Raw genomic sequence first — 57,671 nt, 5'->3', positions numbered from 1 at the left:
GCGGCCCTCACGCCTGCGGGGGCCATTGCCCTCGACGCGGACCTGCTGGTGGAGGAGCCGGACCAGCTCGGGACGTGGGCGCGCTACAACGGCTTCATGGCGCGCCAGTCGGCCCTCGCCGGGCTCCTGGCGAAGGGGACGCTGGAGGTGGAGCTGGCCGAGGGCGGGCGCAGGACGCTCACCCACCGCCCCCGGCACCTGACGGAGCTGCCCGTCCTGTTCTGGTGGCAGGTGGCGGTGGGCGCCATGGGCTTCCTGCTGGCCGCGGGAGTGCTGGCCTTCCGCGTCACGGACTGGCCCGCCCGCCACTTCACCCTCTCCGGCCTCGGCTTCCTGCTCTTCTCCAGCGCCGCCGCCGTCTACAGCACGCGCGAGCTCGTCCTCGACGGCGGGCTCTTCCTGCGCCTCTCCTCGCTGAACCAGTACGGCGCCCTGCTCTTCACCGGGGCACTCGCGGCGCTGCTCGGGTGCTACCCGCGCCGCCTGGGCCGGCGGCCCGTGCTGCCGCGGGTGCTCTACGCGCTCACGGCGGTGGGGTACCTGGCCTTCTTCTTCCAGTGGGCGCCGGACCTGAGCGGGCTGCCTGCCTTCGTGCTCGGCCTCTTCTCCACCACCTTCGCGCTGGCCTTCGTGCAGTGGTGGGGCACGCGGGGACGACCCGCGGAGCGCGCGGCGCTCAAGTGGTTCCTGCTCTCCATCTACCTGGGCACCTGCCTCTTCGCGGGCTTCGTCCTCATTCCCAGCGCGCTGGGGGTGCCGCTGCCCGCGAGCCAGGGGCTGATGTTCGCCGTCTTCCTCTTCATGTTCGCGGGCATCGCCCTGGGCATCACCCGCTACCGCCTCTTCGAGCTGGACCGGTGGTGGTTCCAGGCGTGGAGCTGGTTCCTCGGCGGGCTCGCGGTCATCCTGTTCGACTTCGCGCTGGCCGCCTGGCTGCGCCTCTCGCAGGTGGGCGCGCTCGGACTGTCCCTGGCGCTGGTGGGCTGGGTCTACTTCCCGCTGCGCCAGGGGGTGTGGTCCTGGTGGCAGCGCAAGGCCAGCAACGACCGGGAGAATCGCTTCGGGCAGTGGATGCTCGCGCTCTTCTCCACCACCCGCGAGGACACGCTGCGGGCGCAGTGGCACGCCGTGCTGCGGGGCGAGTTCGCGCCCCTGGAGTTGCTCGAGACTCAAGGCACGGCGCCCGGGGTCCGCGTGGCCCAGGACGGCCTGACGCTCACGGTTCCGGCGTTGCGGCCCGGGCACGTCGTCACGCTGCGCCACCCGGCGCGGGGCAGCAGGCTCTTCCGCCGCGAGGACGTCACCGCCGCCGAGGTCCTCGTCGGCATGGGCCGGCGCGCGCTGGAGGCCCAGCGGGAGCGCGAGCAGGGGGCGCTGGCCGAGCGCGGCCGCATCATGCGCGACCTCCACGATGACCTGGGCGCCAAGCTCCTCTCGCTCGTGTACATCACCAGCGGTGGCGAGGGCGAGCAGCTCGCCCGCTCGGCGGTGCGGGACATGCGCGACGTGCTGGACGCCCTGGAGGCCGCGCCCTGCTCGCTGGCCGAGGCCGTGGCGGACTGGCGCTCCGAGGCCCAGGCCCGCGCGGACACGGTGGGCTTCCGCCTGGAGTGGCTCACCGCCGAGGAGCTGCCGGAGGGGCTCGCCGTCAGCGCTCGCCAGCGCACCAATGTGGGCCGCATCCTGCGCGAGGCCATCACCAACGCCATCAAGCATGCCCGGGCGCGGCACATCACGGTGCGCGTCGCCCTGGGGGTGGACAGGCTGGAGCTGTCGGTGGAGGACGATGGCGCCGCCGGTGCCGGAGAGCCGGAGCGCTGGGGTCCGGGCGTGGGCACGCGCGTCGTCCAGCAGCGGGCCGCCGACCTCGGGGGCTCGGCGCGGTGGGAGCAGGGGGCGCGGGGCTGCCGGGTGGAGGTGGACGTTCCGCTGGAGGGGGCCACGCCCGTCGCGCTCGCGCGGGCTCAGTAGCCGTCGACATTCACGAGGCCCCGGCGGGCGGCCTCCAGCGTGGCCTCGGCCCGGGTGGAGACGTTGAGCTTGCGGTAGAGGTCCTTCACGTAGCCGCCCACCGTGTGCCGGCTCAGTGAGAGCGCGTCCGCCGCGCCGGCGATGGTGATGCCCTTGGAGAGCAGGGTGAGGACCTCCACCTCGCGCGGAGTGAGCACCTCGTCGGGTGACTCCGGGGCCGGCCCGGAGAAGAAGCCGAGCAGCCTGCGGGCGATGGACGGGGAGAGCGGCGGGTTGCCCGCGACAATCCCCTGGAGCAGCTGCACGAGGTGCTCGCGCGACTGGTCCTTGAGCACGTAGCCCTGGGCCCCGGCGCGCAGCGCGGAGAAGAGCTGCTGGTCACCGTCGAAGATGGTGGTGACGATGCGCAGCGTGCCCGGGTGACGCTCCTTGAGCTTGCGCAGCACGTCGAGCCCCGAGCCATCCGGCAGTCCCAGGTCCACCAGGGCAATGGACGGGGAAGGCGCCCCGTTCAGGCGGGTGAGGGCCTCCTGCACGCTCCCCACCACCTCGACGCGGATGTCTGGAAAGGACGCCATCAGCACGGCCTTCAACCAGCCCTGGGCATCCGGCATGTCCTCGACGACGAGTCCCGATTCCATCGCTTCCACGAACCCCTCCCGCGCTTGAGCGCGCACTGTAGCGGACGCCTGCCAGGGCAGCGACGGGCCCGGCAACCCCGCGTTCACGGGGTACTCACGCAAGAGTCATCTTGTCATCATCCCTGGCGTCTCTCGTTCCGAGAGCGTTTTTGTCTGTCTTGTGTGCCTTTGCACGCGGCTGGACTGTCAAAAGGGGTTCATCGTGAAGAACACTGTGCGTCTGGTGGGGGCGGGTCTGCTCGTGGTCGGTCAGCTGGCGTGTGGCGGTGAGGTGGAGGGCGTCGAGGAGGCCCAGCCGGAGAGCCAGCCGGCGATGTCGGAGCTCCACGTGAGCAAGAACGGGATGCGCGTGACGCCGGAGACGAAGGCGCCCGAGGCGCAGCCGGGCCGCGTCCACCAGCTCGGCCCCGCGCCGAACCTGACCTCGGTGCAGGTCATCGCGGTGTGCTCGGAGGCCTTCTACAACACCTACGCGCCCTATGACTGCGAGGACGTCACCGCCGTCTCCACCACCGGCTTCAACCACGGCGGCGCGTGGATGGTGACGATTACCAAGGAGATGGGCTACCGCGCCTGGCACACCTCCACCCTGGGCGGCTACGCGATGTCCGAGTACTACAATGACCCCATCCTCAACATCTACAACGAGATGATTGGCTGGTACCGCTACTGGGAGACGACGAACGGCCAGCAGAGCGGCCTGTTCAAGTACACCGCCGCCTCCATCAACACCTATACCCAGTACTCGGACCAGGTGACGGTGCAGTAGCAGTCTCAGGGGGGGACCTGGGCTGGGGCGCCCCGTGCGCCCCACTCCAGCGTTGGACGTCAGGAGGCGAGCGACCGCGTGGGGAATTTCCTATCCTGCGTCCCGTGCGAATCGCCCTTCTTCTCCTGTGTGTCGCGCTGAGCGGATGCAAGGCCCGTGACGCTGGTGGCTTCGTCTCCTCGCGTCGGGCCCCCGAGGCCGCACCATGAAGCGTGTGAAAATCGTGGTCGTCATCCTCGCGGTGGCTGCTGCCATCGGTGCCGGGCTCGCATGGCGGTCCACGTCATTCCGTTCCGAGCAGTTCCTCATCTCCGGCCGCCTGCCCAGGAACTGGACGAGCCGCGAGAGTCCGGGCTCGCTGGGGTTCTCGGTCTCGCGCGCGGACGCAAATGGTCGGTCGTCGCGGGGCGCGGGCGGAGTGAGCGTCGTAGCTGACGCGGACGGCACGCTCGATCGGCTCCGGAACAGACCGCCTCCGACGTACCAGGTGGCCGAGGTCACCATCGACACGCAACCTGCCTTGCAGGTGCAGACGCCGACGGAGCGCTCCTACTACGTGAAGAACCCCCGTGGGGACCTGCTCAACATCCGGTTCGTGACCGAGACTGTTTTCGACACCGAGATTTCCGTCGAAGAGATCGACGGGCTCATGTCGAGCCTGCGCTTTCTTCCAGCGCCCACGGTAGCTCCCGAGGCCCGGTTCGTGCTGCGCGGTGAGGTGCGCCTGCTCGTCGGCGACTGCATGCCTTCGCCCGGCCACGGCCCCGGGCCCAGCTGTAAGCAGCAAAAGGTGCGGCGCGAGGTCGTCGTCCGCGGGGCAGGGCCGGGCCTCTCGGCGGGTGACGTCGTCGCGCGCGTGCAGTCAGATGAAGACGGAGACTTCGAGCTCGAGCTCCCGCCCGGCCGCTATCACCTCTTCGCCATCGAGGATGGAAAGGAGTGGTGCAAGAGCACGGGTCCGTACGGACCATGCGGCGTGCGAATCATCGACCGGGACATCGAGAAGTCGGTGGAAATCGACCGCGCGGTGCACTGAACGCCGACTTCAATCACGAGCTGGACTCGTCCAAGCCGTGAATCAGTGCGGAACGGTCGAAGCAGGTCGTTTTCGTGCGACGCCGTCATGGAGGGGGCGTTCCTTCCGTGAACGCTCCAGCCCCACCGCCCATGCCCCCCAAGAACCTGCCGCCGCTGTGCCTGTTCCTCCTTATCGCCTGTAGCGGTGGCTCTGGACCGTCCCCCGCGCCGACACCTCCCCCCCCACCGCCTTCCGGCTGTGACGCCACGGGCCTCGCCGTGACACTCGCCGCGCCTTCGGAGCCGGTGACCACGCGGGGTGAGGTGTCCGTGGCGCTCACGGTCTCCGGGCAGGCGGAGAAGGTGCAGCTGCTGCGTGACGGCCTGGTGCTGGCGGAGCTCCCCCCGCCGTACACCTACGCGTGGGACACGACGTCCGTGGAGGATGGCACCTACTCCCTCCAGGGCCGGGCCACCTGTGGCGCCGCGCAGGTCCGCAGCGCCGCGCAAACCGTGGTGGTGGACCACACGCCGCCGTCCCTCATGGAGCGCTCACCCGCGCCCGGCGGGGAGGCCGCCACGGGCAGCCTCGTCCGGGTGGACTTCTCCGAGCCCCTCCTGCCCTCCAGCGTCACCCCGGACGCCCTGACGCTGCTCGTGGACGGACAGCCCGTGGCCGCGACGCTCGGCCTGTCGCAGGACGGCCGCACGCTGACGCTGACCCCGGCGCAACCGCTTCGGCCCCCGGCGCGTGTCGAGGTGACCCTGGCGGCGGGCCTGACGGATGCGGTGGGCAACGCGCTGGTGCCTCCCGCGCCGTGGGCCTTCTCCGTCCCGCGCTGGCTCGCCGCGCATGGAGTCGTGCCGGCGCCGGGCTTCTATGGGCCCTACGCGCAGCTTCCCCTTCTCCAGCTCGATGGCGCGGGCCGGCCCGCGGTGGCCTTCCGCGCCGCGAACAGCCCCACCGGTTCACACCAGCTCCGAAGCTGGCGCTGGACGGACCGGGAGTGGACGGAGTTGGAGGACGTGGGCGGCTCCCAGGTGCTGGCCGTGGCCTTCGCCATGGGGGCGGGAGACCGCGTCCTGCTCGTGGACCTTCTCGAGGTGGGCGGGGAGCGACTCGACATCCACTACTTCACGCCCTCCGGCACCTACCTGGACGACTACATCTTCTATTGCCTCCAGCCCGCGGCCGCGATGGGACCCCAGGGCCCCGGCCTGGTCGCCTGCGTGTATCCGAATGTCTCGGACACCCCGGACTACATCGCCATCCTGGGCTCGGACGACAGCGGCACCGTCGACATCCCCTCTCTGGAAAGCGACCTCCAGGACGTGAAGGGCTTGAGCCTTCCCGCCCTCGCCGTGGACGCGGAGGGCCGCCCGGTGGTGGCGGCCTTGAATGGACACGGCCACCTCGTCGTGAGCCGCTGGAATGGGAGGGCGTGGACGCAGCTCGGGGCCAGCCTTCCGACCCGCGGCTTCAGTGGAGAGCCCACGGTGCGCGTGGACGCGTCCGGACGGCCCGTCGTGGCCTGGCGTGAAGCGGATGACGGCGGAAGCCGGGTGTTCGTCCACCGGCTCGTCGATGGCGCGTGGGCGCGGGTCGGGCCCCTGACCGCGGTGGCCGCGCCGCCCGCCTCGGCTCCCTCGCTCGCGATGGAGTTGGACGGACAGGGCCACCCGGTGTTGGCGTGGACGGAGGCCGGCGACTCCGCGAAGGTCCAGGTGTGGCGTGCCTCCAGCTCGGGGTGGACGTCGCTGGGCGCGGTGTCGCGCGCGGGCGCGGACGTCCTGGTCGGGCGGGACGCCCTCGTGGTGGATGCGCGCGGTCAGCCCGTGCTGGCCACGGTGGTGCGCGCCGGGAGCCGCTCGGACGTGCAGCTCTGGCGCCCCAACCGCCTCGATCCGTAGCCAGGTTGGATGCCCCTCCCCTGCCCCAGCCAGCGAGCATAGAGGGCTGGGGCTGAGACGGCCCCGCCCCACCCGCCGCAAGGAGGGGGGGCGGCGCTCATGGTCAAAGCCTCTCATCCATTTCGCGGGGTGCGCGCTCCTACCTGCTCCCCGGGTATGACTCCTCCATCGACAGCAGGGTGATGTTGCCGCCCTCCAACGGCGCGTCGAGGCGGTAGCCGGTGTCGAGCACGAGCCGGATGGACCCGCCCTTCCCTCCACGGCCCTCCGTCAGCTCGAGCCGGAACCAGTGCCCGGGCTTGTGGTTCACGGTGCACGTGCCGAAGAGCGTGGCCGTGCCCTCCGACAGGCCGAAGGCCTGCAGCTGTGCGCTGTGCAGCGACAGCTGGAGGTCGTGGTCATGGAAGGTGAAGTGACCCACCGGCTGGAAGGTGCCCGGCGCCATCAGCGCCGCCACGCCGAAGGTGGCCTTCTTCCGCGCGAGCCTCGCCCAGCCACCACCCGTCACCAGCCCGGAGGTGTTCACCACCGTGAAGGTGCGCGTGACGGTGGTGGCGTTGCCCAGCCCATCCCTGGCGGAGACGACCAGGGTGTGCTCCCCCGGCATCAGCCCGACGACCTCCTCACCGGAGGTGACCGGCGCACCGTCGAGCGTGGCCGTCAGCTCCGCGACGCCGCTCCACGCGTCCTCGGCGCTGAACTCGATGCGCTGCGTGCCGTAGGGATGGGTCTCCAGCCGAGGCGAGGAGACAGAGATTGCCGGAGGGTCCGCATCCACTCGCACCAGCGCCGCGAATTCCTCTCCGAAGTCCCCACCGCGCGCGTCCGCCTTGGTCATCGTCAACCGGAGCGGGTACAGGCCGCTCACCGCGGGTGCCACGAGCGGAACGTCGAACGTCCGGGTGTCCCCCGGGTGCAGGATGTCCGTCTCGTCGATGGAGATGCGCTCGGGCGCGGAGAACTCCGGCTGTCCCTCCAGGACGCGCAGCTGCCACACGGTGTAGGCCGCGTACGCGCCGTTCATCCAGCGGCGGCCCCAGTTCCACGTCATGCCCTCGTTCTGGAACGTCACCGACGCGCTGAGCGCCTGGCCGGGGCCGACCAGGGCCGGCACCGTGCCTGCCACGAGCTTCGAGGCGAGGCGCGGCCTGGGGAGGATGTCGAAGTAGCGGCAGACGCCCTCGTACAGGCCCCAGGCCGACGTCGCCTGGAAGATGGGGTCCTGGAGGAAGAGGTTGTCCGGATACCACTTCCAGCTGTCGTGGAAGGCCAGCTCGATGAGCGCCGCCGGCATCTGCGCCTCGCGAATCTCACCGAAGTTGGAGGTCTTCACCCCACGGTCGTTCCACCGGGAATAGCCGCCGTAATCGAAGGGGGCCGGATAGGGCGCGTAGTAGGGCCACTCGGGGACGCCACCCGCCGGGTAGGGATTCACATAGGCCTGGCGGCCGTAGCCGTCGTCGAAGTACTCGCGAATGGACTTCACCGCGCCCTCGTTCAGCGCGGCGGCGAAGCGCTTCGCGCTCGCCTCCAGGTGCGGATACTTCGCCGTGTACCAGTAGGTCTCCGTGCCCCGGGCCTGGCCCTCCCCGAAGGCGTTGGTGTGGAGGCTGATGGAGAGGTCCGCCCCGACGTGGTTCGCGTAGTACGGCCGGGCCCGGATGTCCTTGTCGCGTTGGTCGAGCAGGCTCGGCTCATCCCAGACCCAGCGCGGGACCCCGTGCTCCTCGAGGTGGTACTTCGCGGCGACCTGCATCTTCGGCAGGGGGAAGGCCGCGTTCGGATAGCCGAAGCGGCTGTAGTCATAGAGGCCCGCGTCGTCGGAGAGCTCGCGCGTGACGAACACCTGCGCGCCGGAGGACTCCAGGTATTCCTTCATGAAGCGCATCACGTGGATGGTGATGTCGTCCTCGTAGATGGAGCCCCACTGGAGGCCACGGTTCCAGAAGTACTCGTCGCTGGGGGTGTAGCGGCTGCCCGTCCAGTCAGAGGGAAGCCGCGTCGCGGGGTTGGGGCCGGTGAACGTGCGCTGCGCACGGACCCAGCGCCGGTTGGTGGCGTCCCAGTAGCTCCCGTGGCTGGGGTGCAGGGCAATCTTCCTGCCCTGGAGCTCCAGCGAGAGTGCGTCCACGGGCGTCTGAGCGGGGGCGAGGCTGCGCGCGTCGGCGGCCGGGGGCGCCGAGGACGCCGGCAGGTACTTCCAGAGCGGCTGGCCGTCGACGAGGATTTCGAGCTCGCGAAGCTCGCTGAAGAAGTCCAGGCCCGCGAGCAGCTCACGCGTCATCTCGTCAGCCTGCTCGTCACCGAGCCCCCGCGCGACGGCGTCGGAGCTGAGCTCCACCACGACACGCGCGTCCCGCACCTGCACGCTCAGCACCCGCGTGCCGGAAGGGAACGCGGACCGCTCCGCGACGATGCGCTCGAGGTTTCGCTGCACGTCCAACTGCGCGAGCACCGGCGCTGCAACCAACAAGACCGCACATGCCAACGGGATTCTCATGCTGTACCCCAAACCCAGGAGAGTGGCGTTTAGATGGGAATCCAGCTTATGCCCGGATGGAGCCCGGGGCGGGGACAGAATCCTCCCGGTGTGACCGAGACTGAAACCATCGAGGCCTTGCTTCAGACGCTCAGCCGGCGCTGTCAGGGACCTCGGCGAGCACGAGATGCTCGTACGGCGCGAGCGGCTCCTCGTCGAGCCCGTGGGGCGTGAGAAAGCGCTCACGGAGCCTCCGCGGGGTTGGCTGGTCCAGGACGCGGTACCCGGCCGCGGTGAGAAACGCAGGGACCGCGGAGGGAGCGATTCCCCACCGAAGGGGTTCGCCTGCGAGCCGGAGCGCGGACCTGATGGCCCGCCCGAGCAGGCGCCCGGCAACGAGCAGCCGTGGCTGGCCTTCCTCATCCGAATCCATGGAGCTGAAGGCCAGCCGACTTCCAGGGCAGGTGCAGGCGCGCACCTGGGCGAAGAACGCGGAGACCTGCGCGGGCGCCAGGTACATGAGGAGCCCCTCGGCCACGACGACGCTCCGGACGTCTGCGCGCCAATCCGCCGCCCCCAGGACCGCCTCCAGCGACGTTGTCGCGAGGTCCGCCGCGAGGACGACATGGTTCGGACGCGCGAGCCCCCCACCCTGGATGCCGGCGCGCTTGGGCTCTGCCGTAGCCGGGGCATCCACCTCGACACACGTCACGTCCGGATGACGACGGGCCACGCTCACGGCCAGGGGGTCGAACCCGGCGCCGACCACGAGCACCTGTCGCGCTCCCTCGGCGATGGCCTGCTCGACGACCTCACTCATCCAGCGCTTGCGCACCCCGAACCATAGGAGTTGCCCCCGCCCGAGAAGGCTTTCGGTGACTTCATAGAACCGCACCGTCAGGCGCGTGCGCAGCAGCTCGACGTCCAATCGCCGGACCGCACCGGACGCGCGCAGGATGGCCTCCGCCGCTGCCGCCGCGCCCGAGGGCAGCACGGGCGCGAGCCGGGGCACGGAGTCCAGCAGCAGCATGAAGCCAGCAATCTTCGTCGCGGTGCGGCTGGGTCGTTCGCTCGGCATGGGTCACCTCAGCCGCGCCGGTTTGTCCGACCCTCGTCCGAGCTCGCCATCGGTGTCAGACACGGAGCTCCCCCTTGACGAAGGCGAGCTTCGGACTTCGGAACCCCATCGCAATCCACGCGCCGAGGAGCTTGACGAAGAATGAGACCGACTGCCGCTTGCCGTTCGGGACGTCATCGGGAAGCACCGAGCCGGCCGGAAGGTCACTTGTCATCGTCCGCAGTTCGAGCGGGGGCAGCGTTCCCACCGACCAAAGGCAGCCATAGAGACTGAGCCAGTGGCCGTTGCTGAACTCAAGGAAGACCGGCGTGTTGCAACAGGTGGCGACGACCCGGCGGGTCTTCGCCTCGGGCGTGAGGCGGAGCTCCTTGAGGTCGTCGGTGCCCTCGAGGAAGCGGACGCGGTCCTTGCGGTAGAGAACGAAGCGCGTCCCGCCGTTTGTGTCCAGAAACGGCGGGGCCGCGGGAAGAGTCTGTATCCTGGCGCCGGCCGCACGGCAGCTATTGCAATAGCACTCGGCGCTGACAATCGGCGCTCCCTCCACCTCGAGATTGACCTGCCCGCAAACGCAGCCGAGTTGAGTGGTCCGTGTCATGACATCGCATTCTCCTCCATTTCCCGCTTCGAGGGCGGAAAGCTGGCCGAGGACAACGCGTACGTCGACGCCTCGAACCCTCAATCCTCGTATCGGGCCCCGTACATCGAGGGGCCCTCGCGGACAGTAGGCCCCAGCGTGCCCGCTCAGTACCTACATGGGGATGAAACTCGCCCCTGTCAGGCACACGCGCGCCCGCCTTTTCGAGAACGACTTCCTCGAGTCCTGCTCGAAAGTGCACCCCCGCACGCCGCTTCTCTTCTGGGGGCCGGTGGTGCTCGGGCTCGGCGGCTGGTCAATCCATGCGAAGGTGACGACCTGGCTCGCGCTGCTCGGTGGCTTCATCCTCGGTGTCTTCGTGTGGATGGGCATGGAGTATGGGCTGCACCGGTTCATCTTCCACTGGGAAGGGCGGGGGCGGCGGAGCCGGCGGTTTCACGAGATTCTGCACGGCTACCACCACCGGCATCCGGACGACACGGAGCGGCTGGTGATGCCGCTGGGTGCGAGCATACCGATAGCGGTGGTTGTCAGCGCCGTGCTCTGGGCATTCCATGCGCCCTGGCTCACCGTGCCGTGCTTCTGCGGAATCGTTTCGGCGTACCTCGCCTACGACTACACGCACTACTTCTCGCACGCCCGCAGGCCGCGCACCGCGCTGGGCCGGCGCCTGCGTGCGTACCACCTGGCGCACCACTTCGTCTGTCCCGACAAGAACTTCGGCATCACCAACTCCTGGGTGGACCGATGCATGGGCACGTCGCGAATCCCGGGCGGCCACGACAGGGCCACGCGGGGACACCCGGCCCTCTCACCGTCGGAAGGACCTCCCCCGCGCGACGCGGACCGTACGTCGCGGTGAAGGGCTCGCGCCGTCATCGAACGTCGGCGCGTCGCCAGCGGAGCGTCAACCTGGGTCCCGACGCACAAGCTACCTGACGGGGCAGGAGCAATGTCGGGCGGTCATCACAGGTCTCACCCGCGTTCCGAATCTGACTATCGGGTTCTCAGAAATGAGTCGGCACGGAAGACATCCGGCCATCATTTCCGTCCATGCCCACCTCACATGCGCAGGTTGATCGTCGTTCGTATCCGCGCCTCCAGGCTCCGCTGTATTCGCGGCCGGCGCGGCTGCGGTTTGGTGCGAAGCAGCAGGTGCAGGACATCAGCCGGGGCGGTGCCCGCATCTACTCCGACGAATTCCATGCCCAGGACAGCCAGCTGGAGCTGGAGCTCTTCCTGTCGGATGGCAACTCGCTGGAGTGCACCGCGCACGTGGTGTGGGTGACGAAGCTTCCCCCCGGAGCCGTCGCCCGCTACGAAGTGGGGCTGGCCTTCCTGGACGGACCGCCCACCATGCTGACGCGGCTTCAGCCGCTGCTCGTTCCCGACGCGCTGGACTCCTGAGGCCCTGCGCGCGGAGTAGCCCCGACGAGGACACCGGAGGCTGGTACTCCACCAGCCAGGCAGGCGTCCTCCCACCCGGGCGCGGCGTCCCTCCCCGCCATCCGGCGTTTCCCGGGCTCCAGAAGGCACACCGCCCTCCCCGGACCGCATCGCTCCTGGCATGCTGCGGCGACGCCCATGCCCACGGCCGAAGCCACCTCCCCTCCTCCCGACAGCGGCCCGGTGCTCCGGGTGGCGCAGGTCGTCCCGCGCACTGAGGCGGAAGGGCCGGGAGTGCGCTTCTCGCTGTGGGTCCAGGGCTGTGCCCTGCGCTGCCCGGGCTGCTGCAACCCGGAGATGTTCGCCTTCGAGCGCGGCACCGTCATGTCCGTGGAGTCCCTCGCGGCCCACGTCCTGGCCACCCCCGGCATCGAAGGCGTCTCCATCCTCGGCGGCGAGCCCTTCTCCCAGGCCGCGTCCCTCGCCGACCTGTGCGAGCGCGTCCGCGCGGCGGGCCTGAGCGTCATGGTCTTCAGTGGCTACACGCTCGCGGAACTGAAGGCCCAGGCCCGACCCGAGGTGGAGCGGCTGCTCGCCACGCTGGACCTGCTGGTGGACGGCCGCTACGAGAGGGACCAGCCGGAGTCGCGCCGCCGGTGGATTGGCTCGCTCAACCAGGTCATGCACTTCCTCACCGGGCGCTACTCGCCGGACGAGCCGCGATTCACTTCGCCCAACACGGCGGAGATGCACCTCGTCGAGGGGAAGCTCATCATCAACGGCTGGCCCGAGCTCGCCAACCGGCTCCGCCCATGATTCGCGTCTCCACGACCGAGCACGAGCTGCTCACGCTCGCCCGCGCCATCATGGGCCTGGGGCAGTACGCCCCCGTCGAGGACCTCCTCCGAGACCGCCACCTCACCGTCCCCGAGCGCCTCAGCCCCGGCGCGATGCACGCCCTGCGCGACACCCTCTCCAAGGGCGCCGTCCTGGCCCTCGCCCGCTGCGGTGGCTGGCGGAAGCGGCGCCACCTCGACGGCGCGCAGGAGCGCTCCAGCCGGCTCTGGGAGCGGCACCCGCCGCCCGCGCTCCACTTCTCCCCGCTGAGCTTCCACGCCCTGCGGTGGCTCCTGGAGCAGCCGCTGGTGAAGCACGGGTGCAAGTCGCTCGACGTCGAGGGGACGCCCACCGTCGCCGACGAGCTGTTCCTCTACCTCTGCTGCCGCCTCGTCGCCGGCACGCCGTGCGCGAAGTCCGTGGGCGCCCAGGCCCTCTTCCGGCGCTCCGTCCTCTGCTGGCTCGGCTACCCGGAGCTGCTCGGGACAACGCCCCCGAAGCTCACCGCCGAGGCCTTCGCTCCGCTGCTCGCGAACGGGGCCTGGCTGCTGGAGGCCCTGCAAGCCGACCTCGCGCACCGCTGGCGTCGCGTGGAGGAGTCCAAGCGCTTCCTCTTCGACCCCTCGGACCTGGTGAACCTGGGCGCCACGCAGGAAGCCGTGCTGTCCTCCTTCCTCGACGCCGTGGACTCCGCTGGACGCAGGGACCTCGCCGGCTTCCTGCTGGAGGCCGGGCGTCCCCTGCTGGAGCAGCCCGCGTCGCGCTGGGTGGAGGGCCTGTCCCTGACCACCTCCCTGGGCGTGCGGGCCACGGCCGCCCGCGCGTCGGGGGCCTTCTTCCGAGTCCTCGGCAGACTCACGCGCTGGGACGCGGAGCACCGCGCCGTGCGCTTCTTCGACGACGGCTACGAGGCCGCCCAGCTCCTGCTGTCCGAGTGGAGTCCCTTCGGCGAGGCCGGCTTCCGCCGCGCCGCGGACCTGGAGCGGGAGCTGTCCTCGTCGCTCACGACCGCCAGCGGATTTCCAGCTACCCTTCCCCCTCCTTCCTCCGAGAGCGCCCCATGAGCCGCGCCTACCGTGTCTCCGTCTCAGAGTCCCTCAACCGCGTGGTGCAGGCCGAGGACGGCATCTGCTCCAAGCTGGAGCTGCTCCCCCTGCTGTCCCGCGAGGAGCTGGCCGGGCTGCTCGCGGAGGAGCTGGCGGGCCGGGGCTTCACGCGTGAAGGCGACGTGGCCCTCCGCACCGAGTCGGACGGCGTCCGCATCGCCGTGGACGTCACCACCGGCGACGTCAGCGTCACCCTCTCCGAGGAGGCCGAGGTGGAGCTGAAGGCGAAGGGGGAGGTCACCGTCGCCCGACCGGATGACATGAAGGAGGCGGAGGTCCAGGCGCGGCAGAAGGCGCGCTCCCGGTTGGAGGACGAGGCGAAGGACGCCTCGGAGCGCCTGCGCGAGCAGCTCACCCGCCGCCTCGAAGGACGGCTCCGCGACCTCAAGTCCGAGCTCGACACCGTGTCGAACAAGGTGACAGCCGAGGCGCTCAAGGTCCGCGCCAGGCAGCTCGGCACGGTGGAGGAGATTCACGAGGACGCGGCCACCGGCTCGCTCACCATCAAGGTGCGGGTATGAGCCAGCGCATCCCCGAGGAGACGCTCCCCACCGAGCTGTCACCGTTCGCCGCCGTCGAGGCCGCCTACCCGGCGGAGCTGGGGCGCGTCGGCGAGGCGCTGCTGCGCGGCCTGCCGGTGATGATTGAAGCCGACAAGGAGCTGACGCCCTTCTTCTACAAGTGCCTGCGGGACAGGCTGAAGAAGGACGGCAAGCAGTTCCTCTACCTGGACGGCCGCACCGCGCAGGAGCCGCCGCCGGGCATGCCCGCGCCGAGCATGATGGCCACGCTCATCGCCCAGCTCCGGGACGCGGTGCGCGGAGCGGTGCGCGAGCGCATCGTCGTGCTGCCCCACCTGGATCTGCTCACCACCAGCAGCGGCGGCCTCACGTCCGAGGCGCGGGAAGTCATCCCGCTGCTGTACGAGAACCCGGAGATGGTCTGGGTGGGCTTCAAGGACCCGTCCTTTCCGGTGCCGCGCGTCATCGAGAACCTCTTCCCGCACAAGGAGAGCATCCTCGGCGTGAGCCGCGACAGGCTCCGCTACCTCATCACCCAGCGCGAGAGCCGCAAGTTCGGCCGGGGCCTCCAGCCGTACGCGCTCTACAAGCACGTGTCCGGCGTCAACGCCGTGCGGCTGCGCCGGCTGCTCGGCGCGATTACCGGCGAGGACTACCCGGCGGACCCGAGGCCCGCGTACTCCCAGCTCCGCTCGGCCACGCTCACCGGCAACCTCAGCGTGCCGGACATGGACCTGAACGCGGACATCGGCGGGTACGCCAAGGTGAAGCAGCGCCTCCAGCAGGAAATCCTGGACCTGCTCGCGCACAAGGACACGCTGAACGACCCGGAGGCGGTGAAGCGCGTGGAGGGGCTGCTGCCGCGCGGGATGATTTTCTGGGGTCCTCCGGGCACGGGCAAGACGCTCTTCGCCAAGGCGATGGCGTCCTCGCTCGGTGCGGCGGTGCAGGTGGTGAGCGGCCCGGAACTCAAGAGCCGCTGGGTGGGCGAGAGCGAGGAGAACCTCCGGCAGATTTTCGTCCGCGCCCGGCAGGCCGCGCCCAGCATCATCGTCTTCGACGAGCTGGACTCCTTCGCGGCGGCGCGTGGCACCTTCACCGGCTCCGGGGTGGAGCACTCCATGGTGAACCAGCTCCTCACGGAGATGGACGGCTTCCGCAAGGAGGAGCTGGTCTTCGTGGTGGGCACCACCAACTTCGTGGAGTCGCTGGACCCGGCGCTGCTGCGCCCCGGCCGCTTCGAGTTCCAGCTGTGCATCCCCTACCCCAACAGCACGGACCGGCGCGCCATCCTGTCCATCTACGACAAGAAGCTGGGCCTGGGGATGACGGAGCGCGCGCTGGACTACGCGGTGAAGCGCACGGGTGACCTCGTGGAGGGCACCGGCACGCGCTTCTCCGGCGACCACATCCAGGCGCTATGCCGGGCGCTGGCGCGGCGGCGGTTGCGCGACGGCACGCAGGCGCCCACCGAGGCGGTGGACGTGGAAAAGGCCCTCTCGGACTTCCTGGACCGGCCGGAGCTCACGCCCGCGGAGGAGAAGGTGGTGGCCACGCACGAGGCCGGCCACGCGGTGTGCGCCCTGTTCTGCCCGCATGCGCCCGCCATCGACCGCATCAGCATTCGCGGGGACCTGGCGGGCTCGCTCGGCTTCGTGCAGTACGCGGACCCGGCGCACCGCTACGTCGTCACGCGCGGGCAGATGCTCGACAGCATCTGCATGCTCTTCGGCGGGCGCGAGGCGGAGTCGCTGCTGCTGGACGACCTCTCCATGGGTAGCGCTCATGACTTGCAGCGCGCCACGGAGATGGCCCGCGAGCTGGTGGAGGAGCTGGGCATGGGCGGCGACGGGGTGCCGGTGCGCCGCTTCGAGGCGCCGGGACGGAACGCCGAGCGGCACGCCCTCTCGGACGCCACGCGTAGCACGCTGGAGGCCGCGGTGCAGGAGGTGCTGGAAGTCCAGCGCGCCCGGGCCCGTGACATCCTCCGCCGCGAGAAGGAGCGCCTCGTGGCGCTGCGGGATTTGCTCATCGAACGCAAGGTGTTGGACCGCGAGGCCTTCACCCACCTGGCGCCCGCCCTGGCGGCGCCGAAGAAGGAGCCCGCCCTTGGCTAGCCTCATCCTCCGTCTCCAGGTGGACCCGGCGACGGGCCGCAAGGACGTCGTCATCCAGTACGAGAGCGACTCGGACGCGCTGCCCATGGAGCACGAGGAGGAGCACCGCCGCCTCGTGGACAAGCTCATCGCTGGCGGCACGCTGAAGGCGTCCGAATTGGGCCGCGTCATCGTCCGGCGCGACACTCCGGCCGGGCAAGCCGCGGAGCCCACGTCCTCCGCCGAGGAAGTCTCCGGAAAGGTGGGCCAGAAGGCCTGATGTCCACGCTCGTCTTTCCCAGTGAGGAGGCGCTCCAGCTCGCGCTCACCTCCGGCCTCGTCCCCGCCGAAGTCCAGGCTTCACCGGCGCGCTACCGCCGGACGGCCGAGGGTGCGCTCTTCGTCACCCCGGACGTCTCCCTGTCGAAGGCCGCGCTCAAGGAACTGGCCTCACTCGGTGTCCGCACAGAGACGAAGGAGGCCGGTGCCACGTCCCCGGTGCTGTGCTGGGCGGAGCTCATCCGCTCGCGCAGTGTCCCCGTCGATGCCGCGCCCGGAGGCCCGGTGCTGTTCCTGCCGGCGGAAGCCAGCGCGCTGCTGCCCCTGGCGGGCGAGATGCTGCGGCTGGGCTGCGACCGGCAGGAGGTCTGCTTCGCGAGTGGCGGCAAGGCGGCCCCGCAACGAGCCCTGCTACGCGCGGTGGCGCCTCCGTACTTCACCCTCACGGGCGCGCTGGACCACACGGGCGGGCTGCGAGCCTTCGTGCCCGCGGTGCCGGGACAGCACTCCATCTGGGTGGAGCTGGGAACGACGCATCCGCTCGCGCGCACGCTCCAGGCCGCGCCGGGGACGCTGCTGCTCCTCCCGGCAGACGGCCGTTGGCTGACGGCGCCGGACGGGCCGTGGACGGACCTCTACCAGCTCACGGACCTGCGGCTCCCCGAGCCGGCGGAGCACTGGGAAGCCCAACCCGCGCCGGGCCGCCTCGCCGTGCCGCTGCGCCTCACCCGCGCGGCGCGCACGGAGCCGGCGAGCCTCTGGGTGCTGCGCGACAACGCGCTGGCCCAGGTGGAATCACTCGTCCACACGCTGCCGGAGGCGCTGCTGGCGCAGCTTCGCTTCGCCGTCTCCGGTCCACCGGAGGCGCCGTGCATCGTCCTGCGGGCCAGGGCGGGACGGGAGCGGCCTCCGGAGCTGGGGCTGTCCGGCATGGCCTACGCGCCGCTGCCGCAGCTCGCGGACCTGTACCTGCCGTGTGACGGGCTGCTGGAGCCGCCCGTGCGGCGAGACAGGCTGCGCGCGCTGCTCGCGCCCGAGCGGGACACCGTGACGTGGCTGCACCCCACGGGCGGCGGAGCCTTCCGCGCCGAGCGCCTGCCCGAGTCCGCCTTCCAGCCGCTCGACGCCTGGGTGGACTACGTGGTGGACACGGCCAGCGCCGCGCTGGTGCCGTGGGTGCGAGGGACGACGTTCGACTTCGACGCCTTCGAGGCAGCCGCGGGTGAGTGGCAGTCCGCCGGTGCGACGAAGCCCGAGAAGGCCGAGGAGGAGGACGACAAGGACGCGAAGACGTCGCGCCGCAACCGCCGCTCCACTCCACAGCCTGCCGAGCCTTCGCCCTCGACGGCTGGCGCGTCCACACGCGCCGTCAGGACCGCGACACCGGCCGCGCGGCTGGCTCCGCTCACGCCCTCGCAGCTCGGCGCCGCCGAGGAGGAGCTGGCGAAGCTGGAGAAGTCCTTCCTCTCCCTGGACGCCCCTGCGGACGCGGCGGAGCGGCAGCAGCTCTGGGTCCGCATGGCGGAGCTGAATGGACAGCTCGGACGCAGGCGCGACGCGGGCCTGTGCTGGACCCGCGCCGTCTGGGAGAGCGCCGGGCCCGAGGCCACCGAGCTGGCCTCGCGCTGGGCCGACGCCGAGACGGAGGGCGCCCCCTCCGCCGCCGAGCTGCTCGCGCGCGCCACGCCTTCGGACGACGACGTGCGGGCGCTCACCAGCAGCCTCGTGCGCGCGGTGCTCACGCCCGGGGGCGCGGCGCCCGGTGACGTGCCCTCGCTCCAGCGCTGGCTGGACCGGCACGACGTGGCGCTCGACGTGCGCTCGCTGTGGCTGGCGCGGGCGTCGCTGGACCGGCTCGCCGGGGGAGACCCGCTCGGACTGGCGCGCGCGGGAGACCGGCTGCTGGGGATGCTCCAGCGCGGCCTGTCGCTGGCTAGGGACGTGCCCCGCTTCCTCCGTGTCGGCACCGACGTGACGCACGCCCCACGGCTGGTGGCACAGCTGGAGGCGATGCTGGAGCGCTTCACCCGGACCACGCGCCGCCGCTCCTCCATCGAGGCCGCGCCCGCGCTCACCCAGGCGTACGTCCACTTCGTCTTCGCCTGCGGGCTGGCGCGGCTGGGGCAGGCCGACCGGGCCCGCGCGCTCGCGACCACCGCCACCGACGCGCTCGACGTGACGGAGCCCATCCACGGCTTCCTCTCGCGGGCCTACGGCGCGCGCGTGGCGCAGGCGCTGGAGGGGCTGCCTCCGGAGACGCCGCTGCCTCCGGACATCGCCGCGGAGCTGAACGCGCTGAGCACCTTCCAGCGGTACAAGGTGGACCGGCTGCGGCAGTCCTCCGCGCTGCTGGAGCCCAGCGAGCGGCTGGACCCGGCACGGGCCTTCGGGCGCGGCGCGCGGGACCTACGCGGGGAGGAGTTCGCAGCCCTGCGGGATATAAAGGATGCGGGCAAGGTCGCGGCCGAGGTGGAGGCGCTCACCGCGCGCGCCACGGCCCCGAAGCTGGCCGCTCCGGAGCGCCAGCGGCTCCTGGGAGGGCTGCTGGACACGCTGCCGCGTCTGCCCCCCGCGCGCGCCCTGCCGCTGCTGGACCGGCTGGTGGGGGCTCTGGAAGGGCTTCCTGGCGAGGCGCAGGGGCTGTTGCTGGGCGACGCGCTCACGCTGGCGGCGCTCTTCGGCCGTGCGGACCGGGCGATGGCGCTGGCGGGCCGCCTGCGCAAGGTGCTGGCGGCGCTGCCTCCCGAGTCCCCGGCGTGGGGCCAGGGCCTCCTCGGGCTGAGCCTGCGCGGCCTGCGCCGGGTGGGCCTGTCGCGCGAGGCTGGCGAGTTGGTGGACGCGGCGCGGGGGCTCCTCACCCGGCCGAAGACGCCGCTGCCGGCGCAGCTCGGCGTGGCCGCGGGACTGGCGATGCTGGGCCGCGCGGGCGAGGCGGCGCCCGTGTTCGACCGGGCCTTCGACTCGCTGACCGCCGCGAAGGGCGCCCTGCCGGAGCGGCTGGCGCTGACGCGGAGCCTGGCGGGAGCGCTGGCGCACGCGCCGGTGGAGGTGGCCATGCCCGGGCTGGCGCGGCTGTCGGAGCAACTGCCTTCGGTGACGGACAGCTACAACACGAACAGCCACTTCTGCCTCTCCGTCGTGGAGCTGGCGGACGCGCTGGTGCTGGGCCATGTGGAAGTGGGCCAGGGCACGGGTGAGCGCGCGCGGAGCTGGCTGGACGAGGACGAATTCCTGGTGCGACGGCGCATCCATCGGGAGCTGGAGGAGCGCACAACATGAGCAGTCTTCCCCGGCGCGACGAGTCGGCCGCCGTCGACCCCATCAGCGAGCTGTCCTTCGACGCGCTCTCCCGCGAGGCCCACACCCTGCGCGAGCGGCTCAACCGCTTTCGCGTGGCGCTCGGCCGGCACTTCGTGGGCAAGCAGACCCTGGTGGACCTGATGACGGTGGCGGCGGTGGCGCAGGAGCCGCTGCTGCTGGTGGGGCCTCCGGGCACGGCGAAGTCGGACCTGGTGCTGAAGTTCCGGGAGGCGCTGCGCATCCCCAACGAGGACTACTTCGAATATCTCCTGACGCGCTTCACGGAGCCGTCGGAGGTGCTGGGCCCCATCGACATCAACCTGCTGCGCCAGGGCCGCTACATCCGCCGCGAGGGCGGCAAGCTGCCCACCGCGAAGCTCGTGTTCCTGGACGAGGTGTTCAAGGCCAGCTCGGCCATCCTCAACGCGCTGCTGACGGTCATCAACGAGCGCAAGTTCTACCAGGACGGCGCGCCGCAGCCGGTGAAACTCAAGGTCCTCTTCGCTGCCACCAACGAGCTGCCCGAGCACGCGGAGCTGGGCGCGCTGAAGGACCGCTTCTGCCTGAAGGCCGCGTGCCGCCCGGTGCAGGACCGCTACTTCCTGGAGCTGCTCGACTCCGGCCTGGACTCGCAGACCTACCGCGAGATGAACCAGAAGCCGTGGGCGGAGGGGCATGCCTCGCTGGACGACGTGCTCAAGGCGCACCGCTACCTGACGCTGATGATGGGGCGGCGCGAGACGGGCCCGGACGGGAAGGAGCTGCGCGACAGGGACCTCTTCTTCCGGGACGAGCTGCTGCGCGAGTTCCGCCGGGTGGTGCAGACGCTGACGCGCGAGGACGGCGTCTTCATCAGCGACCGCAAGCTGGTGAAGCTGTACCGGCTGCTGCGCACGCGCGCGTGGATCTTCCACGGCGGCGCGGTGGAGCGGCAGGACCTCCAGCTCCTCTCCTACCTGGGCGAGAGCCGCGAGGAGATAGACCTGCTGGAGGAGAAGGTGCCCCGGCTGCTGGGCCTCACCTGAGCAAGGCATGAGCGCGGAGCTGCGAGGACCCCAGGACGCGGAGCGCTGGCTGTGCGCCGGGCTGTGCCTTGCCCGGCAGGAGGGCCCCACGCCCGAGGCCCTGACGCACGCGGTGCCCTGGCTCCTGGCCACGCTCGCGGAGTCACCCGATTTGCCCCCGCCGGCCCTGGTCTCCGACCTCGGCCGGCTCGTCTCCGGCGTCCCGCTCTCCCCCACCCTGCCCGTCCCGGACACGCTGCCCCGGCTGCGCGCCGCCGTGCGCGCCTACGACGACCACGTGCTCGCGCGGCTGGCTGCGGAGCCGCACCTGGACGCCGTGTCGTCCGCCCTGGCCCGCCTGCCCGAGCCACTCCGCCCCCGGGGCGTCGCCTTCCTCGTCGCCCGTGTGCTGACGCGCCTCGGCTACGACGCCGGCACCGCGCTGAGCCCGGCCCTGGCGCGACGGGTGCTGGACCGTCCTCCCGAGGAGCTGCTGCACGCCGGCTACGCGGCCCTTCGCGAGCCCGGAGCCGGCGCCGCGCTGGAGCGGCTGGCCGAAGGCTACGAGGCCCTGGCCAGCGCCGCCCGTCGAGCCCAGGCACTCCTCGGTGACACGGAGGCCTTCACACTGGAGAACCTGGAGCACCTCCAGGGCAAGGCGCAGCGCATGGCGCTGGAGCAGGCGGTGGAGGCAGCGGAGGCCCTCTCCCGCACCCTGCCCCCGAAGCTTCGCGCGCGTCCGGTCTCCTCCGGCCCAACACCCACCACCCTGGAGGACGAGGCCTCCTTCCCGCAGGGAGGCTTCGCGTCCGTCTCCAACGTGGGCAGCCTGGAGAACCTCGTCACCTCCGAGCTCGTCTACATGGAGGACGAGCCGAGCCTGGACCTCTTCGACGTGCGCTACGTGGAGGGCGAGCTCCTCTACTACACGCGCGACGAGAGCGTCGCGGTGCGGCGGCGGCGAGTGGTGACGTTCGCCCTGCTGCCGGAGCTCGCGGACGCGCGGGTGAAGGACGCGGGCGTGCGCTGGCAGCGCGTGGTGGTGGCGCTCGGGCTGGTGCTGTGCCTCGTGCGCCGGCTGTCCGCGTGGCTGACCGCCGAGGACCTCCGCTTCCGGGTGGTCTTCCTCCAGGACGGCAAGGGACAGCTCCCCCTGGAGCCGGAGCGCGGCCTGTGCGAATTGCTGCTGCGCGAGTGGCGCGAGCGGGGCACGGCGGAGGTCCTCACCGCCACCGACCTGGACACCGTCCTCTCCGAGGCCACCGCGAGCACGAAGCGTGCCCGGGTGGACGTGCTCCTCGTGGACGCGGCCAGTCAGGGCCCCCACGACGCGCTGGACGCCGATGCCCGGCTGGGCCTGCACCTGCTGGACCTGAGCGGGCCCTCCCCCCGCGTGCGCGTCCTGGGAAGCAAGGCCGGAATGCCTGGGCGTTCCGGGCCCACGGCCGGGCCCGCCGAGCCCCCTGAGTCCCCATGGGAGGCCTGGACTGGCACGGCGCTTGAGCTTGCGCGGGCGCTTCTCTAGCGTCCGGTCCGGGACGCGCCAGGAAGGCGCGCGGAGGACGTCCATGCCGCGGTACGAGTTCAAGGAAGGCAGCTCCAGCAAGTTCTGGCAGATCACCCTCGCCGACAACACCTTCACCACGCGCTGGGGTCGCATCGGCACGGACGGCCAGGAGAAGACGCAGACCTTCGACTCTCCCGCCGCGGCGAAGAAGGAGTACGAGAAGCTCGTCCGTGAGAAGGAGAAGAAGGGCTACGAGCTGGCCGGCGAGGGCGACGAAGGCGAGTCCGACGGTGACGAGGGCGGCGAGAGCGCGTCCAACCCGGAGCTCGAGGCCACCATCATCGCCAACCCGGACAACGCGGACGCATACCTCGTCTACGGCGACTGGCTGCAGCGCCAGGGCGACCCGCGCGGCGAGCTCATCGCCCTCCAGCACGCGGCGATGCAGGCGAGCGGCGAGGAGGCCACGAAGCTCAAGAAGCAGGTCTCCTCCCTCCTCGAGAGCCGCAAGGCCGCGCTGCTCGGCGACCTGGCGGACGCGCTGGACGAAGAGGAGCTGACGGTGGAGTGGCACCTGGGCTTCATCCGCACCGCGCGCGTGGGCCAGAAGGACTACGACTCCGACCGGGACATCGGCGAGCTGTTGAAGGAGCTGCTCGCGCACCCCTCGGCGCGGTTCCTCCAGGGACTCACCATCGGCATGGCGCACTTCGATGATGAGAATGACTACGAAGGCACCATCAGCTCCCTCACCGAGGCACTCACCGACCTGGGCGGCTCGAAGACGCTCCAGAGCCTGTTCATCGGCGACTTCGAGTATCCGGACGACACGGAAATCTCGTGGTCCCACCTCCACGACATCTCCGCCCTCTACAAGCTGCTCCCCAACCTCCGCTCCCTGCGCCTGCGCGGCCACTCCCTGGAGCTGGGCAACGTCGACCTGCCGGAGCTGCGCGAGTTCACCATCGAGACCGGCGGCCTGGCCCTCTCGGCGGTGAAGTCCGTCGCCGCCGCGAAGTGGCCGAAGCTGGAGAAGCTGGAGGTCTGGTTCGGCGCCGACAACTATGGCGCCGAGGGCGGGGTGGAGGACATCCAGCCCATCCTCGACGGCAAGGGCCTGCCGAAGCTCAAGTCGCTGGGCCTGTGCAACTCGGAATTCACGGACGAGCTCTGCAAGGTGCTGCCCCAGTCGAAGGTGCTCAAGCAGCTGGAGCAGCTGGACCTGTCCAAGGGCACGATGTCGGACGCGGGCGCGCGCATCCTCGCGGAGAACGCCGCGGCCTTCGCGCACCTCAAGCACCTGGACCTCACGGAGAACACGCTCACGGACGAGGGCGAGAAGCTGGTGGCGAAGCTGAGCCCCAGCGTGGCCGCGGGCAGCCAGCGCGAGTTCGAAGAGGACTACCGCTACGCGGCGGTCGGCGAGTAGCACCACCCGCACCACTTTTCAGGGGGACACACCATGCCGCGCTTCGAAATGAAGGAAGGCAGCTCGAACAAGTTCTGGGAAATCACCCGGGACGAAGACGTCCTCACCACCCGCTGGGGCCGCATCGGCACGGAGGGCCAGGAAAAGACGCAGAAGTTCAAGAGCTCGTGGGAGTCGCGCACCGCGTACGACAAGCAGGTCCAGGAGAAGGAGGGCAAGGGCTACAAGCGCGTCAAGCCGACGGACGCCAGCCCCAAGCCGAAGGCCAACAAGGAGCTGGAGGCGGCCATCCTCGGAGCACCCGAGGTGGCGGACGGTTACCTCGTCTACGGTGACTGGCTCCAGTCGCAGGGAGACCCTCGTGGCGAGCTGATTGCCCTCCAGCACGCGCTGCTCCAGGCGAAGGGCGCGGAGGCCACCGCGCTCAAGCGGAAGGTGGCCGCCCTCCTCAAGAAGCACCAGGACGTGCTGCTGGGTGCGCCCCTCGCGTCGATGCTCGGGGGCAAGACGCTGACGGTGGAGTGGCACCTGGGCTTCATCCGAAGCGCCCGCGTGGCGATCGCCGGCTACGGTGAGGACCCGGAGTTCCAGATCGACGAGACGCTGGCGATGCTGCTCGCCCACCCCTCCGCGCGCTTCCTCCAGGAGCTGACCCTGGGCATGGCGGACAACGAGGGAGAGAACGAGTACGGCGCGCTCATCAAGCTCATCACGAAGGCGGCCCCCAAGGCGCTGCGGAAGCTGTTCATCGGCGACTTCGTGTTCCCGGATGAGATGGAAATCTCCTGGACGGACTTGGGGAACCTCGCTCCGCTCTACACGGCTTTTCCCCAGCTCCGCTCGCTCCACCTGCGTGGCGGCGGTGCGAGCATGGGGAAGATCGACCTGCCGGAGCTGCGAGAGTTCATCGTGGAGTCCGGCGGCTTGTCCCGCCCGGCGGTGAAGGCCATCGCCGCCGCGAACTGGCCGAAGCTGGAGCGGATGGAGGTCTGGTTCGGCTCCGAGGAGTACGGGGCCGGCGGCGACCTGAAGTCCATCCAGCCCATCCTCGACGCCACCGGCCTGCCCCAGCTCAGGCAGCTGGGCCTGTGCAACGCCGAGTTCACCAACGAGCTGGTCGCGGCGCTGCCGAAGTCGCAGGTGCTCAAGCAGATTGAGTCGCTGGACCTGTCCCTGGGCACGCTCACGGACAAGGGCGCGGAGGTGATGCTGGCGAACGCCGCGGCCTTCAAGCACCTCAAGCACCTGGACCTCGACCGGAACCTGCTCAGCGCCAAGGTCGCGAAGTCGCTGGCGAAGCTGTGCGCGGGCGTGGTCATCGGCCGCCAGCGCCACGACGACTCCGACGAGGGCGACGACCGCCGCTACGTCGCGGTCGGCGAGTAGCACCGGATGACGGCCGCGCCTCCCTTCCTCCTCATCGGCAACGCGGAGAACCGCCGCGTTGCCCTCTTCCAGGAGGCGCTGGTCCGCCAGGGGCTCCCCGCCGCGCGCGTGGTGCCCTGGGTGGAGCTGCTCGCCAACCCCGGGCTCCTCGCCGACCTGCCGGACACGGAGACGCTGGTCCGCATCGACTCTGCGGGCGAGAGCTGGGACGTGGAGCGGGCCCTGCTCAAGCGAGGTTACCCGGACGCACAGGAGGCCGGCTGCGCCAGTGTCACTCCGGCCCAGGTGGACGCGCTGGAGTACGACCACGGGCTCATCCTCTGCCCCCGCCAGTACCACCTGGGCTTCCTCGAGGTACTGGCGGAGCTGCAAGCCAGCTTCGCGGCGCACCCGCGCTGGAAGGTGCTCCAGTCGCCCGCGAGCATCGCGGATCTCTTCGACAAGCGCGTCACCTCGCGAAAGTACGCGGCGCTGGGCGTGCCCGTGCCCGAGCCGCTGGAAGGCGTCACGGACCCGGAGTCGCTGCGCGAGCGGATGCGCGAGCAGGACTGCCGCGAGGTATTCGTGAAGCTGTCCTGTGGCTCGTCGGCGTCATGCCTGGCCATCTTCCGGCTGGGGCGCTCCCGGGACACGCTGGTCACCACCATCGAGCAGGCGGCGACGGGCTGGTACAACTCGCTGAAGGTCCGCCGCATCGACGAGCCCGCGCGGGTGGATGAGGTGCTCACCTTCCTCCTGGCCGAGGGCTCCCAGGTGGAGCACTCGATTCCCAAGGCCCGGCTGGGCGGCGACTACTTCGACTGCCGGGTGTTGATGGTGCGCGGCGAGCCGGCCTTCACGGTGGTGCGTCAGAGCCGGCACCCGATTACCAACCTGCACCTCGGCGGCTGGCGCGGGGACGTGGACGAATTGCGCGCGGCGGTGCCTCCGAACGAGCTGGCGGATGCCCTGGAGAGCTGCCGCACCGTGGCGCGCGCACACGACTGCCTGCACGTGGGCATCGACCTCATGTACGAGGAGCACTTCACCGGGCACCGCGTGCTGGAGGCGAACGCCTTCGGAGACCTGCTGCCCAACCTGCGCCGCGACGGCCTCACCGTGTACGAGTGGGAGATTCGAGAGGCCCTGAGCTCTCTCGGCACGCCTGCCTCAGGGCCGTGAGCCGGGCACGGACCTCCACAGCGGCGTCGCGGGCACGCGCTCCAGGATGCCGGAGCCGAACACGCAGTCCAGCTCCAGGTACTCCAGGTGCACGTAGCCGATGTGGCACCCGCACGTCGCCTTCGAGCACGCACGGGGCCGCAGCGCCGAGTCGAAGTCCGGCGTGTAGATGTTCCCAATCGGCTCGTCGATGAAGTGGCACCGGCGCGCGGTGCCCTCCCCGTCCACGGAGATGACGGACTCTCCGCCCCGGCACGCCCGGCCCAGGCTGGGGTGACGCGTGTTGTTCACGGGGAAGAGCGGGTCCACGCGGGTGAAGCGCTGGAGGTCCTCGGACGTGTACGGCTCCTCCTGCCCGTCCTTCACCGCGTTGATCCACAGGTACGTGTCCGGGGGCAGCTCGGCGCGCAGGGCCTCGGCCTCCTCGGCGAAGCGCGTGAAGCCCACCATGCCGGCGCTGTGCCGCACGCCGAGCGAGGACAGCGTCTCGCACTGGGCCACGAAGCGGCGGCGCTTCATCCACTCGGGATGGAAGGTGGCCCAGATGCCCAGCTTCTCCACGCGGCAGCTCCGCACCCAGTCCAGCGTGCAGGACAGGTTCGTCTGCACGGCGGCGCGCTCAACGTGCTCCAGGTGCGTCAGCCGGGCGAGCGCCTCCTGGTACCAGGGCCAGATGAGGGCCTCGCCCCACGGCGTGAAGAACACGGAGAGGCGCAGGTCCTTGCGCGACTCCACCCACGCCATGAACCGCGCCAGGTCCGCGCGGTCCTTGGCGAGCTCCTCCTCGCTCTGCTTCCACTTGCCGAAGGGGCAGTACTCGCAGCCGAAGTTGCAGCCGGACAGCGGGCCCCGGTAGAGCACGGTGAGCTTCATCGCCAGGCGTACTCCCGCATCATCTCGCGCACCCCTTCCGAGTGCAGCCAGGGGCCAATCAGGTCCGAGCGCTCCACGCCCGCCTCGGTGAGCCGGAATGCGCCCTCCACGCGGCGTCCCAGCCCGTGCGCCTCCAGCTCCGCCAATTCGGGGAAGTCCGCCAGCGCGTCGGAGTGGAAGCGCTCACGGTACGTGGCCAGGTCCACGCCATCCGCCAGCAGTGACAGGAGCATGTACCGCCGCTTCCGCTCCGCCGCTTCCAGCCGGAAGCCGTAGCCCACCTCGCCGAAGGACGCCTCGGTGCGCTCGCTGTAGGAGGCGATGATGGAGCGCACCTCGCGCGAGCCCACCGCGTACTCGGACGAGTAGTGCACGCCGCCTGTGTACGAGCGCGCTCCGCAGCCCAGGCCCACCATGCCGTCCTCCTGGCAGCGGTACACGGGGCCGCCCGCGTCCGGCGCGTGCTTCGCGCGGAACATGCGCATGGAGACCTGCGTGTAGCCCTGGGACAGGAGGAAGTCGCGGCCGGCGCGGTAGAGCGACAGCCGCAGGTCGTCCCACGCGCGAGCCTTCTTGCCGAGGAACGTCAGGGGACGCACGTAGAGCGGATAGAGGTACAGCTCCTCGGGGTTGAAGCGGAGGGCGGCGCGCAGGGAGAAGAGGAAGCTCTCCACCGTCTGCCCCTCCATCCCGTAGATGAGGTCGATGTTCAGCGTGGGGAAGCCGGTGGAGCGGATGAGGTCCAGCGCGGCCTCCACCTGCGCGGTCTGCTGGGGCCGCTTCACCGCGGCCACCTCCGCCTCGATGAAGCTCTGCACGCCAATGCTCACCCGGTCCGCGCCGCGCGAGCGCAGCACGCGGAGCTTCTCCGCGTCCACCGTCTCCGGCGACACCTCCACGGAGACGGGAATCTGCTTCATGTCCGCGCCCATGACGCCTTCCATGAGGTCGAACACGGTGTTGAGGCCGGCCACGTCGAGCAGCGTGGGCGTGCCGCCGCCAATCGCGGCGCGAGCGAAGGTGGCGGGGCCCAGGGCCTGCTTCACCCGGCGCGTCTCCCGGACGAGCCCGCCGAGGTACCCGTCCACCACGTCCTGCTTCGGCCCGGCGGCGGTGAAGAGGTTGCAGAAGCCGCAGCGCATCTCGCAGAAGGGCACGTGGAGGTAGAGGAACAGCGCGTCGCGCCGCTCCTCCGCCCAGACGGACTCCAGGGGGAGCGCGGGGGTGAAGGGCCGGTAGGCCGTCTTGTGCGGGTAGCCGTAGAGGTACGCCACGTAGGGCGTCTCTTCCAGCATCTGCTCCAGGCGCGTCATGGTGCGGTGTCTCGATTCAGCGGGAACTCAGCGTAGGGCACCGTCCACACGACGGGGTGGCCCAGGCGGTGGCCGGTATAGCCGTCCTCGCCATAGGCCGTCCCATGGTCCGAGCAGACGATGCAGAAGGCGGGCCCCCGTCGCCGCAGGGCGGCGAAGAGGGGCGGAAGCTGGCGGTCCACGTACTCCAGCGCCGCGGCATGCGAGGCGCGCGAGTCCTGGGTGGCGCCGGGCAGGTAGTGCCGGTTGGGCTGGTGCAGCGCGGACACGTTGATGAAGAGGAAGACGCGCTGCTCCCGAGGCAGCGCGTCCAGACGGCTCACGGCGAGCGCCACCTGGTGCTCCGTGGAGCGCGGGTCCGTCACGCCCATCTCGCGGCTCCAGTGACTCTCCGCGAAGAGGCCGGGGAGCACGCTGCCCAGCGGGTTGCGCTTGTTGAAGAAGCCGACGCCGCCGATGCAGACGGTGTGGTAGCCGCGCCCGGCGAGCCCGGTGACGAGGTCCGGCGCGTCGATGACACAGGTGCCCGGGGCCGTTGTCTCACTGCCCTCGAAGCGCATGGCGAACAGGCGCGGGTGGAGGCCGGGCGTGACGGGGGTGGGCAGGAAGCCGGCGAAGAAGGCGTGGTGCGCGGCGTAGGTGAAGCTGGCGGGCGAGTGGCGCTGCTCCCAGCGGCCCCCGGGCATCAGCGCCGTGAGGTGGGGCGTGCGCCCCTGGGCGGCCAGCTCCTCGGCCACGTCATAGCGGAGGGTATCCAGGGTGAGGAACAGCAGGTCGTGCGAGCCGACCACGGCGTTCATGTCCATCGCGCCAGCACCCCGCGAAGCGCCTCGGGTTGGCCCACGACACGCTCCACGGTGAACGTGGGCGGTGGCAGCCCCTGTGGCCACGGGCGCCCGTGGGAGACCCAGCACGTGGACATGCCCAGGCGGGCGGCGCCGACGATGTCCCGCTCCGGGTCGTCCCCGACGTGGAGCACCTCCTCGGGAGCACGGTCCACCCGCGCGAGCGCCGCGAGGAAGATGCGGGCGTCCGGCTTCTCCGCGCCGACCTCGCCGGAGAGGAAGACGTCCGGAAGGTGCGCCGTGAGGAAGGCACGCTCCAGCTTCGCGCGCTGCACGCGGCCCGAGCCATTGGACACCACCGCCACGGGGGCGCGCTTCCGCAGGCCCTCCACGAGCACCAGCGTTCCCACGCTGGGAACGACCAGGGTGGGCAGCAGTGTGGACATGTCGTCCCAGAGCTCCTCGGGCGACAGCGCCAGGGCCGGAAAGGTGTCCGTCACGCGGCGGCAGAAGACGGTGCGGTCGGTGGAACCTCGCCCGTCGAGCGCGTGAAATTCGGCCACGTCCTCGGCCCGGCGGGACGCGGGGAACGCGGCCGGGTGGCGGTCGATGAGGTCCTCGACGTAGCTGGCGAAGGCGCCGGCACGGTCGATCAGCGTGTCATCCAGGTCGAAGAAGACGGCCCGGGGCCGCATCCGGGGACTCCTCCCGAGGGGCCCAGAGAATACGCGGCCTTGCGTCGGTGGAACAGGCCTACGGCGGCCTCGGGACTACCTCGCGCCGAGCAGGACCTGCACGGGGCGCCACCCGACGCTCGCGTAGGTCCGGGTGGGCTTGGAGGCCGCGGGCCCCCGCGGAGACTGGGGCCGCGCACCGCCCCAGCAGGCCGGCACCATCCACAGGAGCGCTCCCAGCACGACGCACACCGCCCCCAGCAAGAATGGATTGGTGTGGGACATGGCACTCCTCCTTCGGCCGGTACGGCCAGGGCCGCCCCTCGTGGAACGGTCCTGGCGGCGGCGCATATCGGCACGCCCGGCGCGCGTGCACGTCCCTGAACACCGGCCGGGCCGGAAGGTGTCACCCGCCCCCTTGCCGCGCCCCGTCGTACTCCACCAGCGCCCGGACGACGTCCTCCTGGGAGTCCGTCAGCATGAGGTAGCGCGCGTACTCCTGCCCCTGGGCGAGCAGCGCCAGCAGCGGGTACACGGGGCGCGTGCGCGTCCAGAACTCGGTGCCCAGGAAGATCATCGGGCTGATGACGCCCACGGAGTTGTAGTGATTCTGACAGGCGTCCTGGAAGATCTCCTGGATGGTGCCCGCGCTGCCCGGCGCGTAGACGATGCCGCCGCGCGCAATCGTGAGCAGACCGTCCTCGCGCACGCTGTTGGCGAAGTACTTGGCGATGTACGTGGCGAAGGGATTGGGCGGCTCGTGCCCGTAGTGCCACGTGGGGATGCCCAGGCTGTCGCAGTAGGGCCTGTCACCGTCACGCAGGGGGAATGCGCCGCGCACCTCGAAGGCGCGGGCCAGCCACTCGCGGTCCGTGTAGCTGGGAGCCTTCGCGAGCATGGCGAGCGCGGCGTCCAGCTCCGCCTCGGTGCGCCGGGCGAACCAGGCGCCGACGTGGGTGGCCTCCATGGCGCCAGGGCCGCCGCCGCTGACCATGAAGAAGCCGCGCTGCGTCAGCTCGCGAGCCAGCGCCGCCACGGCGCGGTAGTCCGGCTGGCCCCGCTTCATGGAGTGGCCGCCCATGATGGCCACCACCTTGCGAGCCCCACCGTTCGCGAGGAGCAGGTCCTCCATCGCATCGGTGACGGCATGGTCATGGAGCCGCTGCGACAGCGTCTCCAGCAGCGTCGGCGGGCTGCCCCGGCCATGGGTGGCCCAGTGCGCGTAGATGCGGGCATCCGGCGTCTCGGCATACGTCTCCGGCCGCGCCGGGTCGAAACCCGCATAGAGCTCCTCGGGCGAGTAGACCGCGCCGCGATAGGGCAGGTACGGCAGCCCGGAGAATGGCGGGAACACCATGGCCCCGTGTGCGAGCGCCGCGCTCAGCGCATCCTTCTCCAGCTCACAGCCGAGGAAGACGGTGCCGGCAAGCTCGGCGGAGGCCAGCTCCCGGGTGTACCTCCGCAGGTCCAGTCCCTGGATGACGACGTTGGCCAGGTGCGCCCCCGAGCGCAGGTGCAGCTCGAAGGCCTCGATGGTTTCTATCTCGATCACACGCGGAGGATTCCACGCCTTGCCCCCGAGACGGTAGGGCTTCCTCGGTCGCTAGAAGAGGACGACCATGGTCCCCTCCGGAATCCGTTCATACAGCGACGCGATGTCCGGATTGTGCATCACCACGCAGCCCCAGGACAGCCGCCCGCCGCTCTCCGCCAGCGTCCAGTCCCCCGCCCAACCGTGCAGGCCGATGCCGCTGCCCAGCCGCGTGGAGGCCACCGTGTTCCGCCGCGCGGCCCATTCGAGGGCAATCTTCTCGCGCGTCTTCGCATCGACAAAGCCCGAGGCCACGCCCCGTTCCGCGTCCCAGGGATTCGGATAGTTCACCCGAATCCAGTGCCCGCCATAGAAGGCCGAGTACGGCCCGGGGATGTCGCCCCGCAGCTTCTGGGTGACGAAGTACATGCCCTTCGGCGTGCGGTTGTCGCCGCGCACCTCCTTGGCACCGGCCGCCTGACCGAAGCTCACCTCCTTGCGCGCCAGCTCGCGCCCCCGTGCGTACAGCCGGAGCTGGAAGTCGTCGTGCGAGATGAGCAGCAGCGACGGCTCCTCCGCGGGCAGCAGCAGCCGCTCCCGCAGGGCGGTGAAGCGCCGGGCCTCGGCGGCGGACAGGCGCCGCCCTGAATGCAGCGTCACGGCGGGCCGGGCCTTCTCCCCCACCCGCCCCAGCACCTGCCCACGCGTGACGAGCGTCCCCGGGCGCAGCGCCACTCCGTCCAACCCCGAGTACTCCGACCGGGCACGCAGCAGCGCATGGTTCTCGTAGTAGAGGTGCTCCAGCACCACGGAGCGCCCGTCGGCCCCCACCTCCGCCACCCGGCCACGAGCCAGCGCGCGGACCTCGCTCCCCGCGCGAGCCGTCTGGCCGTCGGGCATGGGAGCAAAGCCCTCGGCGGGTGGATGCGGGGGACGCAGGTACGCCTCGAACGCATCAGGAGCGGGCGCCGCCGGAGCAACGGACGGGAGCCCCAGCGAGCAGGTCAGCAGCACGACGAGACGGAGCCGGGAGAGGGCCAGGGCAGGCACGAAAGGTGGACACTCGGGCCCCGCCCGGGGTTCCGTCAACGTCGTGCGTCGAGAGCGCGCAGTGCCGCCTCCGCCTGGAGCTGCTCCGAGCGGGCGCCCACGGCGGCGGCATCCTGGGCGGCGAGCTGGAGCTGTCGCCCGGCCTCCTCCAACTCCCCCAGCCGAAGCTGCGCGCGGCCCAGGGCGCAGCGGAGCAGCGACTTCAGCTTGCGGTCCCCCAGCATCGCGGCGAGCTGGAGTCCGCGCACGGCGTCCTCCTTCGCCAGCTCCGGCGCGTCCGCCTGCGTGTGCAGCAGCGCCAGCCCATGGTGGGTGTACGCCATGCCCCAGCGGTCCCCGGTGCGCGACTTGAGGTCCAGCGCGAGCTGGAAGAAGTGCGTCGCGCGCTCCCGGTCTCCCGCGCGCGCGTGGGCATTGCCCAGACTGAAGAGCGCGATGGAGTGCTCCCACGTGTCCCCGGCGAGCTCGCTCCAGCGCAGCACCGCGAGGTACTCCACGGTCGCCTGCTCCGGATGCCCCTGGCCCATCAACACATTGCCCATGGCCCGGTGCAGGGAGGCCTCCACGCTGGCCCGCGAGGGCCCATTCTCCAGAGAGGCCAGCCGCAGCCGCTCCCGCGCGAGGCGCAGCCGCGCAGCGGCCTGCTCGAAGCGCCCCAGCCCACAGAGCGCGAGCGAGGCGAGCCCATCCAGCGACGCGGCCACCAGGGGCACGGCCTCCACCCCCTCGCGCGAGCCCTCCTCCGCCAACGCAACCACCTCGTCGAAGCGGCCGAGCGCGAGCAGCACCGAGGTCAGCTTCTGCAGTCTCCGCGCCCGGTCCACCAGCAGGGGCTCCGGCGCCTCCACGTCGAGCGCGCGGGCCGTGCGCCAGGCGGACTCCGCGTCCTCACGGGCGCCAGCGAGCCGGTGCGCATCCCCCTTGCGTTCCCAGAGCACGCGCTGCCATTCCCGCGCCGCGGTGGACTCCAGCCCCGCCGCCAGGCCCAGTGAGAAGCGGTACACCGCGAGCGCGGAGCCTGTCTCCAGCGCCGCGCGGTTCCACCCCGCGAGCTCCAGCAGGTGCGGCAGCGCCCGCTCCGGCACGTCCGCCGCGAGCCAGTGCCGGGAGAGCTCCGAGCAGGCCCGGCGCCGCAGCTCCACGGGCAGGGACTCATAGGCCTCCGCGGCCCGGTGATGCAGCGCCTGCGTGTCCTCGGCGGTGCTGTCCGGGGACACCTCCGCGGGCTCGAGCGCCCACGTGCACCGCCCCCCCGCGACGGCCCGAAGCCACCCTCCCATCTCCAGCGGCGCGAGCGACGTGTAGCCGCCGACGAGCGCCCCCAGCACGGGGCGCGGAAACGAAGGCCCGAGCACGAAGGCCGCCTGGAGCGCCTCGCGCTGCTCGGGGGACAGCCCCTCCAACCGTGCGGAGAGCGCCGCCTCGCCCGAGTCCGGCACCGGCGCTTCGGGGTGCTCCTCGTGGAGGGTGATGGCGTGCAGCAGGTGCAGCGGATGTCCGGTGCCCGCGTGCAACAGGGCTTCACGCACCTGGGGTGTCATGGCGGTCCGCGAACGCACGCGCTGCTCCAGCAGGGACCTGGAGTCGTCGTCGGAGAGCGGCCCCAACGTGAGCACCTCGGACGCCAGCGGCACCGGCGCCGTCCCCCCGGGGCGCTGCAGGGCGAGCAACAACATGGACGTGTGCGAGAGGCGAGAGACCAGCACCTCGACGAGCGCATGGCTGAGCGGGTCCGCGTACTGCCAGTCCTCCAGGATGAGCAGGCGTGGACGGCGGTGTGGCAGGAGCGCATGGCAGAGGGCATCCAACAGCGCGGTGCGCTCGGCGGAGAGGCTCGCGGGAACGCCCTGCCGCTCACGGCCTTCCACGAACCGCGCGAGCAGCGCCTCCTCCTCGCTGGATACCCGCCCCACCCCGGGCGCTGGCTGCAACGCGCGCGTCCCCTCCAGCAGCTCGCGGAACGGGCCACCCGGGGTGCCGGGGAGGGCCACGCCACTGCCCTCCCACACCTCGAAGCCCTCGCCGACCAGCTCCTCGACGAGCGCGTCCTTCAGCCGCGACTTGCCCAGGCCCGCCTCGCCCACCAGCCACGCCGCGCGCCCAAGCCCGCGCCGCGCCTCCGCAGCCAAGGACCGCAGCCGCCCCCGCTGCACGGCGCGTCCGACAAGTGGGGGCTGACAGGTGCCGGTCGCCCACCTGCGCACCGGTGCGCCCCGTGGGGGCCCGGGTGGGGTGAAGGGACACGCGAGAGTCCCCACCGGAATTCGAGCGCCGCAGGCCACACAGATGCCCGAGGACGGGGCCATGGCCACCTCCCAATCGAAGAATGATGCGGTGTGGATGGAGCGCCGAGCCCTCGCGTTCTCGGTGCGACCCGGCTGTTTTAACGCCCTGCGAGTCCCGCGCGCCTCGCGCCTCGGGGCTGTGCGACTGTCGGCTTCACGCCGTGTTTGCTGGCCGGAAGTTGCACGCACCTCCTGCGCATCCATGTCTCGCCCTCTTTTCCGTAGAGCAAGCAGGCATGTTCAGCATGTGTTGAGTACGAAATACATTTCATCGATACTCGTTACCCGTCTCAGCGCGGCAGCCCACCGCCGCGTCCTTGGAGAAGACCCACAATCACAAAGTCAGACATCCGCCCGCCTGCTCTCCGCGGCGCGGCTTCACCCCCCGTCTGTCTTCACCCCAGAGAGCCCCCATGAAGAAGACCCTCCTGCTGGTTGGAACCCTGCTTGCCGGCTGTGGCGCATACGACGCCGGCACCGAAGCGGGTGAGGCTCCCGAAACGATGGAATCCTCGGCCGCGGACCTCACCGCGACGAACTGCACGCAGCTCACGGCCGCCTCGGTCCTCGCCAGCGGCAACGACGGCAACGTGCCGGCGAACACGATGGACGACCGGCTCGACACCCGGTGGAGCAACCTCGGCAAGGGGTCGTGGATCGACTACGACCTGGGCGCCACGAAGACGGTCGGCGGTATCGCCATCGCCTGGCACGGCGGCAACACCCGCGCCAACACCTTCTCGGTGTCCGTCTCCCCGGACGGCATCACCTATACGCCCGTCTTCTCCGGTAAGAGCACCGGCACCTCGACGGCGGCGGAGACCTACACCTTCACGGCCACCTCCGCGCGCCGGGTGCGCATCACCGTCAACGGCAACACCCTCAACGACTGGGCCAGCATCGCCGAGGCACGCGCCTGCGCCGGCTCCGTGACGACGCCCCCTCCGACGACTCCGCCGCCCACGGGCGCCAGCGTGGTCTGGGTGGGTGACTTCGAGACGGGCACCCGCTCGCAGTGGAGCAGCACGCAGATGGTGAACGCGGACCGGCTGGCCGTGGTGTCCTCGCCGATGCGCCAGGGCCGCTACGCCCTCAAGGCCACGGTGAAGCAGGGCGACGACCCCATCAACTCCAGCGGCAACCGCAACGAGTTGGTGCGGATGACGCGCGAGGCGGTGGGCTCGGAGTACTACTACCGCTGGAGCACGATGTTCGACTCCACCTTCCCCAGCGCGAAGACGTGGCAGCTCTTCACGCAGTGGCACCATGAGGGCAGCTCGGGCTCACCGCCGGTGGAGTTCCTGGTCTACGGCGAGGAGATCCGCCTCAACATCGGTGGCAACCCGGGTGTGATTGTCTGGCGCACGCCGCTGGTGCGCGGCCAGTGGCAGGACTTCATCTTCCACGTGAAGTGGTCGCCGAACTCCAGCGTGGGCTTCGTGGAGCTGTACCTCAACGGGAAGCTCGTGCTGCCCAAGCGCTTCATCGCCACGCAGTTCTCCGGGCAGCTCAACTACCTGAAGGTGGGCCTGTACCGGAGCGACACGGTGGCGCAGACGGGCATCGTCTACCACGACGGGTGGCTGATGGCCCGCAGCCTCCAGGACGTCCTCAGCCCGACGTCGGTCGTCACCGCGCCGTAGCGGCTGCCTGACAGCGAACAGCGAAACGTTCCCGGGCCGGAGGCCGTGCACCCGCGCGGCCCCGGCCCGGAGTAGTTTCGGGGCATGTCCCAGACACTGCTGGTCGTCCATGTCCATGTCCACGTGAAGCCGGAGCACGTGGACGCGTTCCGCGAGGCCACCCTGGCCAATGCGCGACAGAGCGTGAAGGAACCCGGCATCACCCGCTTCGACGTCATCCAGGACACCGAGGACCCGACACGCTTCGTGCTCGTGGAGGTGTACCGGACGGCGCAGGCTCCGGCGGCGCACAAGGAGACGGCCCACTACCTCACCTGGCGCGACACGGTGGCGCCGATGATGGCGGAGCCGCGCACCAGCCGGAAGTACGTCAACCGCTTCCCCGACGACGCCGGGTGGTGACGTGAGCGGCCCCTCCTTCGAGTTCGCCACCGCCACGCGCATCGTCTTCGGCCCGGGCCGGCTCTCGGAAGCCCCCGAGGCGGTGCGGGGCCTGGGCGGAAGCCGGGTGCTGCTCGTCACGGGCAGGGACCCTTCCCGGGCCAGGACGCTGCATGAAGCGCTGGAGCGGCTCGGCCTGCCCGTGCGTGTCTTCCCGGTGGAGGGCGAGCCCACGGTGGAGCTTGCACGGGAAGGAACGGCCGCCGCGCTGGAGGCCCGCTGTGACGCGGTGGTGGCGTTTGGGGGTGGCAGCGCGCTGGACGCGGGCAAGGCCATCGCGGCGCTGGCCGCCAATGGCGGCGACCCGCTGGACTACCTGGAGGTCATCGGCCGGGGGAAGCCACTCACGCGCCCTTCCCTGCCCTTCGTGGCCATTCCCACCACCGCGGGCACGGGCTCGGAGGTGACGCGCAACGCGGTGCTGGGCTCGAAGGAAGCGAAGGTGAAGGCCAGCCTGCGCAGCCCGCACATGCTGCCGCGTGTGGCCCTGGTGGACCCGGACCTGCTGACCGGAGCCCCGGCCGCGGTGCTGGCCTCCAGCGGGCTGGATGCGCTGTCGCAGCTCCTCGAGCCCTTTCTCTCCGCGAGGGCCAATCCGCTCACGGACTCACTGGCGCGTGAAGGCCTGCGCCGCTCGGCCCGCTCCCTGCGGCGCGCGGTGCTGGACGGGCCGGACTCGACGGCTCGCGAGGACCTGGCGCTGGCCAGCCTCTTCGGCGGGCTGTGTCTCGCGAACTCCGGGCTGGGCGCGGTGCATGGCTTCGCGGCGCCGGTGGGCGGCATGTTCGAGGCGCCGCATGGCGCGGTGTGCGCGGCGCTGCTGCCCGCCGTGCTGGACGTGAACCTGCGGGCCCTGCGCGCCCGCGCGCCGGAGCACCCGGCGGTGCCGCGCTTCCAGGAGGTGGCGGTGCTGCTGACGGGCCGGCCGGACGCGCGCGCCGAGGAGGCCCTCGCGTGGGTGGAGGACCTGTGCGCGGCGCTGCGCGTGCCGGGCCTCGGGCGTTATGGACTGACGGCGGCGGAAGTCCCGGCGCTGGTGGCGAAGGCGAAGGCCGCGAGCAGCATGAAGGCCAATCCCCTGGTGCTCACGGACGCGGAGCTCACGGAGATTGCCACCCGTTCGATGTAGCCTGCTGGTGGAAACCACGGAGACCCATGCAAGACATCGACATCAAGACCCCCGAAGGCACGATGGACGCGAAGCTGTTCCAGCCGGAGGGCAATGGCCCCTGGCCCGCGGTCATCCTGCTGACGGACGCATTTGGAATCCGGCCCGTCTTCGAGCAGATGGCGCACCGGCTCGCGAAGGAGGGCTACGTCGTCCTGCTGCCCAACGTCTTCTACCGGGAGGGCCATACGTCGAAGCTGGACCTCCAGGGCTCCTTCGAGGACGAGGTGTTCCGCAAGCGCATCTACGCGCTCATCGGCGGGCTGACGCCCGAGCGGCTCGAGGTCGACGCCGCCGCGGAGCTCGACTTCCTCGGCCGGCAGCCCCAGGTGAAGGGGAAGAAGGTGGGCGTGGCGGGGTACTGCATGAGCGGCGGCATTGCCGTGCGCATGGCGGCGGACTTCCCGGACCGCATCGGCGCGGCGGCCTCGTCCCATGGCGGGCGGCTGGCCACGGACGCGCCCGAGAGTCCCCACCGGCTGGTCGGCAAGGTGAAGGGCGAGCTGTACTTCGGCCATGCGGACAATGATGGCTCCATGCCTGCCGAGGCCATCCAGAAGCTGGAGACGTCCCTGAAGGAGTCCGGCGTCAAGCACCGCTCCGAGCTCTTCACGGGCGCGCGCCATGGCTACGCGGTGGCGGGCTCGGCCGCGTATGACAAGGACGCGTCCGAGAAGCACTGGCAGCGGCTGCTGGACCTGTTCCACCGGACGCTGCGGGACTGAGCTGATCCGGCTCGCTGTTTCCGGGCCAACACCTCCTCGCCGACCTCGGGGCTCACAGCCGTCAGCTTGGCGACGGTTCAACCCCGGGTCGGGTGGGTGATTGTCTTGTCCAGAAGCAGGACAATACCTATCCCCTTCGCATGAGCACCCAGCCGAGGAAACTCGAATGGCTCGCCGGGGGTGGCGAGATGGCGACGCTCATCGCGTCGCTCGACTGGTCAAGCTCTCCGCTGGGCCCTATCGAGACGTGGCCACAGAGCCTGCGTACGACGGTGAGCCTCTGCCTCGCCTCGAATTTTCCAATCAACATCATCTGGGGCGACGGCCACAACCAGATCTACAACGACGGCTACCGCGTGGTCTGCGGCGCGGTGCATCCGCGCGCGATGGGCGAGGACTACCGGGTCACCTGGGCGTCTGCCTGGCCAGCCATCGGCGAACCCTTCGAACGGGCGCTCGCCGGGGAGACGACCTACCTCGAGAACCAGCGGATGTTCCTCGAGCGCAATGGCTATCCGGAGGAGACATTCTTCACCTTCTCGCTCAGCCCCATCCGCGACGAGTCCGGGAAGGTGGCGGGGCTCTTCCACCCGGTGACCGAGACGACCCCGACGATGCTCGCCCAGCGGCGCACGCGGGCGCTGCGGGACATCTCGGACCGCGCCGGAATGGCGACAGTCTTTGACGAGGCCTGCGACCTGCTCCTCGCGTCGCTCGAAGAATACGCCTTCGACCTGCCATTCGCGCTCCTCTACGTGACGACGCCAGACGGGACCCAGGCCTTGCTCCGGGGGACCTGCCGGACGCCCGCCGGAGGCACGCTCGCGCCGCGAGTGATTGAGCTGACCGGGACGGACACGGGCACCGGCTGGCCGCTCCTGAAGGCGGCACGCGGCGGCAGAGCGGAGCAAATCTCGGACATGGAGTCCCGGTTCGGGCCCGTCCCCGCGGGACCGTATCCCGAGCCGATGGCGACGTCGTTCGTGCTACCAGTCCGCGTCGCGGGCCTGGACGCGCCGCTGGGCTTCCTCGTCGTCGGGGCGAGCCAGCGACTCCCCCTCGATGATGCCTACCGGACCTTCCTGGAGATGCTGGGGGCGGCGGCCAGCGCGGCCCTCGGGAACGCGCGCGCGTACGAAGCCGAGCGACTCCGGGCCGAGGCGCTCGCGGAGATAGACCAGGCGAAGACGGCCTTCTTCAGCAACGTGAGCCATGAGTTCCGCACGCCGCTCACGCTGCTGCTCGGGCCGGTGGAGGACCTCCTCGCAGGGCACCGGGGGGAACTGCCGGAGGCCGCGCGCGGCGAGCTCGAGGTGGTCCACCGCAATGGGCTGCGGCTCCTCAAGCTGGTGAACGCGCTGCTCGACTTCTCCCGCATCGAGGCGGGCCGCGCCCAGGCCTCGGTCGAGCCGACCGACTTGGCCTCGCTCACCCGGGACATCGCGAGCGCCTTCCGCTCCGCCGTCGAGCGCGCGGGCATGCGGTTCGTGGTGGACGCCGAGCCACTGGGTGACCCGGTGCTCGTGGACCGCGAGATGTGGGAGAAGATTGTCCTGAACCTCGTGTCGAACGCGTTCAAGTTCACCCACGAGGGGGAAATCCGGGTCGAGCTCAAGCGGGAGGACGGGTTCGCGCGGCTGTCGGTGCGGGACACGGGCATCGGCATTCCGGAGCGGGAGCTCGGGCGCGTGTTCCAGCGCTTTCACCGGGTGCAGGGGGCGAAGGGGCGCACCCACGAGGGCAGCGGCATCGGCCTCGCGCTCGTGGACGAGCTCGCGAAGCTCCATGGCGGCTCGGTCGAGGTGCGGAGCGTCGAGGGCGAGGGCTCGACCTTCTTCGTTCGCGTCCCGCTCGGAAGCGCCTACTGGATGGCAGCGCCTGCGCTGGCCGGGACGCAGCGGCCTCCTTCCACCGCGACCCGCCCCGAGGCCTACGTGGAGGAGACGCTTCGCTGGCTGACGGATCAGGCTCCGGCGGCTTCATCGGTGGAGGACGGCAGGAGCGTGGACAGGACTCCCGCGACCTCCACCGCGAAGGCCGTGGAGCTCCCGGCGGCTGGCACCCGCCAGCGGGTCCTGCTCGCCGACGACAACGCCGACATGCGTGACTATGTCCGTCGTCTCCTCGAGGGACGCTATCAAGTCACGGCGGTGGCGAACGGAGCGGAGGCGCTCCGTGTGGCGCGAGCGGCTCGGCCGGACCTCGTGCTCTCGGACGTGATGATGCCGGTGATGGATGGCATCGAGCTGATGAAGCAGCTTCGGGCGGACGACGCGCTGCGCGTGGTCCCCATCATCCTGCTGTCGGCGCGCGCGGGGGAGGAGGCCACGGCGAGCGGGCTCGAGCTTGGCGCGGACGACTATCTGACGAAGCCGTTCTCCGCGAGGGAGCTCCTGGCCCGGGTGCAGGCCCAGCTCAACATGGCCGCCTTGCGGAGGCAGGTGACGGAGCAGGAGACGCGCGCGGAGAACCTCGCGCGGCAGCAGCGGTGGCTCGAGGTCGTGCTGGATCGCCTCCCCATCCCCACCCTGCTCGTCGACCCGGTCTCCGGCCGGTTCACCTTCGTGAACCGGGCCGCCCAGCAGCTCTCCGACGGGCGCTTTCCCGCCGACATCGACGCCGCGGAGCGCGGCCGGGTCTCTCGGCTCACCGATGATGCCGATGGCCCGCTCGACCCGGAGGACACCCCGGGCGCCTTGCTCCGGCGGGGTGAGCGGGTCCGGGACCTGGAGGCGGTCTGGCACTCGCCCGCCGGGCGGTTCAACATCGTGGTGGACTCCGACGTCGTCCCCGCCATCGGCACTCAGCCAGGGCAGGCCATCGTCAGCTTCCGGGACATCTCCCGGCTCAAGCGGGTGGAGCGGGAGCTGAAATCGCTGCTGGGCGCGCGCGACGAGTTCCTCTCCATCGCCTCGCACGAGCTGAAGACGCCCATCACCTCGCTGCGGATGCAGTTGCAGATGACCGAGCGGAACGTGAAGCCCGACGAGGGCCGCGCCCCGAGTCCCGAGAAGCTCGCGAGGGCGCTGCGCGTCTCGTTGGTCCAGGTGGACCGGCTGACGAGCCTCGTCGACGACCTCCTCGACGTCGCGCGCATCCGCACGGGCACCTTCGACCTCACCTTCAAGAAGCTCGACCTCACCCTGCTCGCACGCGACATGATGGAGCGCCTCTCCGGGCAGCTCGCGCAGGCGGGCTGCGAGGCCCTGCTGGACGCGCCGCCCGGACTCGTGGGCGTCTGGGACGGTTCCCGGCTCGAGCAGGTGCTGACGAACCTCGTCTCCAATGCGATGAAGTACGCGCCAGGTGCGCGCCTCGACGTGCGCCTGTCGGCGGCGGGGGAGCTGGCGCGCATCGAAGTGCGCGACTACGGCCCCGGGGTAGGCGAAGCCCAGCGCGAGAGCATCTTCGAGCGCTTCGACCGCGGCATCGCCTCGCGAAACGCCGGAGGGCTGGGCCTGGGCCTCTTCATCTCCAAGCGGATCGTGGCCGCCCACGGAGGGAGCATCGTGGTGGAGAGCCCGCCGGGCGGCGGCGCGAGCTTCGTGGTCCTGCTCCCCCGCGATGCCTCGCGCGCCCTCGCCGAAGGTCTCTCGGCCGTACAGAGGGACGGGACATGAGCCGGCGAATCCTCGTCGTGGAGGACGACCGCTACATCCGCGACGCCATCCGGGAGTTGCTCGAGGACGAGGGACACACCGTCATCTGCGCGGAGAATGGCGCCCAGGGGCTCGCCGAGTTGGAGCGGATGCGGCTGTCCCCGGACATCATCCTTCTGGACCTGATGATGCCGGTGAAGGACGGCTTCCAGTTCCGCACCGAGCAACGCGCCGACGCGCGCTTCGCCCAGATTCCGGTGGTGGTCATGAGTGCCGACCCCCGGCTCGACAGCCACCGGAGCGTCCTCGACGCCCGCGCCTACCTCCGCAAGCCGGTCGACATCGACCAGCTGCTCGCGGCCACCGCGTAGAGGCGTCGCGGCCCTGTCAAAGGTCGACCTCCTCGGGCGGCCCTCTTGCCAGGAAGCACCGACATCGTTAATCCTGTCCGCATGTACCTCGTGGTGAGTGCTCGTCGATTTAGCCGCCCCCCGGCCCCGTTTGGGAGTCGGGAGGCCGTGCTCGTCGACTGAGCGCACGCCCCTCTCGTTGGTGGAACGCCGTCAGGCGCGACGCCCTCCCCGACTCGCCGGGGGGGCATCCAAGGCCGGCGGCGCAAGGCGGCTTCCCCGCCCGGCGTCCCGGAGACCCATGCGTCCCATCGCCATCCACCGAGAGGTTTCCCATGTCGTCCGTCTCCCTTCCTGTCTCCGCATCCACCTCCATCCTCAGCGCCGAAGAACTCCGGCGCGCCCTATCCGTCCGCGACCTCACCGACTCCGCAGCCGGCCCGCATGCCATGCAGCAGCTCGTGTCCGCCGCGCTGGAGTCCCTGCGCTCCACGTGGGGCTGCGAGGTGCGCCTCCACCGGCAGAGCCCTGTCGTCTCCATCGCCGACAACTACGACCGGCTCCACTACCCACCCGGAGGCGCCGCCAGGGACGCGCGCTACTCGCGCTACGTCTGTGACACCGCGCTGCTGCGCTCGCAGACCTCGGCCATGATTCCGGGACTGCTGCGCCGGCTGTCCGCGGCACCGCCCGAGGACGCGCTGCTCGCCTGCCCCGGGCTGGTCTACCGCCGCGACTGCATCGACCGACTCCACACGGGCGAGCCCCACCAGATGGACCTCTGGCGCATCCGTCGAGGCCCGCCGCTCACGCCGGACGACCTGCGAGACATGATTGCCACCGTGGTCCGTGCGCTGCTTCCCGGGCGCGAAGTGAAGCTGACCCCGGCCCTCCACCCGTACACCACCGACGGCCTCCAGGTGGATGTCCTGGCCGGCACGGAGTGGGTGGAGATAGGCGAGTGCGGCCTCGCGCTCCCCGCCCTGCTCGAAGAGAGTGGCCTGGACACCCGCACCACCACGGGCCTGGCCATGGGCGTGGGGTTGGACCGCATCCTGATGTTGCGCAAGGGGCTGGACGACATCCGCCTGCTGCGCTCGGCGAACCCGCGAATCGCGTCCCAGCTCCTGGACCTGGAGCCCTACCGCCCGGTGTCCTCCATGCCGGAGGTCCGGCGGGACTTGTCATTGGTCCTGGAGGAAGAGCAGACACCGGAGGAACTGGGGGACGTCGTGCGTGCCGCGCTCGGAGACCGGGCGGAGCTGGTGGAGGGTGTGCACGTGCTCTCGGAGACCCCCTACTCCGCGCTGCCTCCCAGCGCGGTGAAGCGCATGGGCATCTCCCCGGGCCAGAAGAACGTGCTGCTTCGCGTGGTGCTGCGCGCCCTGGACCGCACGCTGACGCATGACGAGTGCAACACGCTCCGGGACGACATCTACGCGGCGCTCCACCGGGGCACCGCGTGGGAATGGGCGGCCCGCCCGCACTGACGGGAGCCGGCCTACGGCCTCACACCTTGTAGAGCAGGTCCATGTACTTCTTGAGCATGTCGCTCACGAGCCCACGGAAGGGGACGCTGGCCGCCATGCCATAGACGGGCGCCATCGTCCCCTTCTCGCCGGGGTTCAGCTTCACCTGCTCCACGGCGGCGCGCAGGTCCTCCACGAACCGCTCCACCACGCCCGGCTGTGCGTGCCGCAGCGTGACGCACAGGTGGACCGCGGCGGGCTTGTGCAGCCCGTTGAGGCTCCACCCGCGCTCGCTCATCCGCTCCATCACCTTGAACACGTCCACCTCGTCCGAGCCGAAGGCGATGACGAACAGCGGGTCGCCCAGCACGTACAGCTCGGGGATGGCGCGGATGCCCTGCTTGATGGCGGAGGCCGTCTCCAGGATGCGGCGGGTGGCCTCCAGGTAGCCCTGCTCGCCCATGCTCACCAGCGCCGCCCACGCCGTGGCGATGAGCGCACCCGGCCGGCTGCCGGAGAACGTGGGCGAGAAGTAGATGCCACCCGGCCAGTCCGTGGCGGTGAAGTACTGGTGCGAGCGCAGTTCCGTCCCCCGGTACAGGACGACGGACGAACCCTTCGCGGCGTAGCCAAACTTGTGCGTGTCCACGGAGATGGACGTCACGCCCGGCAGCCGGAAGTCGAAGGGCGGCACCTCGTAATGGAGCTTCCGGGCGAACGGCAGCACGAAGCCGCCCAGGCACGCATCCGTGTGGAAGCCGACGCCCTTGCGGCGCGCCAGCTCGGACAGCTCGGCGATGGGGTCGATGACGCCATGGGGAAAGCCCGGCGCGGAGCCGATGATGACGATGGTGTTGCGGTTGACGGCCTTCTTCGTCGCAGCCAGGTCCGCGCGGTAGTCCGGCCCCACGGGCACGCGCACCATCTTCACGCCGAAGTAGTGCGCCGCCTTGTCGAAGGCCGGGTGGGCGCTGGCCGGCGCCACCATCTCCGGCTTCGTGATGCCCTTCTTCTCGCGCGCCCAATCCCGGTACGTCTTGATGGCGAGCATGATGCTCTCGGTGCCACCGGACGACATGGAGCCGCAGATGTGCTCCTGGGCCGGCTTCCCCGAGTTGGCGGCGTCGGCGCCGAGCATGCTCGCCGTCATGGCGATGACTTCGGCCTCGAACTTGGTGGCGCTGGGCCACAGGTCGGCGTGCAGCGGGTTGCTCTGCGAATGGAGCGAGTAGACGTGGTTGAGGAAGTCGATGTGCCCCTCGTCCCCGTTGTACACGGCCCCGGACACCTTGCCCTCGCGCCAGCGCGACTCCTCCTGGGCCTGCAGCGCCTGCAACTCCTTCAGCACCTCCCCGCGCTCACGCCCCGTCGCCGGCAGGTGGTCATACGCGGGCATCTTCCCCCGGTAAGGCTTGAGGTCTCCCTCCAGCTCGGACAGGAGCGAGTCCGTCTCCTTCGACAGCAGCTCGCGCACCTTCGGCACGGCCTTGAGGTAGCGCTCGGCCGCGGACAGCAGCCGGGGGGGCACGTGGTTCAGCAGCCTCAACGACTTCAGGTCGGGCAGTGCCATGGGAAGGGTCCTTTCCGTGCCGTCAGGCGCTCCGCGCGCGGTTGAGGCGGGCGAAGATGGCCTTGTTGGCCTTGTAGAGATTGACGAACTCGCGGAACAGCTCGTCGTAGAGGGCCCGGTTCTTCGGGTCCGGTTCATAGGTATGGGCGATGGAGACGAGGGAGGGAATCTCCTCCACCGTGAGCTGCCCCAGCGCCACCGCCGCCTGGAACGCGGCGCCCCGGGCGTTGGCCAGCACGGGCTCGTCCACCTGCTGAATGGTGCGGCCCAGCACGTCCGCGTGAATCTGGCACCACAGCGGAGAGCGCGCGCCGCCGCCGATGATGCGCAGCGAGTCCAGCCGGCGGCCCACGAACTGCTCCACGTAGGTGAACAGCCAGCGCGAGTTGTAGGCCACGCCCTCCATCACCGCGCGCACCATGTGGGCTCGCGTCGTCTTGAGGGACTGGTTGAAGAAGCCACCGCGCAGCGACTTGTCGTCCACGGGGCTGCGCTCGCCGTTGAGCCACGGCATGAAGATGAGCTGGTCGCTGCCGGCGGGGACGCTCCCGGCCTGGCGCTCCATCAGCTTGTAGACCTCCGCCGAGTCGTCCTCCGCCACGGGGGCTCCGGGCGTCGTGTCGCGGCCGTAGAGGATGTTGTCCTTGAGGAAGGTGAGGCAGATGCCCGCGGACTCCTGCTCGTTGGCCAGCAGGTAGCGCCCCGGCAGCGCGGAGGGCACGGAGGCCATCTGGTGGAAGAGGTCCGTCTTCTTGTAGGGCACGTGGCAGCTCAGCCACGACGACGTGCCCACGCACAGGTGCGGCTCGTAATCTCTCACCGCGCCCGAGCCCACGGCGGCGGCGAGGATGTCCGGAGCGCCCGTCACCACCTGTACGTCCTCGCGCAGTCCCAGCGCCCGCGCGGCCTCCGGCTGCAGCGGGCCGAGCACCGTGGCGGCGGGCACCAGGTCCGGCAGCTTCTCTCGCTCCAGGCCCGTCATCTCCAGCAGGCGCTCGTCATAGACGACGCGGCTCAACGCGCGGTTGTCCGTCACCCAGTGCAGGGTGATGGAGTCGTACGAGGCGGCGAAGCGGCCGCTCAGCCGCAGGTTGAGCCAGTCCTTGGGCTCCAGGAACTTGTAGGTGTTCCGGTAGATGTCGGGGTGCGCGCTCTGGAGGTACAGGATGTGGCCCACCGGGTCCTTGCCGGACAGGCTGGGCACCCCGCCGGTCAGGCGAATCCAGGTGAGCAGGCGGCGGAGGCCGTAGCCCTCAATCGGAATGAAGCCGTTGGCCGCGCGCCGCACCAGGGCCGCGCCGCGCGAGTCCATCCAGATGAGGGCGGGACACAGGGGCTTGCCCGCCGCGTCCACGGCCACGGTGCCGGACCACTGGGAGCTGCAGTTGACGCCGAGGATGTCGTCCGCGCGGACGCTCCCGGACTCCAGCAGCCGCCGCGTGCCCCGGACGATGGCGCGCCACCACGCCTCGGGGTCCTGCTCGGCGCCGCCGTCGGGAAGCAGGGACAGCTCCAGCGGCTCCACCTCGCCGCCGAGGATTCTCCCTCGCACGCTGACCACGGCGAGCTTCACGGCCGACGTGCCGAGGTCGATGGCCAGGATGGACTTGTCACCAGCGTGGGACACACGGCCCTCCCTGCTGCGGGTCAGGAGTCGTCGGACGAGCGGCGCCGCCGACTCTAGGGAGGTAGTAACAGAACCCGCCACCCGGTTACCGGGGAAGGTTTTCTTTCTGAACCCGGCAGGGCCGTCCCGCGCGCCCCGCCCTACCGCAGGCGAGCAGCCAGCTTGCTGGGACAGGCGCTCGGGGCGGCCGGCGTCAGTCCCTCAGCCGCGCGGCGAGCCGCGTGAAGCGCTTCTGGGTGTCCCCGTTGCGCACCGCGAGCCCCAGCGCCTTCTTGCTTCCCACCAGCACCACCAGCTTCTTCCCGCGCGTCACGCCGGTGTAGAGCAGGTTGCGCTGCAGGAGCATGTAGTGCTGCGTGTGCAGGGGCAGCACCACGCACGGGTACTCGCTGCCCTGCGACTTGTGCACGCTCGTGGCGTAGGCCAGCACCAGCTCGTCCAGGTCCGACCAGGAGTACGCCACCGGCCGTCCGTCGTAGAGCACCACCAGCGACTGCTCCTCCTTGTCGATGGCCTCCACCCGTCCGATGTCCCCGTTGAAGACGCCGAGCTCGTAGTTGTTGCGCACCTGCATCACCTTGTCGCCCACCCGGAACGTACGGCTGCCGCGGGCAAGATCCTCTCCCGAGGGATTCAGGTGCTCCTGCAGCACGGCGTTGAGGTTCGAGGTACCGATGAGGCCCCGGTTCATCGGGACGAGCACCTGCACCTCGTCCACCGGGTGGAACCCGAAGCGGCGGGGAATCCGCTCCTTCACCAGCGTCTTCAGGGCCGCGAGGATGGCCTCGGGCTCCTCCTTCTCCACGAAGTAGAAGTCGGCCAGCGCGTCCGCCGGGGGCACCTGGGGCAGCTCTCCCTGGTTGATGCGGTGGGCGTTGGTGATGATGAGGCTCGCCTGCGCCTGGCGGAAGATGTGCTTCAGCCGCACCACCGGCACGTGTCCGGAGGCGATGATGTCCTGGAGCACGCTGCCCGGCCCCACGCTCGGCAGCTGGTCCACGTCCCCTACGAGCAGCAGCTGGCAGTGGGGCGGCAGCGCCTTGAGCACATTGAGCATCAGCACGGTGTCCACCATGGACACCTCGTCGAGCACCAGCATGTCCGCGTCGAGCGGGTTGTTGCGGTCTCTCAGGAAGCCGTGGGTGCGGGGGTTGTACTCGAGCAGCCGGTGGATGGTCTCCGCCTCGCGCCCTGTCGCCTCCCCCATCCGCTTGGCCGCACGCCCGGTGGGCGCCGAGAGCAGGAGCTTGCGGCCCTTCTTCTCCAGGATGGAGAGGATGGCATTGACCAGCGTCGTCTTCCCGGTGCCCGGACCGCCGGTGATGACCAGCACCTTGGCCACCATCGCCTGGCGCACCGCCTCCTTCTGCTCGGGGGCGAGCGAGATGCCCTGGCGGCCCTCGAACCAGGCCATGGCCCGCTCGACGTCCACTTCCAGGGGCCGTCCGGGCCAGGCGGCGAGCGCCTTGAGGAGGTTGGCGACGCCCACCTCCGAGACATGCAGGGCCTTCAGGTACACCGCCTCGCAGGCGTCCTCGGGGCGGGGCTGGGCGAGGGCGCTGGCCCCCTCCACGGCGAGGTACTCGGCGGCGGCGAGCCGGGTGATGGCCGCCTCCACGAGTTCGGGCGTCACCTCCAGCATCTCCACCGTCCGCGCGGTGAGCTTGTCGCGCGGCGCGTAGAGGTGGCCGTCCTCGGAGAACTCGCGGAGCACCTGCAACACCCCCGCCTCGGCGCGCTTGGGCGAGTGGGAGGGCACGCCGAGCGACTGGGCGATGCGGTCGGCGGTGCGAAAGCCGATGCCATACACATCGATGGCGAGCCGGTACGGGTTGTTCTGCACCACCTCGATGGATTGGGCGCCGTACTGCTTGTAGACCTTCACCGCGAAGCTGGCCGGCACCTCGTGGGACTGCAGGAAGACCATCACCTGACGGATGTCTCGCTGCTCGGCCCACGTCTCGCACAGGAGCTTGCGGCGCTTCTCCCCGAAGCCCTTCACCTCCGCCAGCCGCTCGGGCTTCGAGTCGATGACTTCCAGCGTCTCCAGGCCGAAGTGCGCCACCAGGCGTTTGGCCATCGCCGGGCCCACGCCCTTCACCAGCCCGCTGCCAAGGTACTTCTCGATGCCCACCAGCGTCGCCGGCTTCACCGTCGCGAAGGAGTCGACGCGGAACTGCTCTCCGTACTTCCGGTCCTGCACCCACCAGCCGGTGAGGCGCAGGGACTCGCCCGGCTGGGCGCCGAGGAGATTGCCCACCGCGGTGATGGGGTCCTTTCGGCCGTGGACCACCACGCGCACCACGCTCCAGGCGGCCTCCTCGTTGGTGAAGGTGATGCGCTCGAGGCTCCCCTCCAGGGTGGTGGTAGGACGCGAAGGGGCGTTGGCCTCGCGAGGCCCCGGAGCCCCGTCCCGCGCGGCGGGAAGGGCGCCACCAGCATCGGCGGCGTAGACCGGGGGAGGACGGGAGGCGGACATGGCCCTTGAAGCTATCAGGGTGCCCGGCCACTGCAGCGGCGACGTAGACCGGGCCCCGCCCGAGTGGCCGCCTGCCTGCCCTCCAGGCCGCACCGACCCAAGCGACCCTCTCGATTCCTGGCCCGTCTATCGGCGAGGAGTACGGGACTTGAATCCGTGGGCAGGGCGATAGCAAACCCCAAGCAGGACGCGCTGCTACCCACTATCGCCTTGCTTCTCCTCAGGTTCTTCCACCCGCCCCGTCCCACCCCGTTCCCTCATGTTCCCCTCCAACCCCGCTGGAGGGCACACCGAGGACACATGCGGCCCCGCCAGCGCCGCGCTGAACGGACGGCGGGTCAGGGCGTGACGGGCTGCATGAGTCCGGCCCGGGCCAGCAGCTCACCCACGCGCTCGGCTAGCGCCACATGCTCCGGGTTGGCTGCCGTGAAGCGCTCGGGGGTCAGGACGATGAGAGTCCCCTTGTCCTCGATTGGCTCGATGCGCACGGGACCGGGGAGCGGTGGCACCGTACCGCGCCGGGCTGACAGGTACATGACCCAGCCTACGAACGTTCCTGGCTTGGGACTTTCCGACACCAAGTCCCGATGAGCTGAGGAAGTCGCAACAGCGCAATCCGGCTCCCAAGCCATCGCCATGCTCTTTACGAGCCCGCTTAGAACGGGAGCAGTCACGACCCGGTCCGCGTTTGGCCCGCGCCCGGGCAGTTGGAAAAAACAAAAGTTGTTCACTGCATCTGTGTAGCCGCCGCACGTAAGGTCGAACCCACTAGCATCGTAGTCGTCACCCACACCATTCCATGCGCTGAGCCGAAACCCAAGGTCTTCAAATACGCGGTCCTTGCCTCGGCGAACGAGTTTCTCCAACTCAGCGCGCATAGGCTCGATGGGTCGCGTCAGTGCATCTTTGCGCGACTTGCCCGGCCGGAACCATCGAGCAAAGGATGAATCGACGGCGGGGAGGCTCACCAGGAGAATCTCCAAGCGCCGGGCGCATTCCTCCGGGGACTCCCTTCGCGCGCCCCAATAAGCACCCGCATAATATTTCTCGTTCATTCTCCAAGGCTCCTTACGGCAGCGGAGGGGTGAATACGACGTCAATCTCAAGGATGCCTCTTCCCTTGAACAACTCCTTGATCGCCTCCGCCGTCTTGCTCTCGGCTACATGCCACCGGATTTTTGCGCCCGTGTGCTTGGCGGCCCTGATCTGTCTCTGCGCTTGTTCAATGAGGGCCTTTGCCCCCGACTTCTCGAACCAGATTTTGGGCGTGAGGTCGTCCAGGAACTTGTTGGCATAGCCCTGCCCCTTGGCTTCCAGTAGCACGCCGTCCTTGAACCCGTCGAACTTCACGCCTCCGCTGTTCTTGCCCACACCGCCGACCCAGTATGCAGCGTCCGCTGAGTGTCCTGTGATCTGTTCCTGGTAGCGACGCGCACGCGGGGACATCGACTCCTTCGCCGGTCCCCACTGGGCTTGCCCCGGAACACGCACTGCAGGGGGTTAGATGCGGATAGGCTGTGGCGCTATGTCCCCACAAGCCCGTCAGCTCGAACGTGCAGGCAAGCACTTCCGCGTTCCAGTCGAGCACTGCCACATCGTCGAAGTTCTCTCCGAGGGGCTTCCCCGACTCCGGTTCGATGACCCGAAGCAGAGCACCTTGGACATTCACGGAGAGTTTCATGTCAAGGTGTCCGGCGTCGCGGACGTGTTCTCCCCACGAGAGCCTGGCGCCCTCAACGTCCTTGAGGCATTCCTTTGTGTTCCCATCCTCTCAGCCTTCGCCAGCAGGCACGGCGCGCTGAGCGTGCGATTCGAGGATGGGCGTGAACTCGTCGTGCCAGATGGTCCTTACGAGAACTGGCACTTCATGAACGACGATGGCCTCGTCGTTCATGGTGGGGTGGGACGCCTTGTTTGGTAGGGCGTCCATCAGTGCGACGTCGCGAACAGGGCGCCCCGAGCGGCCTCGGAGCCGCACCCCACCGCGTCGAAGCCGTCCCGGGCCTCGCCCACCTGGAAGTCTGCCTCGACGTGGAGGAGCCGCCCGGCAAAGCCCACGAGGAAGTGTCCGCCCTCCTCCTGGTTATTCACCTGCGTGTTCCGGGCCCAGCCGCGCTCCTTCAGCGTGGCGCGCAGCGAGTCCACGAAGTCCACCACCATGTACCGCTCCAGCGCCCCGCGCTTCTTCGGCACCGGAGGCGGGCGAAGGCATGCGCCAGGAGCTGGCCCAGGCGGAAGCTGCTGGTGAAGCCGAGGACGAAGGGCCCGTTGCGGAACACCTTCACGTCTCGCCGGACGGTGAGGTCGTACCCGCCTACGCCCGCGCTGTCTCCGCCGATGTAGATGCGGCCACCGTGCACCGCCCCAGCAATGCACGTCACGGCTTGTCCTCCGAGCGGACCACCATGTCGCAAGCAGTCGCCTCCAGGACGCGGACACCAGTGGCAGTCGCGAGCCGGCCCTGGACGTGCGCCACGGCCTCTCTGGTTCCCTGGTCGTGGACCTGCCCGATGGTGCAGTCGCTCCCCCATCTGGCGTTGAGCGTCACCTCCACCATCACGCGCACCCGCACCGTCGCCGTCTGCCTGTCCCTGCTCATGCCGCGCCTCCACCTGCCGTGCGCCTGGTCATGTCCGACCAGAAGAGGCGAGATCAGCAACAGGCCCAGGCCCCTGCCACGCACCTGATGGGAGCGCGCCCTGGGCAGGCGGCTCAGTCCTGAGCCAGCCGGTCCACGAGCCGTACCAGCTCCGCGACCGAGCCCACTCCCAACTTGTGAATGACACGGCCGCGGTGCACTTTGACGGTCTTCTCACTGGTGCCGAGCTGCTCTGCGATGAGCTTGTTGGGCAGGCCCTGGGACACTAGAGCGCACACCTCGCGCTCCCGGGGGGTGAGGGCGGCATGACGGGTCCGCAGAGAGTTTGCCTCGGCGCGGGCGGCGCGGGCGGCCGCATCCTTCGCCAGGGCTTGGGTGATGGCGTCGAGCAATTGTTGCTCATCAAAGGGCTTCAGGAGGAAGTCCACGGCTCCGGACTTCATGGCCTTGACGCTGGCAGGGACGTCCCCGTGGCCAGAGATGAAGATGACAGGCAGGTGGCAGTCGCTTCGCGCCATGGCCTGCTGCAGCTCCAGCCCGTTCAGCCCTGGCATGCGCAGGTCCAACACGGCGCAACCCGGCGTGTCGCCGGGGAGCTGTGCGAGGAACTTCGAGGGCGAGGCGAAGGGCCGGGTGGCATAGCCAGCGGCCTTGAGGAGCCGCCCCAGGCCCCGCAGCATGGAGTCGTCATCGTCCACGAGGAAGATGGTGGCGGGGGCGTGAGTCATGACGGCAAACCCGAGGTGGCAGCAGGAAGGAGGCACCGTAACAGAGCCCCTTGCCCAGGGGGGCTCTCGGCTTGGAGCTGGCCGCCGTGCGCCTCGACGATGGAGCGGCTGATGGACAGCCCCATCCCCAGCCCTTGCTCCTTGGTGGAGTAGAAGGGCTCGAAGATGAGGGGCAGCCGCGACGGCTCGATGCCTCCTCCCGAGTCCTGCACGCTCAGCTCCACCTGCTCCTGGCCCGTGGAGGTGGTGCGCACCCAGACCTGGCGCTGGCCCGCGGGGACATCGGCCATGGCATCCAGGGCATTGACGAGCAGGTTGAGCACCACCTGCTGGAGCTGGATGCCATCCCCCCGCACGGCGGGCAGAGACGGGGTCAGCACCAGATGCAGGTCCGCGCCGCGCAGCAGCATGTCATTGACCACCATGCGTGCCATCTCGCGGACCAGCTCGTTCAGGGAGTGGAACTCATACTGGGGCTCCCCCTTCTTGAGCAGCGTGCGCATGCGGCGGATGACCTCGCCCGCCCGCTTGTCGTCGGAGATGATGTCCCCGAGGGCTTCTCGCACCTCGCCCAGCTCCGCTGGGGTGGCATCCAGCAGGCGGCGCGCGGCCTGAGCGTTGGTGAGGATCGCGGCCAGGGGCTGGTTGAGCTCGTGGGCCAGCGAGGCGGCCATTTCGCCCAGGGCCGCCACCCGGCCGACGTGGGCCAGCTGTTCCAGGGTGCGGCGCGCCTCCAGCTCCGAGAGCTTCTCCAAGCGGTGGCGCTCGTTGAGCTCCGCCTGGGCGCGAATGCGGCGGCGGCGCTCCACCACAAGCACCCCGGTCATCAGCGCCTGCAAGGCGATGATGGTGAGGGCGCCCAGGACATACCAGCGATAGCGCTCCCAGAAGGACGGCTCTTCGAAGGCGATCCGCACCCCCGGAGGCACTTTGTCGCGGGCAATGCCCCAGCGCTGCAGCGCGCGGGCGTCGACAGTCACGCTGTCCACGGGCGCCGGCTCCAAGGGCGTGCTGAAGCCAACCTGCTCTCCGCGCAACATGCGGGCGGTGAGCATGCCCAATTGTCGGCCGACGGCCTCATAGTTGATGAGCACTCCGCCGACGAAGCCCATGCCCAAGACGGTATCGTGGACGGTGAAGCACGGCCGGTTGCTGGCGGCCAGCAGCATGCGCGCGACCTCGCGCGGCACGAAGGGCCTCCCGGTGGAATCAGACATGAAGGTGAACGTGAGCACGGCGGTATCGGCCGGCAGGGTCCCCACGCGCTCGAGCATCTCAGCCAGCGGAAGGCCGCTCAGGTCGATGAGCTCCAACCCCCGCCGCGCCAGCAGGGGCTGCAGCTCTTGCAGGAACTGTTTCTGCTGCGCTTGCTCCCAGGAGCTGGAGCCGTTGACGAGCGCCAGCCTCCGCGTGCCGGGCATCAGCTGCAGGGCCAGCTCCGCCGTGGCCAGCATGTTGTAATGCAGCCACTGGCCCACCACTCGCTCCGGGCGAGGTGACTGCTCCCACAGCCACTTCTCCTCGGAGAGGGCGACCACGGGAATATCCGGCCACAGCTCCTGGCGCAGCTCCAGGCTCACGCGGATGGCGTCGGTGCGGAAGGTGACGAGTGCATCCGGCCGACGCTCGCGGTACTTGACCCGATACCAGGAACGCAGTGCTCGTTTGTATTCAGACCCGCTGGCCCAGCCCAGATCCAGGCTCTCGACATCCACGGTGACCGGGCCGCCCCAGGACTCCCACAGGGAGGAGCGGAGACTGGAGACGAGCATCGCCATGGCGGGAAGCGCCGTGTCCTCGGGGACGAGCAGGAGCACGGACTTTCCGGCTGGACGCGCCTCTTGGGCCACCACATCGGCCGAGCCCGCGGCGAACGTGGTGGTGGTGAGCAGCAGGCACGGCAGCAGGAACTTCAACGCAGTCTGGGACATGGCGTCTCCTTGGTGAGGGGAGGGCACCCCACCACTCCCCCCCGACGCCCGGCTTGGGCCGCATGGGCCGGCGTGTGCCTCCAGGGGGCTGCACGGCCTCCCCACCGGCCCGGCGCACAGCCCGGGGGCACCCGGCATCAGCCCTCCTCGGCCCTTCTGCACCAGCCCACCACCCTCAACACAGCCCCTATCCGTCTTATGCGCTCGGCACCAGTGAGAAGACCGTCAAAGTGCACCGCGGTCGTGTCGTTCAGAAGTTCAGAAGTTGGGAGTGGGCTCGGTCGCGGAGCTGGTGCGGCTCGTGGACCGGCTGGACCAGGACTGAGCCGCCCGCCGTATAGGTACAAGGTCCCATATCCACTTCCTGATACTTCGGCATAGAGAGTGGGGAGCCTCTCCCTGTCAAGCAGGCGTCACGAAATGCAAACCTGAGGAAATAATGCCTATCACAGCCACCCCCGAAGAGGCGCGTGCCATTGTCAAGGATGCCTACCTGTATGGATGGCCTCTCTCAGAGAATTACAACACACTCTTCGCCTACTCCATTGATACGGAGAATCCGAACTACAAGGCCCCGTTCAACCAGATCTGCAATGTACCCAGGGTATTCACCCCGGAGGACACGGCCATCGTGTCGCCGAACTCCGACACCCCCTACTCGTTCATCTGGGCCGATCTCAGGGCAGAGCCTCTGGTGCTCACCGCTCCGCCCATGACGCCGGAGGATCGCTACTTCTCGTTCCAGTTGATCGATCTCTACACCTTCAACTTCAGCTATATCGGCACCCGGGCTACCGGGAACGACGGCGGCAGCTTCCTGCTGGCGGGGCCTTCGTGGGAGGGCGCGGACAGGTCCAGGTTCGATGGCATCTCCTATAGCGAGAGCCATTTCGCCTTCGTGGCCGTCCGCACGCAGCTCTTCAATCCAAACGACCTGCCAAACGTCGAGGCAATCCAGAATCAGTACAAGGTCCAGCCCCTGAGCCAGTTTCTCGGCACCCCGCCGCCGCCCTCCCCCCCCTCCATCAAGTGGCCGGCCCCCCTCGTCGGAGCCCCGGGCAAGACACCCGCGGTGTTCGGCAACATCAATTTCATGCTCCAATTCTGTCCCACCAATCCCACCGAGGTGGGCTTGATGGAGCGGTTCGCTCGGATCGGCGTTGGCGCCGGCCTGCCGTTCGATGTGAACGACCTGAGCCCCGAAATGCTGGCGGCCTTTGAAGGAGGCATCGCCGATGCCTGGCAGGCATTCGAAGCGATCAATGCACAAGTGGACGCGGGCGAGCTGAAGACCAGCGATTTCTTCGGCACGAGGGACTTCCTCAACAACAACTACCTGTACCGCTTCGCGGGGGCGAAGCTCGGCATCTACGGAAACTCCAAGGAGGAAGCGCTCTACCCGGTTTACAGCGTGGATGCGAACGAGCAGAAACTCGACGCCTCGACAAGTCAATACACGCTCACCCTGACCGAGCTCCCGCCGGCCAAGGCGTTCTGGTCCGTCACCATGTATGACGCCAAGACCCAGCTGCTCGTCGACAACCCCATCAATCGCTATCTGGTGAACTCGCCGATGCTGGACTCGTTCGTGCGGGGGGAGGACGACTCAATCACGTTCTACATCCAGAAAGAAGCTCCGAACGAGGGGTTGCAACCGAACTGGCTGCCAACCCCTGATGGAGCGTTCTACATGGGCATGCGGCTCTACGTCCCGGAGCGGAGCGCACTCGACGGCGAGTGGACCCCTCCCCCGGTGCGGCGAGTGGACACCTCGGCGAGATAGGTCCCGCTCCACTGAGGCTCGGTGACATGTGCCCGGCCTGGATGCCCCTTGTGCATCCCGAGGACGCGAGGTCCCCCCTGCCTATGGCAGCGGACGTTTCACCCCCACTTGAGGAAATAATGCCTATCACAGCCACCCCCGAAGAAGCGCGTGCCATTGTCAAGGATGCCTACCTGTATGGATGGCCTCTCTCAGAGAATTACAACACGCTCTACGCCTACTCCATTGATACAGAGAATCCGAACTACAAGGCCCCGTTCAACCAGATCTGCAATGTACCCAGGGTAGCCACCCCGGAGGACACGGCCGTCGTGACGCCGAACTCCGACACCCCCTACTCGTTCATCTGTGCCGATCTCAGGGCAGGGCCTCTGGTGCTCACCGTTCCGCCCATGACGCCGGAGGATCGCTACTTCTCGTTCCAGTTGATCGATCTCTACACCTTCAACTTCAGCTATATCGGCACCCGGGCTACCGGGAACGACGGCGGCAGCTTCCTGCTGGCGGGGCCTTCGTGGGAGGGCGCGGACAGGTCCAGGTTCGATGGCATCTCCTATAGCGAGAGCCATTTCGCC

General features: G+C 69.9%; 48 protein-coding genes (1 of these 48 running past the window's edge). 27 read left to right on the top strand and 21 right to left on the bottom strand.

Translation table 11 applies throughout. The features are described 5' to 3' along the window. On the top strand, positions 1-1,971 hold the 3' portion of the coding sequence (locus G4D85_RS27070; protein WP_164016896.1) for an ATP-binding protein. Its footprint begins 201 nt before the window's first position; the window shows 1,971 of its 2,172 coding nt (coding positions 202-2,172); its start codon lies beyond the left edge, outside the window; it ends in the stop codon at positions 1,969-1,971. On the opposite strand, the gene G4D85_RS27065 is transcribed toward G4D85_RS27070, so the two are convergent. After that, entirely contained in the window at positions 1,965-2,612 is a 648-nt protein-coding gene (locus G4D85_RS27065; RefSeq protein WP_164017083.1) for a response regulator, read from the bottom strand. The genes G4D85_RS27070 and G4D85_RS27065 overlap by 7 nt on opposite strands. Before the next feature lie 202 nt (positions 2,613-2,814). Between G4D85_RS27065 and G4D85_RS27060 the strand changes: the two genes are divergently transcribed. The 3 genes from G4D85_RS27060 (at position 2,815) to G4D85_RS27050 (ending at position 6,309) form a co-directional block, all read left to right on the top strand. Next, a complete protein-coding gene (locus G4D85_RS27060) occupies positions 2,815-3,381 on the top strand; it encodes a DUF4879 domain-containing protein (protein WP_164016895.1) in 567 nt (188 codons plus the stop codon). Positions 3,382-3,586: 205 nt separating this feature from the next. After that, complete coding sequence (locus tag G4D85_RS27055; RefSeq protein ID WP_164016894.1) at positions 3,587-4,417, top strand: hypothetical protein; 831 nt, start codon at positions 3,587-3,589, stop codon at positions 4,415-4,417. A gap of 107 nt (positions 4,418-4,524) precedes the next feature. After that, a complete protein-coding gene (locus G4D85_RS27050; protein WP_205525724.1) occupies positions 4,525-6,309 on the top strand; it encodes an Ig-like domain-containing protein in 1,785 nt (594 codons plus the stop codon). 139 nt (positions 6,310-6,448) lie between these two features. On the opposite strand, the gene G4D85_RS27045 is transcribed toward G4D85_RS27050, so the two are convergent. From G4D85_RS27045 to G4D85_RS27035, 3 genes are all read right to left on the bottom strand, one after another. Beyond that, on the bottom strand, positions 6,449-8,809 hold the full coding sequence (locus tag G4D85_RS27045; protein WP_164016892.1) for an N-acetylmuramoyl-L-alanine amidase: 2,361 nt from the start codon (positions 8,807-8,809) through the stop codon (positions 6,449-6,451). A 130-nt stretch (positions 8,810-8,939) separates the two neighbouring features. Then, a complete protein-coding gene (locus tag G4D85_RS27040; protein WP_164016891.1) occupies positions 8,940-9,866 on the bottom strand; it encodes a class I SAM-dependent methyltransferase in 927 nt (308 codons plus the stop codon). Between the two features lie 55 nt (positions 9,867-9,921). After that, positions 9,922-10,461 carry a GFA family protein gene (locus G4D85_RS27035; protein WP_164016890.1) on the bottom strand — a complete coding sequence of 180 codons (540 nt, stop codon included), beginning with the start codon at positions 10,459-10,461 and terminating at the stop codon, positions 9,922-9,924. A 163-nt stretch (positions 10,462-10,624) separates the two neighbouring features. Between G4D85_RS27035 and G4D85_RS27030 the strand changes: the two genes are divergently transcribed. The 13 genes from G4D85_RS27030 to G4D85_RS26970 all read left to right on the top strand — a co-directional run bounded on the left by G4D85_RS27030 (position 10,625) and on the right by G4D85_RS26970 (position 26,473). Then, the gene (locus G4D85_RS27030) at positions 10,625-11,323 is read left to right on the top strand and encodes a sterol desaturase family protein (RefSeq protein ID WP_164016889.1); all 699 of its coding nucleotides are present in this window, start codon (positions 10,625-10,627) and stop codon (positions 11,321-11,323) included. Positions 11,324-11,514: 191 nt separating this feature from the next. After that, positions 11,515-11,868, top strand: a complete 354-nt coding sequence (locus tag G4D85_RS27025) for a PilZ domain-containing protein (RefSeq protein WP_164016888.1) — start codon at positions 11,515-11,517, stop codon at positions 11,866-11,868. A gap of 177 nt (positions 11,869-12,045) precedes the next feature. Next, a complete protein-coding gene (locus tag G4D85_RS27020) occupies positions 12,046-12,663 on the top strand; it encodes a 4Fe-4S single cluster domain-containing protein (RefSeq protein ID WP_164016887.1) in 618 nt (205 codons plus the stop codon). Further along, the gene (locus G4D85_RS27015) at positions 12,660-13,748 is read left to right on the top strand and encodes a hypothetical protein (RefSeq protein WP_164016886.1); all 1,089 of its coding nucleotides are present in this window, start codon (positions 12,660-12,662) and stop codon (positions 13,746-13,748) included. Before G4D85_RS27020 ends, G4D85_RS27015 begins: the two co-directional genes overlap by 4 nt. Next, positions 13,745-14,311, top strand: coding sequence for a hypothetical protein (locus tag G4D85_RS27010; protein WP_164016885.1), 567 nt, complete (start codon positions 13,745-13,747; stop codon positions 14,309-14,311). The genes G4D85_RS27015 and G4D85_RS27010 overlap by 4 nt, the downstream gene beginning before the upstream one ends. Then, entirely contained in the window at positions 14,308-16,428 is a 2,121-nt protein-coding gene (locus tag G4D85_RS27005; RefSeq protein WP_164016884.1) for an AAA family ATPase, read from the top strand. The genes G4D85_RS27010 and G4D85_RS27005 overlap by 4 nt, the downstream gene beginning before the upstream one ends. Further along, positions 16,421-16,687 carry a hypothetical protein gene (locus G4D85_RS27000; protein WP_164016883.1) on the top strand — a complete coding sequence of 89 codons (267 nt, stop codon included), beginning with the start codon at positions 16,421-16,423 and terminating at the stop codon, positions 16,685-16,687. Before G4D85_RS27005 ends, G4D85_RS27000 begins: the two co-directional genes overlap by 8 nt. After that, positions 16,687-19,965, top strand: coding sequence for a hypothetical protein (locus G4D85_RS26995; RefSeq protein WP_164016882.1), 3,279 nt, complete (start codon positions 16,687-16,689; stop codon positions 19,963-19,965). The genes G4D85_RS27000 and G4D85_RS26995 overlap by 1 nt, the downstream gene beginning before the upstream one ends. Next, a complete protein-coding gene (locus G4D85_RS26990) occupies positions 19,962-21,011 on the top strand; it encodes an AAA family ATPase (protein ID WP_164016881.1) in 1,050 nt (349 codons plus the stop codon). Before G4D85_RS26995 ends, G4D85_RS26990 begins: the two co-directional genes overlap by 4 nt. 7 nt (positions 21,012-21,018) lie before the next feature. Beyond that, positions 21,019-22,515 carry a hypothetical protein gene (locus G4D85_RS26985; RefSeq protein WP_164016880.1) on the top strand — a complete coding sequence of 499 codons (1,497 nt, stop codon included), beginning with the start codon at positions 21,019-21,021 and terminating at the stop codon, positions 22,513-22,515. A 43-nt stretch (positions 22,516-22,558) separates the two neighbouring features. Further along, positions 22,559-23,926 (top strand): WGR domain-containing protein, encoded by a 1,368-nt coding sequence (locus G4D85_RS26980; protein WP_164016879.1) that lies wholly within the window; start codon positions 22,559-22,561, stop codon positions 23,924-23,926. A gap of 33 nt (positions 23,927-23,959) precedes the next feature. Further along, positions 23,960-25,312 (top strand): WGR domain-containing protein, encoded by a 1,353-nt coding sequence (locus G4D85_RS26975; protein ID WP_164016878.1) that lies wholly within the window; start codon positions 23,960-23,962, stop codon positions 25,310-25,312. 6 nt (positions 25,313-25,318) lie between these two features. Beyond that, the gene (locus tag G4D85_RS26970) at positions 25,319-26,473 is read left to right on the top strand and encodes an STM4014 family protein (protein ID WP_164016877.1); all 1,155 of its coding nucleotides are present in this window, start codon (positions 25,319-25,321) and stop codon (positions 26,471-26,473) included. Here the strand turns inward: G4D85_RS26970 and G4D85_RS26965 are convergent. From G4D85_RS26965 to G4D85_RS26930, 8 genes are all read right to left on the bottom strand, one after another. Next, entirely contained in the window at positions 26,462-27,346 is an 885-nt protein-coding gene (locus tag G4D85_RS26965; protein WP_164016876.1) for an STM4011 family radical SAM protein, read from the bottom strand. The genes G4D85_RS26970 and G4D85_RS26965 overlap by 12 nt on opposite strands. Continuing rightward, positions 27,343-28,659 carry an STM4012 family radical SAM protein gene (locus tag G4D85_RS26960; protein ID WP_164016875.1) on the bottom strand — a complete coding sequence of 439 codons (1,317 nt, stop codon included), beginning with the start codon at positions 28,657-28,659 and terminating at the stop codon, positions 27,343-27,345. Before G4D85_RS26960 ends, G4D85_RS26965 begins: the two co-directional genes overlap by 4 nt. Then, a complete protein-coding gene (locus G4D85_RS26955; protein ID WP_164016874.1) occupies positions 28,656-29,465 on the bottom strand; it encodes an STM4013/SEN3800 family hydrolase in 810 nt (269 codons plus the stop codon). Before G4D85_RS26955 ends, G4D85_RS26960 begins: the two co-directional genes overlap by 4 nt. Next, a complete protein-coding gene (locus tag G4D85_RS26950; RefSeq protein ID WP_164016873.1) occupies positions 29,456-30,139 on the bottom strand; it encodes an HAD family hydrolase in 684 nt (227 codons plus the stop codon). Before G4D85_RS26950 ends, G4D85_RS26955 begins: the two co-directional genes overlap by 10 nt. A 75-nt stretch (positions 30,140-30,214) precedes the next feature. Then, on the bottom strand, positions 30,215-30,403 hold the full coding sequence (locus tag G4D85_RS26945) for a hypothetical protein (RefSeq protein WP_164016872.1): 189 nt from the start codon (positions 30,401-30,403) through the stop codon (positions 30,215-30,217). Between the two features lie 121 nt (positions 30,404-30,524). After that, positions 30,525-31,670: an LOG family protein gene (locus G4D85_RS26940; RefSeq protein WP_164016871.1), complete on the bottom strand. Its 1,146-nt coding sequence runs from the start codon at positions 31,668-31,670 to the stop codon at positions 30,525-30,527. A gap of 51 nt (positions 31,671-31,721) precedes the next feature. Next, positions 31,722-32,699 (bottom strand): L,D-transpeptidase family protein, encoded by a 978-nt coding sequence (locus G4D85_RS26935; protein ID WP_164016870.1) that lies wholly within the window; start codon positions 32,697-32,699, stop codon positions 31,722-31,724. 35 nt (positions 32,700-32,734) lie between these two features. Next, positions 32,735-35,005, bottom strand: coding sequence for an AAA family ATPase (locus G4D85_RS26930; RefSeq protein ID WP_164016869.1), 2,271 nt, complete (start codon positions 35,003-35,005; stop codon positions 32,735-32,737). 392 nt (positions 35,006-35,397) lie between these two features. Here G4D85_RS26930 and G4D85_RS26925 point away from each other — a divergent pair, with 392 nt between their 5' ends. The 7 genes from G4D85_RS26925 to srmL all read left to right on the top strand — a co-directional run bounded on the left by G4D85_RS26925 (position 35,398) and on the right by srmL (position 44,400). Continuing rightward, positions 35,398-36,627 carry a heparin lyase I family protein gene (locus G4D85_RS26925; RefSeq protein WP_164016868.1) on the top strand — a complete coding sequence of 410 codons (1,230 nt, stop codon included), beginning with the start codon at positions 35,398-35,400 and terminating at the stop codon, positions 36,625-36,627. Between the two features lie 84 nt (positions 36,628-36,711). After that, positions 36,712-37,029, top strand: a complete 318-nt coding sequence (locus G4D85_RS26920; RefSeq protein ID WP_164016867.1) for a putative quinol monooxygenase — start codon at positions 36,712-36,714, stop codon at positions 37,027-37,029. Position 37,030: 1 nt separating this feature from the next. Continuing rightward, complete coding sequence (locus G4D85_RS26915) at positions 37,031-38,197, top strand: iron-containing alcohol dehydrogenase (protein WP_164016866.1); 1,167 nt, start codon at positions 37,031-37,033, stop codon at positions 38,195-38,197. Between the two features lie 26 nt (positions 38,198-38,223). After that, positions 38,224-38,961, top strand: a complete 738-nt coding sequence (locus G4D85_RS26910) for a dienelactone hydrolase family protein (protein ID WP_164016865.1) — start codon at positions 38,224-38,226, stop codon at positions 38,959-38,961. A gap of 188 nt (positions 38,962-39,149) precedes the next feature. Then, the gene (locus G4D85_RS26905) at positions 39,150-42,581 is read left to right on the top strand and encodes an ATP-binding protein (RefSeq protein WP_205525723.1); all 3,432 of its coding nucleotides are present in this window, start codon (positions 39,150-39,152) and stop codon (positions 42,579-42,581) included. After that, positions 42,578-42,931, top strand: a complete 354-nt coding sequence (locus G4D85_RS26900) for a response regulator (protein ID WP_164016863.1) — start codon at positions 42,578-42,580, stop codon at positions 42,929-42,931. The genes G4D85_RS26905 and G4D85_RS26900 overlap by 4 nt, the downstream gene beginning before the upstream one ends. A gap of 314 nt (positions 42,932-43,245) precedes the next feature. Continuing rightward, a complete protein-coding gene (srmL, locus tag G4D85_RS26895; RefSeq protein ID WP_164016862.1) occupies positions 43,246-44,400 on the top strand; it encodes a PheS-related mystery ligase SrmL in 1,155 nt (384 codons plus the stop codon). A 19-nt stretch (positions 44,401-44,419) separates the two neighbouring features. On the opposite strand, the gene G4D85_RS26890 is transcribed toward srmL, so the two are convergent. From G4D85_RS26890 to G4D85_RS26870, 5 genes are all read right to left on the bottom strand, one after another. Further along, positions 44,420-45,949 carry a pyridoxal phosphate-dependent decarboxylase family protein gene (locus G4D85_RS26890; protein WP_164016861.1) on the bottom strand — a complete coding sequence of 510 codons (1,530 nt, stop codon included), beginning with the start codon at positions 45,947-45,949 and terminating at the stop codon, positions 44,420-44,422. 22 nt (positions 45,950-45,971) lie between these two features. Continuing rightward, positions 45,972-47,576: a xylulokinase gene (locus G4D85_RS26885; RefSeq protein ID WP_205525722.1), complete on the bottom strand. Its 1,605-nt coding sequence runs from the start codon at positions 47,574-47,576 to the stop codon at positions 45,972-45,974. Between the two features lie 193 nt (positions 47,577-47,769). Beyond that, positions 47,770-50,055, bottom strand: a complete 2,286-nt coding sequence (gene recD2 / locus G4D85_RS26880) for an SF1B family DNA helicase RecD2 (RefSeq protein ID WP_164016860.1) — start codon at positions 50,053-50,055, stop codon at positions 47,770-47,772. 338 nt (positions 50,056-50,393) lie between these two features. After that, positions 50,394-51,110 carry an Imm52 family immunity protein gene (locus G4D85_RS50585; protein WP_164016859.1) on the bottom strand — a complete coding sequence of 239 codons (717 nt, stop codon included), beginning with the start codon at positions 51,108-51,110 and terminating at the stop codon, positions 50,394-50,396. 13 nt (positions 51,111-51,123) lie between these two features. Continuing rightward, positions 51,124-51,501: a Tox-REase-5 domain-containing protein gene (locus tag G4D85_RS26870; protein WP_164016858.1), complete on the bottom strand. Its 378-nt coding sequence runs from the start codon at positions 51,499-51,501 to the stop codon at positions 51,124-51,126. 79 nt (positions 51,502-51,580) lie between these two features. On the opposite strand from G4D85_RS26870, the gene G4D85_RS26865 reads away from it, so the two are divergent. Further along, positions 51,581-51,976, top strand: coding sequence for a DUF6188 family protein (locus tag G4D85_RS26865; protein WP_164016857.1), 396 nt, complete (start codon positions 51,581-51,583; stop codon positions 51,974-51,976). Positions 51,977-51,984: 8 nt separating this feature from the next. Here the strand turns inward: G4D85_RS26865 and G4D85_RS26860 are convergent, their stop codons facing one another. The 4 genes from G4D85_RS26860 to G4D85_RS26845 all read right to left on the bottom strand — a co-directional run bounded on the left by G4D85_RS26860 (position 51,985) and on the right by G4D85_RS26845 (position 55,313). After that, the gene (locus G4D85_RS26860; RefSeq protein ID WP_164016856.1) at positions 51,985-52,248 is read right to left on the bottom strand and encodes a hypothetical protein; all 264 of its coding nucleotides are present in this window, start codon (positions 52,246-52,248) and stop codon (positions 51,985-51,987) included. A gap of 184 nt (positions 52,249-52,432) precedes the next feature. Next, on the bottom strand, positions 52,433-52,654 hold the full coding sequence (locus G4D85_RS26855) for a hypothetical protein (RefSeq protein WP_164016855.1): 222 nt from the start codon (positions 52,652-52,654) through the stop codon (positions 52,433-52,435). Positions 52,655-52,767: 113 nt separating this feature from the next. After that, positions 52,768-53,382, bottom strand: a complete 615-nt coding sequence (locus tag G4D85_RS26850) for a response regulator transcription factor (protein ID WP_164016854.1) — start codon at positions 53,380-53,382, stop codon at positions 52,768-52,770. Next, the gene (locus tag G4D85_RS26845) at positions 53,379-55,313 is read right to left on the bottom strand and encodes a sensor histidine kinase (protein ID WP_164016853.1); all 1,935 of its coding nucleotides are present in this window, start codon (positions 55,311-55,313) and stop codon (positions 53,379-53,381) included. The genes G4D85_RS26850 and G4D85_RS26845 overlap by 4 nt, the downstream gene beginning before the upstream one ends. 439 nt (positions 55,314-55,752) lie before the next feature. Here G4D85_RS26845 and G4D85_RS26840 point away from each other — a divergent pair, with 439 nt between their 5' ends. Next, entirely contained in the window at positions 55,753-57,096 is a 1,344-nt protein-coding gene (locus tag G4D85_RS26840; protein ID WP_164016852.1) for a DUF1254 domain-containing protein, read from the top strand. Between the two features lie 119 nt (positions 57,097-57,215). Next, the coding region (locus G4D85_RS26835; RefSeq protein WP_164016851.1) for a DUF1254 domain-containing protein at positions 57,216-57,671 on the top strand (456 nt) is incomplete at its 3' end.

This window comes from Pyxidicoccus trucidator (genome assembly GCF_010894435.1).
Taxonomy (GTDB): Bacteria; Myxococcota; Myxococcia; order Myxococcales; family Myxococcaceae; genus Myxococcus; species Myxococcus trucidator.
This window is presented reverse-complemented; position numbering and strand designations above follow the sequence as displayed.

Excerpts from the sequence above, each read along its gene's own strand:
- G4D85_RS26965 (WP_164016876.1), bottom strand. The coding sequence starts at position 27,346 with ATGAAGCTCACCGTGCTCTACCGGGGCCCGCTGTCCGGCTGCAACTTC.
- G4D85_RS26920 (WP_164016867.1), top strand. The coding sequence starts at position 36,712 with ATGTCCCAGACACTGCTGGTCGTCCATGTCCATGTCCACGTGAAGCCG.
- G4D85_RS27025 (WP_164016888.1), top strand. The coding sequence starts at position 11,515 with ATGCCCACCTCACATGCGCAGGTTGATCGTCGTTCGTATCCGCGCCTC.
- G4D85_RS26980 (WP_164016879.1), top strand. The coding sequence starts at position 22,559 with ATGCCGCGGTACGAGTTCAAGGAAGGCAGCTCCAGCAAGTTCTGGCAG.
- G4D85_RS27020 (WP_164016887.1), top strand. The coding sequence starts at position 12,046 with ATGCCCACGGCCGAAGCCACCTCCCCTCCTCCCGACAGCGGCCCGGTG.
- G4D85_RS27040 (WP_164016891.1), bottom strand. The coding sequence starts at position 9,866 with ATGCCGAGCGAACGACCCAGCCGCACCGCGACGAAGATTGCTGGCTTC.
- G4D85_RS26905 (WP_205525723.1), top strand. The coding sequence starts at position 39,150 with ATGGCGACGCTCATCGCGTCGCTCGACTGGTCAAGCTCTCCGCTGGGC.
- G4D85_RS26945 (WP_164016872.1), bottom strand. The coding sequence starts at position 30,403 with ATGTCCCACACCAATCCATTCTTGCTGGGGGCGGTGTGCGTCGTGCTG.
- G4D85_RS27045 (WP_164016892.1), bottom strand. The coding sequence starts at position 8,809 with ATGAGAATCCCGTTGGCATGTGCGGTCTTGTTGGTTGCAGCGCCGGTG.
- G4D85_RS26960 (WP_164016875.1), bottom strand. The coding sequence starts at position 28,659 with ATGACGCGCCTGGAGCAGATGCTGGAAGAGACGCCCTACGTGGCGTAC.
- G4D85_RS26955 (WP_164016874.1), bottom strand. The coding sequence starts at position 29,465 with ATGGACATGAACGCCGTGGTCGGCTCGCACGACCTGCTGTTCCTCACC.
- G4D85_RS27035 (WP_164016890.1), bottom strand. The coding sequence starts at position 10,461 with ATGACACGGACCACTCAACTCGGCTGCGTTTGCGGGCAGGTCAATCTC.
- G4D85_RS26975 (WP_164016878.1), top strand. The coding sequence starts at position 23,960 with ATGCCGCGCTTCGAAATGAAGGAAGGCAGCTCGAACAAGTTCTGGGAA.
- G4D85_RS27015 (WP_164016886.1), top strand. The coding sequence starts at position 12,660 with ATGATTCGCGTCTCCACGACCGAGCACGAGCTGCTCACGCTCGCCCGC.
- G4D85_RS26900 (WP_164016863.1), top strand. The coding sequence starts at position 42,578 with ATGAGCCGGCGAATCCTCGTCGTGGAGGACGACCGCTACATCCGCGAC.
- G4D85_RS26890 (WP_164016861.1), bottom strand. The coding sequence starts at position 45,949 with ATGGCACTGCCCGACCTGAAGTCGTTGAGGCTGCTGAACCACGTGCCC.
- G4D85_RS27065 (WP_164017083.1), bottom strand. The coding sequence starts at position 2,612 with ATGGAATCGGGACTCGTCGTCGAGGACATGCCGGATGCCCAGGGCTGG.
- G4D85_RS26870 (WP_164016858.1), bottom strand. The coding sequence starts at position 51,501 with ATGTCCCCGCGTGCGCGTCGCTACCAGGAACAGATCACAGGACACTCA.
- G4D85_RS26845 (WP_164016853.1), bottom strand. The coding sequence starts at position 55,313 with ATGTCCCAGACTGCGTTGAAGTTCCTGCTGCCGTGCCTGCTGCTCACC.
- G4D85_RS26855 (WP_164016855.1), bottom strand. The coding sequence starts at position 52,654 with ATGAGCAGGGACAGGCAGACGGCGACGGTGCGGGTGCGCGTGATGGTG.
- G4D85_RS26930 (WP_164016869.1), bottom strand. The coding sequence starts at position 35,005 with ATGGCCCCGTCCTCGGGCATCTGTGTGGCCTGCGGCGCTCGAATTCCG.
- G4D85_RS26925 (WP_164016868.1), top strand. The coding sequence starts at position 35,398 with ATGAAGAAGACCCTCCTGCTGGTTGGAACCCTGCTTGCCGGCTGTGGC.
- srmL (WP_164016862.1), top strand. The coding sequence starts at position 43,246 with ATGTCGTCCGTCTCCCTTCCTGTCTCCGCATCCACCTCCATCCTCAGC.
- G4D85_RS50585 (WP_164016859.1), bottom strand. The coding sequence starts at position 51,110 with ATGAACGAGAAATATTATGCGGGTGCTTATTGGGGCGCGCGAAGGGAG.
- G4D85_RS26865 (WP_164016857.1), top strand. The coding sequence starts at position 51,581 with ATGTCCCCACAAGCCCGTCAGCTCGAACGTGCAGGCAAGCACTTCCGC.
- G4D85_RS26840 (WP_164016852.1), top strand. The coding sequence starts at position 55,753 with ATGCCTATCACAGCCACCCCCGAAGAGGCGCGTGCCATTGTCAAGGAT.
- G4D85_RS26985 (WP_164016880.1), top strand. The coding sequence starts at position 21,019 with ATGAGCGCGGAGCTGCGAGGACCCCAGGACGCGGAGCGCTGGCTGTGC.
- G4D85_RS27005 (WP_164016884.1), top strand. The coding sequence starts at position 14,308 with ATGAGCCAGCGCATCCCCGAGGAGACGCTCCCCACCGAGCTGTCACCG.
- G4D85_RS27055 (WP_164016894.1), top strand. The coding sequence starts at position 3,587 with ATGAAGCGTGTGAAAATCGTGGTCGTCATCCTCGCGGTGGCTGCTGCC.
- G4D85_RS26990 (WP_164016881.1), top strand. The coding sequence starts at position 19,962 with ATGAGCAGTCTTCCCCGGCGCGACGAGTCGGCCGCCGTCGACCCCATC.
- G4D85_RS26995 (WP_164016882.1), top strand. The coding sequence starts at position 16,687 with ATGTCCACGCTCGTCTTTCCCAGTGAGGAGGCGCTCCAGCTCGCGCTC.
- G4D85_RS26910 (WP_164016865.1), top strand. The coding sequence starts at position 38,224 with ATGCAAGACATCGACATCAAGACCCCCGAAGGCACGATGGACGCGAAG.
- G4D85_RS26970 (WP_164016877.1), top strand. The coding sequence starts at position 25,319 with ATGACGGCCGCGCCTCCCTTCCTCCTCATCGGCAACGCGGAGAACCGC.
- G4D85_RS27010 (WP_164016885.1), top strand. The coding sequence starts at position 13,745 with ATGAGCCGCGCCTACCGTGTCTCCGTCTCAGAGTCCCTCAACCGCGTG.
- recD2 (WP_164016860.1), bottom strand. The coding sequence starts at position 50,055 with ATGTCCGCCTCCCGTCCTCCCCCGGTCTACGCCGCCGATGCTGGTGGC.
- G4D85_RS26950 (WP_164016873.1), bottom strand. The coding sequence starts at position 30,139 with ATGCGGCCCCGGGCCGTCTTCTTCGACCTGGATGACACGCTGATCGAC.
- G4D85_RS27030 (WP_164016889.1), top strand. The coding sequence starts at position 10,625 with ATGAAACTCGCCCCTGTCAGGCACACGCGCGCCCGCCTTTTCGAGAAC.
- G4D85_RS26850 (WP_164016854.1), bottom strand. The coding sequence starts at position 53,382 with ATGACTCACGCCCCCGCCACCATCTTCCTCGTGGACGATGACGACTCC.